Source organism: Gemmobacter lanyuensis, assembly GCF_014652355.1.
Classification (GTDB): domain Bacteria; phylum Pseudomonadota; class Alphaproteobacteria; order Rhodobacterales; family Rhodobacteraceae; genus Gemmobacter; species Gemmobacter lanyuensis.
On the sequence record NZ_BMYQ01000007.1, the window covers coordinates 112,754 to 168,467 of the forward strand.

The 55,714-nt window shown below is 65.3% G+C and carries 53 protein-coding genes and 2 riboswitches (2 of these 55 cut by a window edge); of the genes, 22 read left to right on the forward strand and 31 right to left on the reverse strand.

Going from position 1 to position 55,714, the window contains the following annotated elements; genetic code table 11:
• A protein-coding gene (locus tag IE101_RS12415; RefSeq protein WP_189634165.1) for a 3-methyl-2-oxobutanoate hydroxymethyltransferase crosses the window boundary here: on the forward strand, positions 1–450 show its 3' portion. Its footprint begins 363 nt before the window's first position; only the last 450 of its 813 coding nucleotides appear in the window; the start codon falls outside the window, past its left edge; its stop codon occupies positions 448–450.
• 94 nt (positions 451–544) lie between these two features.
• On the opposite strand, the gene purU is transcribed toward IE101_RS12415, so the two are convergent.
• On the reverse strand, positions 545–1,429 hold the full coding sequence (gene purU, locus IE101_RS12420; RefSeq protein ID WP_189634166.1) for a formyltetrahydrofolate deformylase: 885 nt from the start codon (positions 1,427–1,429) through the stop codon (positions 545–547).
• Positions 1,430–1,643: 214 nt separating this feature from the next.
• A riboswitch (TPP riboswitch) is annotated at positions 1,644–1,736 on the forward strand.
• A 37-nt stretch (positions 1,737–1,773) separates the two neighbouring features.
• Between purU and thiD the strand changes: the two genes are divergently transcribed.
• On the forward strand, positions 1,774–2,577 hold the full coding sequence (thiD, locus tag IE101_RS12425; protein ID WP_189634167.1) for a bifunctional hydroxymethylpyrimidine kinase/phosphomethylpyrimidine kinase: 804 nt from the start codon (positions 1,774–1,776) through the stop codon (positions 2,575–2,577).
• A 60-nt stretch (positions 2,578–2,637) separates the two neighbouring features.
• Here the strand turns inward: thiD and IE101_RS12430 are convergent, their stop codons facing one another.
• Together IE101_RS12430 and IE101_RS12435 are read right to left on the reverse strand one after the other, a co-directional pair.
• Positions 2,638–3,720: a ParB/RepB/Spo0J family partition protein gene (locus IE101_RS12430; protein WP_189634168.1), complete on the reverse strand. Its 1,083-nt coding sequence runs from the start codon at positions 3,718–3,720 to the stop codon at positions 2,638–2,640.
• Positions 3,717–5,027 carry an AAA family ATPase gene (locus IE101_RS12435; RefSeq protein ID WP_189634169.1) on the reverse strand — a complete coding sequence of 437 codons (1,311 nt, stop codon included), beginning with the start codon at positions 5,025–5,027 and terminating at the stop codon, positions 3,717–3,719. Before IE101_RS12435 ends, IE101_RS12430 begins: the two co-directional genes overlap by 4 nt.
• Positions 5,028–5,512: 485 nt before the next feature.
• On the opposite strand from IE101_RS12435, the gene IE101_RS12440 reads away from it, so the two are divergent.
• The gene (locus IE101_RS12440; RefSeq protein WP_189634170.1) at positions 5,513–6,193 is read left to right on the forward strand and encodes a hypothetical protein; all 681 of its coding nucleotides are present in this window, start codon (positions 5,513–5,515) and stop codon (positions 6,191–6,193) included.
• Positions 6,194–6,247: 54 nt separating this feature from the next.
• Here the strand turns inward: IE101_RS12440 and IE101_RS12445 are convergent, their stop codons facing one another.
• The 7 genes from IE101_RS12445 to IE101_RS12475 form a co-directional block, all read right to left on the reverse strand.
• Positions 6,248–7,588, reverse strand: a complete 1,341-nt coding sequence (locus IE101_RS12445) for an FGGY-family carbohydrate kinase (RefSeq protein WP_189634171.1) — start codon at positions 7,586–7,588, stop codon at positions 6,248–6,250.
• A complete protein-coding gene (gene rhaM / locus IE101_RS12450) occupies positions 7,585–7,902 on the reverse strand; it encodes an L-rhamnose mutarotase (protein ID WP_189634172.1) in 318 nt (105 codons plus the stop codon). The genes IE101_RS12445 and rhaM overlap by 4 nt, the downstream gene beginning before the upstream one ends.
• Positions 7,899–8,894, reverse strand: coding sequence for an ABC transporter permease (locus tag IE101_RS12455; RefSeq protein ID WP_189634173.1), 996 nt, complete (start codon positions 8,892–8,894; stop codon positions 7,899–7,901). Before IE101_RS12455 ends, rhaM begins: the two co-directional genes overlap by 4 nt.
• Positions 8,891–9,865: an ABC transporter permease gene (locus tag IE101_RS12460; protein ID WP_189634174.1), complete on the reverse strand. Its 975-nt coding sequence runs from the start codon at positions 9,863–9,865 to the stop codon at positions 8,891–8,893. The genes IE101_RS12455 and IE101_RS12460 overlap by 4 nt, the downstream gene beginning before the upstream one ends.
• Positions 9,862–11,391 (reverse strand): sugar ABC transporter ATP-binding protein, encoded by a 1,530-nt coding sequence (locus tag IE101_RS12465; protein ID WP_189634175.1) that lies wholly within the window; start codon positions 11,389–11,391, stop codon positions 9,862–9,864. Before IE101_RS12465 ends, IE101_RS12460 begins: the two co-directional genes overlap by 4 nt.
• Positions 11,392–11,475: 84 nt before the next feature.
• Positions 11,476–12,471, reverse strand: coding sequence for a rhamnose ABC transporter substrate-binding protein (gene rhaS, locus IE101_RS12470; protein ID WP_189634176.1), 996 nt, complete (start codon positions 12,469–12,471; stop codon positions 11,476–11,478).
• A gap of 32 nt (positions 12,472–12,503) precedes the next feature.
• Entirely contained in the window at positions 12,504–13,313 is an 810-nt protein-coding gene (locus tag IE101_RS12475; RefSeq protein WP_189634177.1) for a DeoR/GlpR family DNA-binding transcription regulator, read from the reverse strand.
• Between the two features lie 186 nt (positions 13,314–13,499).
• On the opposite strand from IE101_RS12475, the gene IE101_RS12480 reads away from it, so the two are divergent.
• Both IE101_RS12480 and rhaI read left to right on the forward strand, forming a co-directional pair.
• Positions 13,500–15,602: a bifunctional rhamnulose-1-phosphate aldolase/short-chain dehydrogenase gene (locus tag IE101_RS12480; RefSeq protein WP_373296117.1), complete on the forward strand. Its 2,103-nt coding sequence runs from the start codon at positions 13,500–13,502 to the stop codon at positions 15,600–15,602.
• A gap of 4 nt (positions 15,603–15,606) precedes the next feature.
• On the forward strand, positions 15,607–16,881 hold the full coding sequence (gene rhaI, locus IE101_RS12485) for an L-rhamnose catabolism isomerase (RefSeq protein ID WP_189634178.1): 1,275 nt from the start codon (positions 15,607–15,609) through the stop codon (positions 16,879–16,881).
• 33 nt (positions 16,882–16,914) lie between these two features.
• Here the strand turns inward: rhaI and IE101_RS12490 are convergent, their stop codons facing one another.
• From IE101_RS12490 to chvE, 8 genes are all read right to left on the reverse strand, one after another.
• Positions 16,915–17,766: an SMP-30/gluconolactonase/LRE family protein gene (locus IE101_RS12490; protein WP_189634179.1), complete on the reverse strand. Its 852-nt coding sequence runs from the start codon at positions 17,764–17,766 to the stop codon at positions 16,915–16,917.
• A gap of 56 nt (positions 17,767–17,822) precedes the next feature.
• Positions 17,823–19,334: an aldehyde dehydrogenase (NADP(+)) gene (locus tag IE101_RS12495; protein WP_189634180.1), complete on the reverse strand. Its 1,512-nt coding sequence runs from the start codon at positions 19,332–19,334 to the stop codon at positions 17,823–17,825.
• A gap of 38 nt (positions 19,335–19,372) precedes the next feature.
• A complete protein-coding gene (locus IE101_RS12500) occupies positions 19,373–20,293 on the reverse strand; it encodes a Gfo/Idh/MocA family protein (protein WP_189634181.1) in 921 nt (306 codons plus the stop codon).
• Positions 20,293–22,035 carry an L-arabinonate dehydratase gene (gene araD, locus IE101_RS12505; protein WP_189634182.1) on the reverse strand — a complete coding sequence of 581 codons (1,743 nt, stop codon included), beginning with the start codon at positions 22,033–22,035 and terminating at the stop codon, positions 20,293–20,295. The genes IE101_RS12500 and araD overlap by 1 nt, the downstream gene beginning before the upstream one ends.
• Before the next feature lie 11 nt (positions 22,036–22,046).
• Complete coding sequence (gene araD1 / locus IE101_RS12510; RefSeq protein ID WP_189634183.1) at positions 22,047–23,036, reverse strand: AraD1 family protein; 990 nt, start codon at positions 23,034–23,036, stop codon at positions 22,047–22,049.
• Positions 23,037–23,040: 4 nt separating this feature from the next.
• A complete protein-coding gene (mmsB, locus tag IE101_RS12515; protein WP_189634184.1) occupies positions 23,041–24,225 on the reverse strand; it encodes a multiple monosaccharide ABC transporter permease in 1,185 nt (394 codons plus the stop codon).
• A gap of 12 nt (positions 24,226–24,237) precedes the next feature.
• Positions 24,238–25,758 (reverse strand): multiple monosaccharide ABC transporter ATP-binding protein, encoded by a 1,521-nt coding sequence (mmsA, locus tag IE101_RS12520; protein WP_189634185.1) that lies wholly within the window; start codon positions 25,756–25,758, stop codon positions 24,238–24,240.
• 82 nt (positions 25,759–25,840) lie between these two features.
• The gene (chvE, locus tag IE101_RS12525) at positions 25,841–26,863 is read right to left on the reverse strand and encodes a multiple monosaccharide ABC transporter substrate-binding protein (RefSeq protein ID WP_229804160.1); all 1,023 of its coding nucleotides are present in this window, start codon (positions 26,861–26,863) and stop codon (positions 25,841–25,843) included.
• Between the two features lie 193 nt (positions 26,864–27,056).
• Between chvE and IE101_RS12530 the strand changes: the two genes are divergently transcribed.
• Entirely contained in the window at positions 27,057–28,001 is a 945-nt protein-coding gene (locus IE101_RS12530; RefSeq protein WP_189634187.1) for a LysR family transcriptional regulator, read from the forward strand.
• Here IE101_RS12530 and IE101_RS12535 read toward each other — a convergent pair.
• The 3 genes from IE101_RS12535 to IE101_RS12545 all read right to left on the reverse strand — a co-directional run bounded on the left by IE101_RS12535 (position 27,998) and on the right by IE101_RS12545 (position 30,686).
• Complete coding sequence (locus IE101_RS12535; RefSeq protein WP_189634188.1) at positions 27,998–29,443, reverse strand: cobyric acid synthase; 1,446 nt, start codon at positions 29,441–29,443, stop codon at positions 27,998–28,000. The two genes, IE101_RS12530 and IE101_RS12535, sit on opposite strands and share 4 nt — an antisense overlap.
• An 82-nt stretch (positions 29,444–29,525) precedes the next feature.
• Positions 29,526–30,164 (reverse strand): cob(I)yrinic acid a,c-diamide adenosyltransferase, encoded by a 639-nt coding sequence (gene cobO / locus IE101_RS12540; protein WP_189634189.1) that lies wholly within the window; start codon positions 30,162–30,164, stop codon positions 29,526–29,528.
• A 66-nt stretch (positions 30,165–30,230) separates the two neighbouring features.
• A complete protein-coding gene (locus tag IE101_RS12545) occupies positions 30,231–30,686 on the reverse strand; it encodes a CopD family protein (protein WP_189634190.1) in 456 nt (151 codons plus the stop codon).
• 111 nt (positions 30,687–30,797) lie between these two features.
• A riboswitch (cobalamin riboswitch) is annotated at positions 30,798–30,996 on the forward strand.
• Positions 30,997–31,088: 92 nt separating this feature from the next.
• On the opposite strand from IE101_RS12545, the gene IE101_RS12550 reads away from it, so the two are divergent.
• From IE101_RS12550 to cobJ, 7 genes are all read left to right on the forward strand, one after another.
• Complete coding sequence (locus IE101_RS12550; RefSeq protein WP_189634191.1) at positions 31,089–31,484, forward strand: DUF1636 family protein; 396 nt, start codon at positions 31,089–31,091, stop codon at positions 31,482–31,484.
• Positions 31,477–32,511, forward strand: a complete 1,035-nt coding sequence (gene cobW / locus IE101_RS12555; RefSeq protein ID WP_189634192.1) for a cobalamin biosynthesis protein CobW — start codon at positions 31,477–31,479, stop codon at positions 32,509–32,511. The genes IE101_RS12550 and cobW overlap by 8 nt, the downstream gene beginning before the upstream one ends.
• 4 nt (positions 32,512–32,515) lie before the next feature.
• Entirely contained in the window at positions 32,516–35,746 is a 3,231-nt protein-coding gene (cobN, locus tag IE101_RS12560) for a cobaltochelatase subunit CobN (RefSeq protein ID WP_189634240.1), read from the forward strand.
• 80 nt (positions 35,747–35,826) lie between these two features.
• Complete coding sequence (gene cobG / locus IE101_RS12565) at positions 35,827–36,984, forward strand: precorrin-3B synthase (RefSeq protein WP_268247282.1); 1,158 nt, start codon at positions 35,827–35,829, stop codon at positions 36,982–36,984.
• Between the two features lie 3 nt (positions 36,985–36,987).
• Entirely contained in the window at positions 36,988–37,617 is a 630-nt protein-coding gene (locus IE101_RS12570; protein ID WP_189634193.1) for a precorrin-8X methylmutase, read from the forward strand.
• Positions 37,618–37,620: 3 nt separating this feature from the next.
• On the forward strand, positions 37,621–38,346 hold the full coding sequence (locus IE101_RS12575) for a precorrin-2 C(20)-methyltransferase (RefSeq protein WP_189634194.1): 726 nt from the start codon (positions 37,621–37,623) through the stop codon (positions 38,344–38,346).
• A complete protein-coding gene (gene cobJ, locus IE101_RS12580) occupies positions 38,343–39,074 on the forward strand; it encodes a precorrin-3B C(17)-methyltransferase (RefSeq protein WP_189634195.1) in 732 nt (243 codons plus the stop codon). The genes IE101_RS12575 and cobJ overlap by 4 nt, the downstream gene beginning before the upstream one ends.
• A gap of 20 nt (positions 39,075–39,094) precedes the next feature.
• Here cobJ and IE101_RS12585 read toward each other — a convergent pair whose 3' ends face one another.
• Positions 39,095–39,829: a cobalt-precorrin-6A reductase gene (locus tag IE101_RS12585; RefSeq protein ID WP_189634196.1), complete on the reverse strand. Its 735-nt coding sequence runs from the start codon at positions 39,827–39,829 to the stop codon at positions 39,095–39,097.
• On the opposite strand from IE101_RS12585, the gene cbiE reads away from it, so the two are divergent.
• Genes cbiE through cobF form a run of 6 tightly spaced genes read left to right on the forward strand, consistent with a single transcriptional unit; the run spans position 39,828 to position 44,930 of the window.
• Positions 39,828–40,991 (forward strand): precorrin-6y C5,15-methyltransferase (decarboxylating) subunit CbiE, encoded by a 1,164-nt coding sequence (gene cbiE / locus IE101_RS12590; protein ID WP_189634197.1) that lies wholly within the window; start codon positions 39,828–39,830, stop codon positions 40,989–40,991. The genes IE101_RS12585 and cbiE overlap by 2 nt on opposite strands.
• On the forward strand, positions 40,988–41,338 hold the full coding sequence (locus IE101_RS12595) for a cobalamin biosynthesis protein (protein WP_189634198.1): 351 nt from the start codon (positions 40,988–40,990) through the stop codon (positions 41,336–41,338). Before cbiE ends, IE101_RS12595 begins: the two co-directional genes overlap by 4 nt.
• Positions 41,335–42,117 (forward strand): precorrin-4 C(11)-methyltransferase, encoded by a 783-nt coding sequence (gene cobM / locus IE101_RS12600; protein ID WP_189634199.1) that lies wholly within the window; start codon positions 41,335–41,337, stop codon positions 42,115–42,117. The genes IE101_RS12595 and cobM overlap by 4 nt, the downstream gene beginning before the upstream one ends.
• The gene (locus IE101_RS12605; protein WP_189634200.1) at positions 42,114–43,427 is read left to right on the forward strand and encodes a cobyrinic acid a,c-diamide synthase CobB; all 1,314 of its coding nucleotides are present in this window, start codon (positions 42,114–42,116) and stop codon (positions 43,425–43,427) included. Before cobM ends, IE101_RS12605 begins: the two co-directional genes overlap by 4 nt.
• Entirely contained in the window at positions 43,424–44,161 is a 738-nt protein-coding gene (gene cobA, locus IE101_RS12610; RefSeq protein ID WP_189634201.1) for a uroporphyrinogen-III C-methyltransferase, read from the forward strand. Before IE101_RS12605 ends, cobA begins: the two co-directional genes overlap by 4 nt.
• A 22-nt stretch (positions 44,162–44,183) precedes the next feature.
• Complete coding sequence (gene cobF / locus IE101_RS12615) at positions 44,184–44,930, forward strand: precorrin-6A synthase (deacetylating) (RefSeq protein ID WP_189634202.1); 747 nt, start codon at positions 44,184–44,186, stop codon at positions 44,928–44,930.
• Here cobF and IE101_RS12620 read toward each other — a convergent pair.
• From IE101_RS12620 to IE101_RS12655, 8 genes are all read right to left on the reverse strand, one after another.
• Entirely contained in the window at positions 44,909–45,514 is a 606-nt protein-coding gene (locus IE101_RS12620) for a DedA family protein (protein ID WP_189634203.1), read from the reverse strand. The genes cobF and IE101_RS12620 overlap by 22 nt on opposite strands.
• Complete coding sequence (locus IE101_RS12625) at positions 45,511–45,855, reverse strand: hypothetical protein (protein WP_189634204.1); 345 nt, start codon at positions 45,853–45,855, stop codon at positions 45,511–45,513. Before IE101_RS12625 ends, IE101_RS12620 begins: the two co-directional genes overlap by 4 nt.
• Before the next feature lie 155 nt (positions 45,856–46,010).
• Positions 46,011–48,092, reverse strand: coding sequence for an ATP-binding protein (locus IE101_RS12630; RefSeq protein ID WP_189634205.1), 2,082 nt, complete (start codon positions 48,090–48,092; stop codon positions 46,011–46,013).
• A 231-nt stretch (positions 48,093–48,323) separates the two neighbouring features.
• Positions 48,324–49,787 (reverse strand): aldehyde dehydrogenase, encoded by a 1,464-nt coding sequence (locus tag IE101_RS12635; RefSeq protein ID WP_189634206.1) that lies wholly within the window; start codon positions 49,785–49,787, stop codon positions 48,324–48,326.
• Positions 49,788–49,795: 8 nt separating this feature from the next.
• Positions 49,796–50,833 (reverse strand): LLM class flavin-dependent oxidoreductase, encoded by a 1,038-nt coding sequence (locus IE101_RS12640; RefSeq protein ID WP_189634207.1) that lies wholly within the window; start codon positions 50,831–50,833, stop codon positions 49,796–49,798.
• Positions 50,830–51,759: a flavin reductase family protein gene (locus tag IE101_RS12645; RefSeq protein WP_189634208.1), complete on the reverse strand. Its 930-nt coding sequence runs from the start codon at positions 51,757–51,759 to the stop codon at positions 50,830–50,832. The genes IE101_RS12640 and IE101_RS12645 overlap by 4 nt, the downstream gene beginning before the upstream one ends.
• The gene (locus tag IE101_RS12650) at positions 51,756–52,550 is read right to left on the reverse strand and encodes an alpha/beta fold hydrolase (protein WP_189634209.1); all 795 of its coding nucleotides are present in this window, start codon (positions 52,548–52,550) and stop codon (positions 51,756–51,758) included. Before IE101_RS12650 ends, IE101_RS12645 begins: the two co-directional genes overlap by 4 nt.
• Entirely contained in the window at positions 52,522–53,124 is a 603-nt protein-coding gene (locus IE101_RS12655; protein WP_189634210.1) for an amino acid synthesis family protein, read from the reverse strand. The genes IE101_RS12650 and IE101_RS12655 overlap by 29 nt, the downstream gene beginning before the upstream one ends.
• A gap of 105 nt (positions 53,125–53,229) precedes the next feature.
• Here IE101_RS12655 and IE101_RS12660 point away from each other — a divergent pair, with 105 nt between their 5' ends.
• Both IE101_RS12660 and IE101_RS12665 read left to right on the forward strand, forming a co-directional pair.
• Positions 53,230–53,934: a GntR family transcriptional regulator gene (locus IE101_RS12660; protein ID WP_189634211.1), complete on the forward strand. Its 705-nt coding sequence runs from the start codon at positions 53,230–53,232 to the stop codon at positions 53,932–53,934.
• Complete coding sequence (locus IE101_RS12665) at positions 53,931–54,221, forward strand: DUF1330 domain-containing protein (protein ID WP_189634212.1); 291 nt, start codon at positions 53,931–53,933, stop codon at positions 54,219–54,221. Before IE101_RS12660 ends, IE101_RS12665 begins: the two co-directional genes overlap by 4 nt.
• Before the next feature lie 3 nt (positions 54,222–54,224).
• On the opposite strand, the gene IE101_RS12670 is transcribed toward IE101_RS12665, so the two are convergent.
• Entirely contained in the window at positions 54,225–54,875 is a 651-nt protein-coding gene (locus tag IE101_RS12670) for a GntR family transcriptional regulator (protein ID WP_189634213.1), read from the reverse strand.
• A 111-nt stretch (positions 54,876–54,986) separates the two neighbouring features.
• Between IE101_RS12670 and IE101_RS12675 the strand changes: the two genes are divergently transcribed.
• Positions 54,987–55,714: the 5' portion of a LamB/YcsF family protein gene (locus tag IE101_RS12675; protein WP_189634214.1), read on the forward strand. Its footprint extends 43 nt past the window's final position; the window shows 728 of its 771 coding nt (coding positions 1–728); it begins with the start codon at positions 54,987–54,989; the stop codon falls past the right edge of the window.

The window sequence follows — 55,714 nt, forward strand, 5'->3', positions numbered from 1 at the left end:
GCCACCTGGACCGGCGGCTTCAAGGCCGTGGGCAAAACGCTGGAAAGCGCGCAGCTTGTCTGGAACCAGTGCAAGGCGCTGGAAGAGGCTGGCGCTTTCGCGGTCGAGATCGAGGTCGTTCCTGCCTCGGTCACCGATGCGATTGCCGAACACAGCGACCTCTTCCTCATCTCGATGGGGGCCGGGTCGGGGGGTCATGCCCAGTATCTGTTCACCGATGACATCCTGGGCCAGAACACCGGCCATGTGCCGCGCCATGCCAAGATCTATGCGAATTTCGCGGCCGAATATGCCCGCCTGCAAGAGCTGCGGATCAAGGCCATGCGCGATTACGTGACCGATGTGCACGAAGGGCTTTATCCCGCACCGCAGTATTGCGTGGGCAGCGACCCCGAGGTCGTCGCGGCCTTCCGCAGCTGGCTTGCCGATCAGGACGCCCCCGCGTCCTGATCCTCCTCCTCCAATGCCAGCGAAAAGGGGCCCCGCACTGCGGGGCCCCTTTGTTGTTTCATCAGGTCGTCAGGGGCAAAAGCCCCCTGCCCCATCAGCCCATCCGTTCAGATGCATAGGACCCCGGCGAGGCCGGGAAGACCACCGTCTTGTTCCCGTTCAGGAACACGCGGCGGTGGATATGGGCGTGGATTGCGCGGGCCAGAACCTGCGCCTCGACATCGCGACCAAGGCTCACGTAATCCTCGGCGCTTTGGGCATGGGTCACGCGGATGATATCCTGCTCGATGATCGGGCCTTCATCCAGATCCGCCGTCACGTAATGCGAGGTGGCGCCGATCAGCTTCACGCCCCGTTCAAAGGCCTGCTTGTAGGGGTTGGCGCCCTTGAAGCTGGGCAGGAAGGAATGGTGGATGTTGATGATCCGGCCCGACATCTTCTGGCACAGCTCATCCGACAGCACCTGCATATAGCGCGCCAGCACCACCAGATCGGCCCCGGTGTCGGTCACGACCTGCATGATCTGCGCCTCGGCCTGCGGCTTGTTTTCCTTGGTGACCTTGATGCAGTGGAAGGGGATGTCGTGGTTCACCACCACCTTCTGATAATCCATGTGGTTCGAGATCACTGCCACGATGTCGATCGGCAGCGCCCCGATCCGCCAGCGATAGAGCAGGTCGTTCAGGCAATGGCCAAAGCGGCTGACCATGATGATGACCTTCATCTTCTCGGCTTCATCGTGGAAATTGAACTCCATCCCGAATTTCCCGGCCGTCGCTGCAAAGCCTACGGCCAGATCGTCGAGGCTCTTTCCCTGCTGGGAAATGAAGCTCACGCGCATGAAGAAGCGACCGGTCTCCAGGTCGTCGAACTGGGCGCTGTCGCTGATGTAGCAACCATTGTCGGCCATGTAGTTGGCGATGGCGGCAATGATGCCGCGGGTGGTCGGGCAGGTCACGGTCAGGGCGAATTTGGACATGGCAGGCTCCGGTTGTCTCTGCCCCCATTTCTACACGGGCGCCCTGCCCTGCCCATGCGTCAGTTGCGGCGGTTTGCCCCTCATTTCAGCCTTTCATGCGGCGCCTTGTCGCGCATCGGAAACCTGCGTTCCAAAGCGGATAAACGAACATCCGTTCATAAATTTCCCTGCGGGGAAATGGGGCTTTCCCTGCGGGGAAAGATCGGCTTTGATGCCGCCACGACAGGGGCGTCCGACCGCGGGCTGAGAAGCACCCTTAGAACCTGACCCAGATCATGCTGGCGGAGGGAGTCGCTCGCCGCCACCCCGGCGTGCCCGCGTCCCGCGCCAAGAAAGGCCGAACCATGACGCCGCCGCGCGTACCCAATGTGCTGTCCATCGCCGGGTCCGACCCCTCGGGGGGTGCTGGTATCCAGGCAGATCTCAAGGCAATCAGCGCCAATGGTGGCTATGCCATGGCAGCGATCACGGCGCTGACGGCACAAAACACTCAAGGGGTGAACGGGGTGCAGCGCGTGCCAGCCGCCTTTGTCGCCGATCAAATCCGCGCGGTGCTAGCTGATGTGCAGACCCACGCCATCAAGATCGGCATGATGGGCAGCGCCGAAACGGTGCGCGCGGTTGCGACAGAGCTGGCGGACCATGCGGCCCCGGTCGTGCTGGACCCGGTGATGGTGGCCAAGGGCGGCAGCCCGCTCGCCGATGCCGAGACTGTCGCCGCGCTGCGCCACCTGCTGCCCCGCGTCACGGTGCTGACCCCCAACCTCCCCGAGGCCGCCGCCCTGCTGCACCTCCCCGAGGCGCAAAGCCGCGACGCCATGCTGGCCCAGGCGCAGGCGTTGCGCGGCCTGGGCTGTGCGGCGGTGCTGCTGAAAGGGGGGCACCTGCCCGGCGATCACTGCCCTGATCTGCTGCTGCAGGACAGCGGCGTCACATGGTTCGACGGCCCGCGCCATGCGACGCGAAACACCCACGGTACTGGCTGCACACTTTCCTCGGCGCTGGCCACGCAGATGGCGCGGGGGCTTGATCTGGCGGCGGCCTGTCGTGCGGCCAAGAACTATACCGCTGCCGCCATTGCGGCGGCGGACGGCTTGCAGGTGGGTCGCGGCCACGGCCCGACCGATCATTTCTTTGCGCTGCGGTGATCCGCGCATGAAAAAAGGCGCCGGACCGCCGGCGCCTTCTTCCGTTTCCCCGCGGGGAATTCAGCCCAGCGTCTGGAAGAACGCCTCCACCGCCGCCTCAAGCCGCGCCCGATCCACGGTCGAAAAGTCACGGTCGAACTGCAGCTCAACCCGGCCTTGGGCAGCCGTGCATTTCACATCGCCCATCGCCAACGGCAGGCGCAGCGTGGTCTTGCCGCGTTTCGCAGGCCGCCCGCGCGCGGGTTTTCCCTGCGGGGAAACCTCGGGGCGCGTGCCCGCGAAATCCCGCAGGATCGCCAGCTCTTCTTCCGTCGTGCGCCCCGGTGCCGCGCGCAGCGCCGCGGCCAGCCGCCCCGATGACCCCGGCTCGGCCTCAAGCCGATGCGCGACCTCAAGCCCCAGCGCACGCGGGATCGCTTCGGGATGTTCCAGCACCTTTTCCATCGCCCGCATCAGAAACGCAAAGCGGCGGATATAGCTGCGCTTCTGCGGCCCGGCCGAGGCAAAAAGGATATTCACCGCCTCATCCAGATCATCACAATCGACCGAGGGGTCTTCAGCATAGCCCTGCGCCAGGCGTGCCATCTCCGCCCAGGAGATGTCCTTGCGAACCATGTTCTCATCGACCATGCGGCGATAGAGATCCTGGATCGTCTCGCCCCGCGCCATCAGGCCCGCAGGAATGCGGGCGAAACGCTCATCCCCGGTTTCCGCAAAAAGCTCCCGATAGGCAGACAGACGCCGCCACCCCTGCACGAGCTCATAGCGGCCCTCGGCCACCTGCTCGACCCGGATGGGGTTGGACAGGCCCACCGCCAGGATCGAGGCCTTGAGGTCATCCAGCTCCGGGTCGACGCGGCGCGAGCGGTCGCGGATCAGCTTGGTCGCATCCACCGCCGCAATCGGGATCAGATCCGTCACCAGCCCGAGCTTTTTCAGCCGCACGAATTCATGCGCCAGCGCGTCATTCTCGGCGCGGATCAGTGCCTCTTGCTGCTGGCGTTCCCGCAGCGATTCTGCGTTCTCGCCAATGGCCGTCGCCATCGGCCCGCGCCGCAGACCCATCGCAGGGCGGGGGGCTTCTTCAACGACAGCCTCTTCCTCCGGGATGTCGATGTCGAACATGCGCCGTTTCTTGGTCATGCCTCAGTCTCCCCCAGTTTGGCCCAGGCGGCGCAGAGGTTGTTGCGGAATTCGCCATAGGCATTGTCAAAAGTCATGCGGGCCCGCCGCCAGGTTTCGCGCGTCATGTCACGATAGTCGATCTCATAGACCGAACTCAGGAAGCGGCCCGACTGTTCAACCGCGCGCGTATGTTCGATCGGGTTGTCGGTCACCCTATCGCCAAAGACCTTGCGGAAGGCTTCGTACATGGCGCGGTGCAGGTCGTTGCCCGGCTCATATCGCGTGAGCAGAAAGCGCACATCGAGGAAGGCCTTGGGCAACTGCATTTTCCCCGCGGGGAAATTCGTCTCGAACCCTGCGCTCAGATCCTCCAGCGCCTCGGACAGCTGACCGATGAAGGAGGTAGTCGAGTCATATTCCCAATAGCCCGGCCCGGAAGGCACATAAAGCACATCGGCGGCAAAGACCGCGTTCATCGACTGATAGCCGATGGCCGGCGGGCAATCGAAGATGATGATGTCATAGGCATCATCCGGCAGCTGATCGAGCCAGCGCGACACCGCCGCGAAGAAGGACCAGTCCGGGTTGATGTGCCGATACTGCGCGCTGGCAAATTCGACGAAGGCCGCGTTGGCGCAAGAGGGCACCAAGTCGATGGTCGGCCAAGAGGTCGGCTTGATAAAGTCGGTCGCCCGCAGATCACCGAGGCCCATATCGGTGATCTGGGCGGGCAGCTTGCGGCGGGGCAGGGCGGTGCCGCTTTCGGCGCCCTGAGCCGCGCGGTTCATCCGGTCCGTCTCACGCACGAGATCGCGCGCCATGATGCCCCAGACCGTGTGCTCCTCATTCACATCCGTCAGGCCCATGGAGTGTGACAGCGTCGCCTGCGGGTCAAAGTCCACGCAGAGCACGCGGTAACCATCCAAGGCCGCGGCATGGGCGAAGTGGAGCGCCACGGTCGATTTGCCCGCCCCGCCTTTGAAGTTCGCGATGGCGGCACGGATCGCGCGCTTGCCCGCGGGGCGTTCCGGCAGCAGGCTCTTGCGGTTGACCTTCATCTTGCGGCGCATCTCATTGATCTCTTCGAGCGAGAACCACCGCTGACGGCCATCCTCCTCAACCTCACCCGAGGGCAGAGCGGGGTCGAGCATCAACCGGCCACGGAACGTAGATTGGTTGACCTTGAAGATCAGCTCCGAGACTTCCCAGGAAGAGAAGCGCCGCAGGGTCTTTTCCATCTGCGGCGAGAAGGTCTGCTTGCGGATCCAGCCCTGCATCTTGAGCGAATTGTCACGTAGCTCTTGCAGGTCGCGGTGGGTGAACATGACTGCCTCGTCGTTTTTTCGTCGTCGAAGCGAAAATACGTGGAGTTTGCGTTTTCCGCAAACACTATTATCATAGCGTGCATATTCCCCGCGGGGAAAGGCCGTGGGCGAATCCTTCCACTCTGGGCGTCTGCGGCAAAAAGCCCAATGATTCGGGCCGGTTAGTAGGAAGATACTCCTCTGACCACTATATATAGAGAGGACGTCCCGATCGCACCGCCACAGGCAGAGGGGACATCTTGACGCAAATGGAGTGACATTCAGGTCGTCCCCTAATACCTATAAACCCAAACCAGAATCCGGTTTGTCGCGGATTTTGGCGCCCAGATCGGTCCGCTGATCCTTTCGCTTGACAGAATCGAACCTCTGGACGCAAATTGACCCCAGATCAGGAATAGCGTTGAAAACCCGCCGGGGATTTCCGGGAAGGGGCGACCTGATCGAGGCAGAAGAGCTGGCGATCAACGCCGGGACAGGAGCAGATCATGGCGCAGGCAAAGCTGATGGGGCGGAACGCCTCGGCACGCAAATATGATATCCTCACGGCGCTTGGCGTGCATGCCTGCCGGGGCGACAAGCATTTGCAGCGGCTGGTGCTGCGGCTGATCACGCTGATCGTGGCGCGCTACAACTGGCAATCGGATGAACTTTGCGTTGGGCAGCGCGAAATCGCCCAGCTGTGGTCCGTTGATGAACGGACCGTGAAGCGCGACATGGCCCGCCTGCGCGAAATCGGCTGGCTGACAGTCAAGGCAGCCGCAGCGCGGGGGCGCGTGACGGTGCATGGCCTGGATCTTGACGCGATTGCGCGCACCACCGAAGCCGACTGGGCCGCCGTTGGCCCCGATTACGCCGCCCGGATGCGTGGCACACCCGAAGAGACCCCCGCACCTACGGGCAATGTCGTGCCCTTTCCCCGCGCCGCACCGGGCGCTGAGGCGCCGATCTGGGACCGCGCGCGGCATCGTCTGGCAGGTGAGAATGCAGCGCTTTGTGCGGCCTGGTTTGACGGGTTGAAGATGGTTGAGGGCGACGGCGACCGGCTGCATCTGAAGGCGCCCACGCGTTTTCACGCCGATTACGTGATGACCCATCACATGACCCGGCTGATCCATGCCCTGCGAAGCGAAGGGGTGGAGAGCCCGAGCCTGACCATCACGGCATGATGATTCCCCGCGGGGAAATACGATTTCCCCGCGACAGATCTTTGACAATCTGGTTCAGACCTGCGCCCGCCAGGCTGCTGCATAGGCCGCAAGGGCAGGGTCTGCAGGCCCGGTGGCAACAGGCCGGGCAGGGGGGGCATCCGTCGCGAAAAGCAGCGCGGCGCCGATGGCAGTTCCGGTGCGCCCCTGCGCCGTCTCAACCGGCAGACCCGTTGCTGCGGCCAGCATGGCGCAGTAATCGCTGTTGCGGGCGAAGGGCCCTTCCACAATCAGTGGCCCTTGGGCGCCCGTCATCGCAAGGCATTCGGCGGTCATCAGTGCCAGATACCAGGACAGGGCGACCACCCGTTCCGCTGGGGTGCCATCCGCCGACCAGCGCGCCTGACGACCGGGGAAGGGGCCGCTGTCCCCGACCACCGCAGGCAGCAGCATAAAGCCGCGCGCCAGAACCGCCTGGCGGTCCGCCTCGGTAACGCTGGGCAGGGGGCTAGGGACCGTCAGCTCCCATTCTCGGCCGCCCATGAAGCGGGCGGAAGGCACAGGGGCCCCAAGCGCATTCACATTGACCAGCACGTCGCGGGCGGGGTCGAGCGTGACGGCGGCCCCGCCCATGGTCATCACCACGACCCAGGTTCCGGTGGAGACGACCGAAAACGCCCCGCTGCGCGCCCGCAGATGCGGCAGAAGCGAGGCATTGCTGTCATGGATACCGCAAATGACCGGCGTATCGGGGCGCAGGCCGGTGATGGCCGCAATCTCGGGCAGGATCGGCCCCAGAACATCCCCCGACGGCCGCGCGGGCGCAATGGGCAGGCCCAGACGCGCGGGCAAGGTGGAAAACTGCCCCGCCCAAGGGTTCCAGAGATCGGTATGACAGCCGAGCGAAGTGACGTCCGTGGCGGCCACGCCGCTCAGACGATGCGCCCAGAACTGCGGATAGGTCACGACCTGCGCCACGCGGTCCCGCAGATCCGGCATCTCTGTCAATTGCCAATGCAGCTGAGCGCCGAGGTTCAGGCCCATCGCCATCTGTGGCGCCCCGGTTTCGGCAAAGGGCGGGCGCAGCGCGGCATAGGCAGCGGACTGGCCGGGGCGCGGGTCTTCATAATCCATCACTGGGGCCGCCAGCGCGCCCGCGTGATCCAGCAGCGCCGCGCAGGCGCCATGCGTGGTGATGGAAATCGCATCCACCCCATGGGCCGCGTGAAACCGCGCAAGCGCGCCCAGCAGGAACTGCCAATGCCCCTCGACATCGAAATGCGGCCAGGGGGGGCCCGGAATCACGGTATTGGGCCGCGTTTCGACCGCGATTTCGGTCAGGCTCTCCAGATCGACCAGCGCGAGTTTCGCATTGGTCTTGCCGATGTCGATCACGGCGATATGGCGCGGGGTCATGGCAGGTGGAACACCGGGATCAGGGGCACGGCAACGGGTTCATTGTTCGGATGCGTGGCCATGAGATCGGCCATATAGGCCCACCATTTCTGCATGACCGGATGGTCGGGCAGGGCGTCCATGCCATGATCCGCCCGGCGCCACAGCACCCCGAAAAGCGCATGGGTTTCAGGATCGAGGTGGATCGAGTAATCCTCGACCCCGGCCTCTTTCAGAAGCGCCGCAAGCTCGGGCCAGAGCGCATCGTGGCGGCGGCGGTATTCCGCCTCGGCGCCGGGGTTGAGCATCATGCGGAAGGCATATTTTTCCTTCATTTGCGCAGCATCCTCCAAAGACGGGGCAGGGCGATGACGCCGATCAAGAGGGCGCCGATGATGATCGACATGACGATCCCCGGCACATTGAGCAGCCCAAGACCGAAGGTGACAAGCCCCATCACCAGGGCTGCGATCACCACGCCGGGAATGGAGCCCGATCCGCCAAGGATGCTGACGCCCCCCAGCACGACCATGGTCACGGCCTCCAACTCCCACCCCATGGCGATGGAGGGGCGGGTGGAGCCGAGACGCGAGGTCAGGCAGACAGCGGCGATCCCGCTCATCAAGCCGGTCAGGACAAAGAGCATGAAGCGGATACGATCCACCCGGATGCCCGAGAAGCGCGCGGCGGTGGCATTGTTGCCGATGACATAGACCGCGCGGCCAAAGTTCGTGCGGTGCAAAAGGACGTAGAAGACCACTGCGAAAAGAGCGAAAAGCACCAATTCAAAGCTGAAGACCCACCAGACATAGCCCTGCCCGAACCAGCCGAAACCGGCCGGATAGCCGGTATAGGCGCCGTCGCCGAGGGCGATATAGCTCAGCCCGCGAAAGAGGCTCATGGTGCCAATGGTGACCACGATCGAGGGCAGGCCGAACCGCGCGACCAGCAGCCCGTTGAACGCCCCGCAAAGCACCCCGGTGCCAAGCCCCACGGCCACCAGCACCGGAACGGGGGCGCCTGCGATCATCGCAGCCCCCATGGCGGTCGAGGCCAGGGCGATGATCGAGGCGACCGAAAGGTCGATCTCGCCCGCGATGATCAGCATGGCCATGGCAAAGGCGATCAGCGCCTTTTCGGTGAAGTTGAAGCTCGCGTCGCTCAGGTTCCAGGGATCAAGGAAATAGGGCGAAGCCAGCGAATTCGCGACGAAAATGCCGACGGCGACGACGAAAAGCAGCATCTCCCAGCTTTTCAGCGCGCGGCGGGTGGGGGACATCAGCCGGTCGGGGATCTGCCGGCCCGTGGCTTGGGGGGCGGTGGTCATGCGCGATGCTCTGCTTTTTTGAGAATGATGCGGCCCTTGGGCCCCTGATTGCGGGAATTGAACGCAATGGCGATCAGAATTGCGGCACCAGAGATTGCCATCTGCCAGAAGGGCGAAATTCCGACGACGGGCAGGGCGTTCTTGATGATGCCCAGAAACAGCGCCCCCATCACGCAGCCCGCGACCGTCCCGGCGCCCCCGGCGATGGCGATGCCGCCGATCACGCAGGCGGCCACGACATCCAGTTCAAACCCGCCCGCGATATCGACATAGGCCACCGCATAGCGCGCAACCCAAAGATAGCCGGTGAAGCCCGCCAGCGCCCCGGAAATCACGAAGGCTGCCATCTGCGTCCGCCCGACCGAGATGCCGGTATAGACCGCGGCATGGGCATTGCCGCCCACGGCAAAGAAGGCCCGCCCCAGCGCGGTGCGTCGCACCAGAACCACCGTCAGCACAATGACGGCCACCGCCATCCAGGCCATGATCGGCAGACCCAGAAAGATCAGGCGGGGCAGGGCCTTGAACCCCTCGGTCATTTCATGGGCATTGATCCATTTGCCGTCGGTCAGCAGAAAGATGATGCCGCGATAGATGGTCATGGTGCCCAGCGTCACCACGATGGAGGGAATGTCGAGCTTCCAGACCAGCAGCCCGTTCACCGCCCCAAGCGTCGCGCCAAGCGCAATCACCGTCAGCAGGATCAGCGGCAGCGGCACGCCCGCGCCATTCATCATCGCGGCAATCATCCCCGTCAGTGCAAGGTTCGCCGCGACCGACAGGTCAATGCATTTGGTGACGATGACGACCATCTGCCCCAGTGCCAGAATGATCAGCGGCGAGGTGTCGGTAAAGACATTTGCAAGGTTCAGGGGGCTGACGAAGCCCGGAAAACGGCTGGCAATCAGCGCCAGCAAGATCAGGATGGCAAGCGCCAGAATGGCCTCGCGCGATTTCAGAAGGCTGCTCATGCCGCCTCTCCTTCTTCGATGCCGACGGCGGCACGCACCAGATTTTCGGGGGTCATGGCATCGCCTGCGAATTCGGCGGCGATGCGGCCTTCGCGCATGACGATGACGCGGTCGGACATGCCCAGAACCTCGGGGATTTCCGAGCTGACCATGATCACCGCAAGGCCCTGCGCGGCAAGTTCGGACATGAAATCATGCACCGCGGCCTTGGACCCGATGTCGATGCCCTTGGTGGGTTCATCCAGGATGATGACGCGCGGCCGCGTCGCCAGCCATTTGGCGATGACGACCTTTTGCTGGTTCCCGCCCGACAGCAGCCCCACATCTTGATCAAGACTTGCCGCCCGGAGGTCGAGCCGCTGGGTATAGTCGCGCGCCAGCCGGAATTCCTCGGACAGACGCAGAAAACCGCCCTTCGACGTGCGGCTGAGCGAGGGAAGGGTCACGTTCTGAAAAATCGGCAAGCCCTTGACCGCTCCCTGCTTGCCACGATCTTCGGGGACATAGACGATCCCCGCCTCCACCGCCTGCGCGGTGCTGCGGATCACGCGGATGTCGTTCCCGATGCGGCAGGCGCCTTTGGAGGGTTTGGTGATGCCGAAGAGGGCCTGCATCACTTCGGACCGGCCCGCGCCGACAAGGCCGTAAAAGCCGAGGATTTCGCCCTCATGCAGGGTAAAGCCGATGTCCTCGAATTCGGTCGGGTGGCAATAGCCGCTGACCGTCAGCACCGGGTTACCGATGCGGGCGGGGCGCTTGGGGTAGATCTGATCGACCGACCGGCCCACCATCATCTGCACCAGCTGGCCTTCGGTCACATCGGTGATGTGGCCCTCGGCGATGAACTGGCCATCGCGGAACACGGTCCAGCGATCTGCGATGCGAAAAATCTCGTCGAATTTGTGCGAGATGAAGAGGATGGCCTTGCCCTGCGCCTTGAGGGTTTCGACCAGCTCGTACAGCTCGTGAATTTCCTTGTGCGACAGGGCGGCGGTGGGTTCGTCCATGATCACCACCCGCGCATCGATGGAAAGCGCGCGCGCAATCGCCACCAGATGTTTCGAGGCGATGCCCAGGTCGCGCAGCCGGACCTTCGGGTCCAGATTGGCGCCGATCGAGGTGAGCAGGCGCCGGGCCTCGGCCTCCATTGCCGCCCAGTCGATCAGGCCCAGACGGGTGCGGGGCGCATGGCCGATGAAGATGTTCTCCGCCACCGTCAGCTCATCAAACAGCACGGTTTCCTGATGGATCGCCGTCACGCCCGCATCGCCCGCGGCCTGGGCGGTCGGAAATTGCACCGGGCGGCCGTCGATGGCGATGCTGCCCTCATCGGGTTGGTAGATGCCGGTCAGGATCTTGACGATGGTCGATTTGCCCGCCCCGTTTTCACCGATCAGCGCCGTGACCTGGCCGGGGAAAAGGTCAAGCTGCACGCCGTTCAGCGCACGCACACCGGGAAAGGATTTGGAGATGCCGCGAAGGCTCAGCACCGGGGGGGTGGTGCCGGAAGCGGGTTGCGCCTGCATGAAAACGACCCTGCGAGAGAGAGGGAAGGAAAAGCGGCCCGGCCGGGAGCTGGCCGGGCCTGTGATCAGCCCGAGGGCCTGCGATCAGAAGATCGACGAGAAAGCGTCGATGTTCGAGGCATCATAGACGAAGGGGTCGGCCATGGCGCCTTCCAACTTGTCGTCCAGCTTGACGCTGCCCATGCGCCCCATCGGGATTTCGGCGCCCGCTTCGGCCTTGGCGGTGCCATTGGCGAGGTTGTAGGCGATCATCGTGGCCGAATAGCCCAGATCGATCGGGTTCCAGATCGCGAAGGATTTCGAGGCGCCCGATTTCACATGGCCGGCCATTTCCGACGGCAGGCCAAGGCCCGTCACATTGATCTGGCCGATCTTGCCTGCGTCCGTCACCGCCTGCGCCGCCGCCACGATCCCGACCGAGGTCGGCGCGATGATGGCCTTGAGGTTCGGGTAGGTCTGCATCAGGCCCTGGGCTTCGCGGTAGGATTTGTCGGCCAGGTCATCGCCATAGACGGTGCCCACGACGGTCACGCCCGGGTAGTTGCCCATGACCTTGTTCATCTCTTCGATCCAGGTGTTCTGGTTCGTCGAGGTGGTGGTCGCCGACAGGACCGCAACTTCACCGCCTTCGGGCAGGTTGTCGGCGGCAAGCTTGATGATCATGTTGCCGATCAGCGGGTTGGACGAGGGGTTGAGGTGCATCATCCGGCCCTCGGGCGCCACGCCCGAATCCCAGGAAATGACGGTGATGCCGCGGTCCATTGCCTTTTTCAGCGTCGGCACCAGCGCGTCGGTGTCATTGGCGGAAACGGCAATGGCATCGACCTTCTGGGCGATCAGGCTGTTGATGACCTCGATCTGGCCTTCGGCGGTGGTGTCGGTCGGGCCGGTGTAGATGATTTCCACGTCGCCCAGCTCTTTGGCAGCTTCTTCCGCGCCCTTGGCGGCCGCTTCGAAAAAGCCGATGCCAAGGGCCTTGACCACCAGCGCGATGCGCTTGGGTTCGGCATGGGCGCCGGTCGCGGCCAGCAGCGCCGTCGCCAGCGCAGCAGTGGTCAGTGCCTTCTTCAGAATGCTCATGTTGTCCTCCCTGAGCGTTGTTGTCCCTGGCGCTAGTCCTCCTGCGCGCGGGTCTTTCTGTCTGCCGCGGCCACTTCGGCCACGATCAACCGGATTTCCGCCGCCTCGAGCATCTGGGCAGCGCGGTCTTCGATGCGGTCATCGGTGACGACCGTATGGATGCGGGCAAGCGGGCAGAGCAGCAGGCTCGACCGTTTGCCGAATTTCGAACTGTCGGCCAGCACGACCAGCTCATCCGCCTGGTCGATCAGCTTCTGTTCCGCCTGGATCAGCAGGGGATCGCCCTCCATCAGACCCAGCGCCCCAAGCCCGCGACAGCCCATGAACATGCGCCGGGCGTAGAAATGGCGGCTGCCGTCATCATTGAAGGGGGAAAGAATGATATTCTGTTCACGATAGATTGCCCCTGCCGGAAGCAGGACAGTGTTCTTGGAATGCTTCAGAAGATGTTCGGCAATCGGGAAACTGTTGGTAAAGACCTGCAGGCGCTTGGCGGTCAGCGGATGCACCATCTGAAAGGTCGTGGTGCCGCCATTGATGATGATGGCATCGCCATCATCGCACAGCTCCACCGCCGCCTTGGCGATGGCGCGCTTTTCGGCGGCATGGATGGTTTCGTTCACCGCAAAGGGCCGGGCGTTGATGCCGACAAAGCTGGGCGGCGCAATCGCCTCGGCCCCGCCGCGCACACGGCGCAGCTTTTTCTGCACGTGAAGCTGGGCAATGTCGCGCCGGATCGTCGCCTCGGAGGCGCCGGTCAGCGCGCAAAGATCGGTGACCGTGACCACCGGCCGTTCCTGCACGGCGGACAGAATGATCCTGTGGCGTTCGGTCTCGTGCATGGTGTTCTCCCTTGTTGGCAGAGTTTTCATTGGATTCGCGCATTGTCAATCATTTTCAATCGCAGAATGTCATTCTGCACCTGCATAATGATTGGTTGTGATCGAAAATGATTGACATTCCGCCGTAGGCTGGCACATTTCGCCCCAAGGAGGCGCGGCACGTTGCCTGCGCGCAGGGAGGACAGGATGGCTATGACCCCCGCCGCCAATCGGCTTGAAAACCTGTGGGATGACGCGCTGGCCGCGTCGATGACGGAATCGGAAAAGCTGCTGTATCGGTCGAATCTGCTGGGTTCGGACAAGCGCGTCACCAATTACGGCGGCGGCAATACCAGCGCGAAAGTGATGGAAATGGACCCGCTGACCGGCGAAATGGCCGAAGTTCTGTGGGTGAAAGGGTCGGGCGGCGATATCGGCTCGATGAAGATGGACGGGTTTTCCACCCTCTACATGGACAAGCTGCGCGCCCTGAAGGGAAAATATCGCGGGCTTGCCCATGAGGATGAGATGGTGGGCTATCTGCCGCATTGCACCTTCAACCTCAATCCGCGCGCGGCCAGCATTGATACGCCGCTGCATGCCTATGTGCCACGCAAGCATGTCGATCATGTCCACTCAGATTCGATCATCGCGATTGCCGCTTCGGTCAATTCGCGCGAACTGACGGCGGAAATCTTTGGCGATGACATCGGCTGGCTGCCCTGGAAGAAACCGGGCTATGAACTGGGTTTGTGGCTGGAAAAATTCGCCACCGAAAATCCGCAGGCGCGCGGCTGTGTGCTGGAAAGCCATGGTCTGTTCACCTGGGCGGATGATGCCAAGGACTGTTACCTGACGACGCTGGAGATCATCAACAAGGCCGCCGCCTGGCTTGAGGCGAAAACTGCCGGTGTGGTGCCCTTCGGCGGGCCGAAGGTTCCGACGCTGCCCGAGGCGGAGCGCCGCGCCGTGGCGGCCCGGCTGATGCCGGTGATCCGCGGGCTGATTTCCAAAGAGCGCCATAAGGTTGGCCATTTCGACGATCAACCGGCGGTGCTGGATTTCGTCGGCTCGCAGGCCTTGGCGACGCTGGCGCCGCTTGGCACCTCGTGCCCCGACCACTTCCTGCGCACGAAGATCCGTCCGCTGGTGGTGGATTTTGACCCGGCAAACCCGGATCTTGCGGCCACCATCGCCGGGCTGGAAACCGCGATTGCCGACTATCGTGCCGATTATGCCGCCTATTACGACCGCTGCAAACACCCCGACAGCCCCGCGCTGCGCGATCCGAATGCGGTGGTCTATCTGGTGCCGGGGGTGGGCATGATCACCTTCGCGCTGGACAAGGCGACGGCGCGGATCTCGGGCGAGTTCTATGTCAATGCGATCAATGTGATGCGCGGCGCCTCCTCCGTTTCGACCTATCAGGGTCTGCCCGAGCAGGAGGCCTTCGATATCGAATACTGGCTTCTGGAAGAGGCCAAGCTGCAGCGGATGCCGAAACCCAAGGCCCTTGCCGGCCGTGTGGCGCTGGTCACCGGCGGGGCAGGGGGGATTGGTTCGGCCACGGCGGAACGCTTCCTGAAGGAAGGCGCCTGCGTGGTTCTGGCTGATATCGACGGCAAGGCGGCGGAAGATGTGGCCGCGGGCATGGCGCGCGTCTTTGGCAAGGATGTGGTCCGCGCGGTGCAGATGAATGTCACGGATGAGGCGCAGGTGATCGCGGCCTATGCCGAGACGGCGGTCGAATTCGGCGGCCTTGATATTCTGGTCTCGAACGCCGGGATCGCCTCTTCGGCGCCGATCGAGGAGACGACGCTCGCGCTGTGGAACAAGAACATGGACATCCTCTCGACCGGGTATTTCCTGGTCTCGCGCGAGGCGTTCAAGCTGTTCCGCACGCAGGATGTGGGCGGTTCGGTGATTTTTGTGGCCTCGAAGAACGGGCTTGCGGCCTCGCCCAATGCCAGCGCCTATTGCACGGCCAAGGCCGCCGAAATCCATCTGGCGCGCTGCCTTGCGCTGGAAGGGGCCGAGGCGGGCATCCGTGTGAACGTGGTGAACCCCGATGCCGTGCTGCGCGGGTCGAAGATCTGGTCGGGCGAATGGCTGGATCAACGCGCCTCGACCTACGGCAAGGACAAGGAGGGGCTGGAGGAGATGTATCGCCAGCGGTCGATGCTGAAACGCTCGGTCCTGCCCGAGGATATCGCCGAGGGCGCCTATTTCTTCGCCTCGGATCTGTCGGCAAAATCGACGGGGAATATCCTCAATGTCGATGCCGGCAATGTGCAAGCCTTCACGCGGTGAACCCATGATCGACCCGACCATCCTCGAGGCGGAAAACGCCAAACGCAGTGCCGCCCTGCAGGCGGATTACGAGGCCCTTGGCGCGCAGCTAGCGCGCCGGGGGATCGAGATCGAGGCGCTGACCACCCGCGCCATGGGCTTTGGTGTGGCGGTGCCAAGCTGGGGCACTGGCACCGGCGGCACCCGCTTTGCTCGGTTTCCGGGCTTGGGCGAGCCGCGCCATATCTTTGACAAGCTGGACGATTGCGGGGTGATCCACCGGCTGACCGCAGCGACGCCCAAGGTCAGCCTGCATATCCCCTGGGACAAGGCCGACCCCGCCGATCTGAAGGCCAAGGCCGCGGAATACGGGCTGGGGTTCGATGCGATGAATTCGAACACCTTCCAGGACCAGCCGGGGCAGGCGCAAAGCTACAAGTTCGGTTCGCTGTCCCATACCGATGCGGCGACGCGGGCGCAGGCGGTGGAACATAACCTCGAATGTATCGAGATCGGGCAGGCTCTGGGGTCAAAGGCGCTGACGGTCTGGATCGGGGACGGGTCGAATTTCCCCGGCCAGACCTCGCTGTCGCGGCAGTTTGACCGCTATTTGCAGTCGATGAAGGCGATCTACGCGGGGCTGCCCGACGACTGGCGGCTGTTCAGCGAACATAAGATGTATGAGCCCGCCTTCTACAGCACCGTCGTGCAGGATTGGGGCACGAGCCTTCTGACCGCGCAGGAGCTTGGCCCCAAGGCGCAATGTCTGGTCGATCTGGGCCATCATGCGCCCAATGTGAATATCGAAATGATCGTGGCGCGACTGGTCAGGGCGGGCAAGCTGGGCGGGTTCCATTTCAACGATTCCAAATATGGGGACGATGATCTGGATTCCGGCACGATCGAACCCTACCGGCTGTTCCTGGTCTTCAATGAACTGGTCGAGCTGGAGAACACGCCCGGCCTCGACCTTTCCCATATGATCGACCAGAGCCATAATGTGACCGATCCGATTGAAAGCCTGATCCTTTCGGCCGGGGAAATCCAGCGTGCCTTCGTGCAGGCGAGCCTTGTGGATCGCGCCGCGCTGGCCGGGTATCAAGATGCGAATGACGCGCTCATGGCCTCGGCCACCTTGCGCGCGGCCTTCCGCACGGATGTGGAGCCGATCCTCGCCATGGCGCGGCTGCGCAAAGGCGGCGCGATTGACCCGATCGCGACCTATCGCAGCAGCGGGTACCGGGCGCGTGTGTCAGAGATCCGGCCGCGTGTCTCGGGCGCGGGTGGCGGCATCGTCTGATTGCCTTTTGGGCCGCCCCCGATCGGGGGCGGCTCAGAGTTTCACGGCAGGTTCATCTCGTGCGAACGGTACCGGGCCGAGATCGAAGGTGAGGCCCGATTGCGGATGGGCGGCGAGCAGTTCATCCTCCATCCCGCCCTGCGCGGTGGTGGCAAGAAGGCGGCCTGCGGCAAAGACCGGGCAAGTGGTATTCGGCGCAGGCAGAGACAAGGCACGGTCAAATCGTCCGTCCGGCAGATAGCGGGCGACCCGACCGGCGCCCCATTGGGCGTTCCAGAGCGCGCCTTCGGCATCCGTCACCGCACCATCGGGCCAGAGCTCGTCCGGCCCGAGGTCAAGAAACACGTCCGGTTGACCTGCGGGCCAACCCTCTGGATCGAGTTTTACCCGCCAGATTTTCTGTTGGTCCGTATCCGCGAAATAGGCGCAACTGCGGTCCGGCGCGAAGCAGATGGCGTTCGAAATGGTGATACGGTCGAACAGCTGCCTCAGCTTCCCTTGATAATAGCGGTAGATTGCACCCAGCTCGGGCTCGGCATTCTTGCCCATCGTGCCAATCCAGAATCCGCCCCAAGGATCAGCCCGGCCGTCGTTGGACCGGGTTCCAGGCTGATCGGCCTCAAGATCGACAAGCTTGGTGCGGTTGCCCGTTTCAATGTCAAATCGCCAAAGACCCGTTTCCGAGGCGATGATCAGGGTGGATTGATCGACCCAGCCGGCAGCAGAATGGTGGGTGTCAAAGCTCCAGCTGCGGGTGTTTACCCCCGTGCTGGCATGCAGTTTCTTGCCGACGATGTCGAACCAGAAAAGTTCCTTCCGCAGTGGATGCCAGAGCGGCCCTTCCCCCAGCAGGCACACACGATCATCAAAGACATGGGCAGTCATCCGACTCTCCGGCGTTGGGATAGCGGGCGGCGGTCGACCGCCGCCCGGCTGAAGTTTTACTGCAGATCCTCGGGCAGCAATGCCGCGGGGATGTTTTGATAGCTCACCGGCCGCAGGAAACGGCGGATTGCCATTGTGCCGACCGAGGTTGCCCCGAAATTCGTCGAGGCCGGGTAGGGCCCGCCATGCACCATTGCATCGCAGACCTCGACCCCCGTCGGGAAGCCGTTGGCGAGGACGCGCCCTGCCTTGCGTTCCAGCACCGGCATGAGGCGCTGCCCAAGGGCGCTGTCCTCGGCATCAAGATGCAGCGTGGCGGTCAGCTGCCCGGCGAGGCTTTTGGCAATGGTCACCATCTCCTCTTCCGTTTCTGCCGTCACGATCAGACCCAGCGGGCCGAAGACTTCTTCCGACAGGTCGTGATTGGCCAGCCAATCCGAGCCCTTGACGATGAACAGCTGCGGGGTCGCCTGGCGGCGATCGCACATCTGCGTCAGCAGCGATTGCACCCCGGTTGTCTCGGCGATGCGATCGCGGCCTTTCACATAGGCCGCGGCGATCCCTTCGGTCAGCATCACTTGCGCGCCCACCGCCTGCAATGCCGACACGGTTGCGTCGGCCAGGGCTTGCGCCTGATCCGCCCTTACCACCGCAATCCCCGGATTGGTGCAGAACTGACCCGCCCCCATGGTCAGCGAGCCTGCCCAACCCTTGGCGATTCCCTCGCCACGGGCCGACATTGCGGCCGGAAGAATGAACATCGGGTTAACAGAGCCCAGCTCGCCGAAAAACGGGATCGGCTCGGGCCGGGCGGCGCAAAGATCAAAGAGGGCGCGTCCCCCGGCAAGCGATCCGGTGAAACCCACGGCCTTTATCAACGGATTCGTAACCAGTGCCGTGCCAACCTCACGTTTGCCGCCCTGAATCAGGCTGAACACACCGGGATGGAGGTTGCATGACCGAATCGCAGCAAGCACGGCCTCGGCCACGATCTCGCCCGTGCCGGGATGGGCCGAATGACCTTTGACCACCACAGGGCAACCTGCAGCCAGCGCGGAAGCGGTGTCACCACCCGCGGTCGAGAAGGCGAGCGGGAAGTTCGAGGCGCCAAAGACCGCGACCGGCCCGATGGGACGCTGGATCAGGCGGATTTCCGGCCGGGGCAGCGGCTGGCGGTCCGGCAGCGCTGCATCGACGCGGCGGTCCAGATAGTCGCCATTCCGGATGTGGTTTGCGAAAAGACGCAGCTGGCCCGTTGTGCGCCCGCGTTCGCCCTGCAGACGCGCCGCAGGCAGGCCAGTTTCCTGGCTGCCGATTTCGGTGATCGCCTCGGCGCGAGCCTCGATTTCATCGGCGATGGCATCAAGGAAGGCCGCGCGTTCGGCACGGGTCGTGGCGGAAAAGCTCCAGAACGCCTCCTCGGCTGCCGCGCAGGCGGCGTTCACCAGATCCACATTGCCTGCCGAAAACTGATGCGCCGGGCCCGAAGCGGGTTCGGAGGGGAAGGTTTCGGTCGTGGAAACCCATTCGCCCGCAACTAGGTGCCGGCCATGAGGAGTGAAATGCATTGCGAGGTCCTTTCAGAGGAGGAAGCCCTGATCCAGGATCAGAACTCGAACGGTGCCGCAGGGATGCGGCGGCCCAGCGTCAGCGCATCGGCGACATGGATCATCGGCGCAAGATCAACATCCGAGATCCGCTGCCGCACCAGCGTTGCCATATGGGCGTAGAGGGCGGGATACTCTCCCATGATCGTATGTTCACCCCCTGCGACATTGCCGTCGATCTCCAGCACGTTCCCGCCCATCCGCAAGGCAAGCGTTCCGGATGGGGTCTCGACCACGATATCCCAGGTTTGCGGACCCTCCTGTCGCCAATCGAAATCCGCGGCGACATTGTCGGTGAAGCGCAGCCGGGCTGCAATGGGGGTCTGGCGATTTGCCGGAAATTCCAGTTCCGCACCAAGCAGATGCACCGGCGCGGGCAGGATTTCCGTCAGGATCGACAGCGCGTTGATGCCGGGATCGAAGACGCCCATCCCGCCCGGCTCAAAGACCCAGTCCTGACCGGGGTGCCATTTGCGGACATCCTCGCGCCAGGTGATGGTCGCGCGGGTGATCGTCTTGTCAGCAAGCCAGGCTTTGGCCGGGGCGACGGCATGGGCCATGCGGCTGTGCCAGGTCGCAAAAAGCGTGAGGCCCTGACCGGCGGCGAGGGATTGGAGATGATGCACCTCGGCCAGGGTTGCGCCAGGGGGCTTTTCCAGCATGACATGGCGCCCCGCGCGCAGCGCCTCGGCCGCGTAATCGAAGCGCGGCACGGGGGGCAGGCAGAGCGAGACCATCCCGATTTCCGGGTGGGCGGCCAGCATCGCGCCCAGCGTTTCATAGGCGGGCACAGAGTCGACCCGGCCATGGCGCGAAACGGTCGCCGCCAGTTCCCAGTCGGGCGAGGCGGCGAGCGCGGGCACGTGCTGGTCAAGGGCGATCTTGCCGATGCCTACCAGCGCAACTTTTTGCCGGGCCATCAATGCGAATCCTTCCCGACCTCACGCCCGCGGCAGCCCTTGAGGAAGTCGAGATCCGCCCCCGTATCGGCGCCTTCGACATGCTGCTGATGAAGCCAGGCATAGCCCGAAGCGGGGCGTTCATGCTGCGGGGTCCAGGCGGCCAGCCGGGCGGCGAGCTCTTGGTCGGAAATCTCCAGCACGACCGATCGGTTGGGCACATCGAGCGAGATGAAATCGCCGTTCCGCACCACCGCCAGCGGCCCGCCCGCCGCCGCTTCGGGCGAGGTGTGCAGCACCACGGTGCCATAGGCCGTGCCCGACATGCGGGCGTCGGAAATGCGGACCATATCGGTGATCCCCTTCCGCAGCACCTTGGGTGGCAGGCCCATATTGCCGACCTCGGCCATGCCGGGATAGCCCTTGGGACCGCAGTTTTTCAGGACCATGACGCAGGTTTCGTCGATATCCAGCGCCTCGTCGTTGATCTTGGCCTTGTAGTCGTCGATGTCCTCAAACACCACGGCGCGGCCACGATGCACCATCAGATGCGGGCTGGCGGCCGAGGGTTTCAGCACCGCGCCCTTGGGCGCAAGATTGCCCTTCAGCACCACGATGCCGCCCGATTTGGTCAGCGCCTTGTCGGCGGGCAGGATCACGTCCTCATTGTCGTTGCGGACATCCTTGACCTCTTCCCAGATCGTGCTGCCGGAAACTGTAAGCGCGTCCTTGTGAAGAAGCCCCGCCTCGCCCAGACGTTTCAGCACGACTGGCAGGCCCCCCGCATAGAAGAACTCTTCCATCAGATACTTGCCCGAAGGCATGAGGTTCACGATGGTCGGCACCTCGCGGCCGCAGCGGTCCCAGTCATCCAGCGTGAGGTCCACACCCACGCGCCCCGCCATGGCGAGCATGTGGATCACGGCATTGGTCGACCCGCCGATGGCGGCATTGGTGCGAATCGCGTTCTCGAAGGCCTGTTTCGTCATCACATCCGACGGCTTCAGGTCATCCTTGACCATCTGCACGATGCGGCGGCCGGTCATTTGCGCCATGACGCGACGGCGCGAATCCACCGCCGGGATTGCGGCATTGCCCGACAATGCCATCCCCAGGGCCTCAGCCATGGAGGCCATGGTCGACGCCGTACCCATGGTGTTGCAGGTTCCGGTCGACCGGCTCATCGAAGCTTCGGCTTCGAGGAATTCCTCCTGCGTCATCTCGCCCGCCTTCACGGCTTCCGAGAATTTCCACAGATGGGTGCCCGAGCCCACGCGCTCGCCCCGGAAATAGCCGTTCAGCATCGGCCCACCGGTCACCACGATCGAAGGAATGTCGGTCGAAGCCGCCGCCATCAGAAGGGAAGGGGTGGTCTTGTCACAGCCAACCATCAGCACGGCGCCGTCAATCGGCTGGGCGCGCATCGCCTCTTCCACCGCAAGGGCAGCGAGGTTGCGATACATCATCGCGGTGGGGCGGAAGGTGTTTTCCGAGGCCGAGAAGACCGGAACTTCCACCGGAAAGCCGCCGGCCTCCCACACGCCCGCCTTCACCTTTTCGGCAAGCTCGCGAAGGTGCCCGTTGCAGGGTGTCAGATCCGACCAGGTGTTGAGGATGCCGATGACGGGACGCCCGTCAAAAAGATCATGCGGATGCCCCTGATTTTTCAGCCAGCCGCGGTGATAGATCGTGTCGCGCGACGTGCCGCCGAACCAGTGTTGCGAGCGGAGCTTGCGGGGCCAGGGGGCGGGTTTGAAGGTCATGTCTGCGGGCCTCAGAGGGGTTTGACCGCCAGCGCCCCGGCTTGTGCGGGCTGCTGGACGAGCGGGTTGCAGAGCGGCAGGCCGAAGGCCTCGACCGCGATTTCAAACACATCGCCGGGCTGGGGGGTGATGCCATCGGCGAAAGACAGCGTCGCCGTGCCAAAGAAATGCACATGCACATCCCCCGGCGCGCGGAAGAGGTCATATTTGAAATGGTGATGTTCCAGATTGCCGAGCGTATGGCTCATGTTCGCCTCGCCCGAGACGAAGGGTTTTTCCCAGATCACCGTGCCATCGCGGCGGATGCGGCTGGTGCCTTCGACGTGATCGGGCAGGGCACCGACCAGCAGCTCGGGGCCATAGGCGGCGGGGCGCAGTTTGGAATGGGCGAGCCAGAGGTAATTGCCGCGTTCTGTCACATGGTCGGAGAATTCATTGCCAAGCGCAAAGCCAAGGCGGAAGGGCGTGCCATCCTCGCCGATCAGGTAAATCCCTGCGATTTCAGGTTCTTCCCCGGCATCCAGCGCGAAGCCCGGCGAAAGCAGCGGCTGGCCCGGCGCCGTCGCCACATGACCGTTGCCCTTGTAGAACCATTCAGGCTGTGCCCCGATGCCACCGGGGGCGGGTTTTCCGCCCTCAAGCCCCATGCGGAACATCTTCATGCTGTCGGTCATCTGTTCGGGGTCGGCCTTGGCATGCATGGAATTGCGCGTCGCGGCCGAGCCGAGATGGGTCAGACCCGTGCCGGTCAGGTGCAGATGCGCCGGATCGGGATGGTCCACGGGCAGCAGCACGCGGCCTTCGGCCAAGGCTGCCGCCAGATCGACTGCCGGGCCGGTGCCACGAGCCGTGACCTCTTGGGCGAGGGTCCGGCCCGCGGCGATGGCGGCCTTGGCCAGGTCGATGACGCGGGTCACACCCGGGACGATATGGGCGGCCTGACCATCGCGGGCCACGACGGCGCGATCCCCGGTCTCGGTCTGGATTTGCGAAAGAAACATCGGATCAGCCTTGCTTGCGTTTGTTGTAGACATCGAAGAACACGGCAGCCAGAAGCACGAGGCCCTTGATGACCTGCTGATAGTCGATGCCGATGCCCAGGATCGACATGCCGTTGTTCATCACCCCCATGATGAAGGCGCCGACCACCGCGCCGATGACGCGCCCGGTTCCGCCCGAGGCCGAGGCCCCACCGATGAAGACGGCGGCGATCACGTCGAGTTCGACCGCAAAGCCGGCCTTGGGGGTGGCGGTGTTCAGACGGGCGGCGAAGATCAGCCCGGCCAGGGCTGCGAGGAAGCCCATGTTCACGAAGGTGAGGAAGGTCAGACGGTCGGTCTTGATGCCCGAGAGCTTGGCGGCCTTTTCATTGCCTCCCAGCGCATAGATGCGGCGGCCGAGCGTCGTGCTTTCGGTGATGAAGGCATAGATCACCGTCAGCACCACCATGGAAATCAGCACGTTCGGCAGGCCGCGAAAGCCAGAGAGCTTCCAGATTACGAACATCAGCGCGGCGGCGATGATGCCGTTGCGGATCACGAAGAAGGCGGTCGGTTCATCCTCGATCCCGTATTGGGCATTGCGGGCGCGGGTTTTCAGGCCCATCCAGATCAGCACGGCCACCGCGATGACGCCTGCCGCCAGCGCGGTGACATTGGGTTTGCCGACCCCGAAGAAATCCGGGATGAAACCGGTCGAAAGGGCCTGGAATTCCTTGGGGAAGGGCCCGATCGATTGGCCTGCCAGCAGCCAGAGCGAGAGGCCGCGGAACACGAGCATCCCGGCCAGCGTCACGATGAACGAAGGGATTTTCCAGAAAGCCACGAAATAGCCCTGCGCCGCCCCGATCGCCACACCCACCAGAATGCAGGCGGGCACCGTGATCCAGACTGACAGGCCCCAGCTGACCATCATCACCGCGGCCAGCGCCCCGACAAAACCCATGACCGATCCGACCGACAGGTCGATATGCCCCGCGACGATCACCATCAGCATGCCAAGGGCCATGATGATGATATAGCTGTTCTGCAGGAAGAGGTTGGTGATGTTCACCGGCTTCAGCAGCGTGCCCTCGGTCACGATCTGGAAGAAGACCATGATGGCGATCAGGGCAAAAAGCAGCCCGTATTCGCGCATGTGTTTGAGAAGATAAGCGCCGATCCCCTCGGCCTTGGCGGTGGACTGGTTCATCCGGCCTCTCCCTTATTCTGTGACGATGAGCGACATGATGCGCTCTTGCGTGGCTTCGGCGGCGGACAGTTCGCCCACGAAGGCCCCCTCGTTCATGACATAGATCCGGTCGCACATGCCCAGAAGCTCGGGCATTTCGGACGAGATCATCACCACCGCCTTGCCCTGTGCGCTCAGGTCGTTGATGATGCTGTAGATTTCGTACTTTGCGCCAACGTCGATGCCCCGCGTGGGTTCATCGAGGATCAGCACCTCGGGTTCGGTGAACAGCCATTTCGACAGCACCACCTTTTGCTGGTTGCCGCCCGACAGGTTCACAACCTTCTGGAAGACGCTGGGGGTGCGGATCCGCATGGCGGCGCGGTATTTCTCGGCCACTTCGGTTTCGCGCGCCTCGTTGATGACGCCCGAGGTTGCCACGGCGGGAAGGTTCGCCAGCGTGGTGTTGCGCTGGATCGTTTCCTCAAGGATCAGGCCCAGCGATTTGCGGTCTTCGGTCACATAGGCGATGCCTGCGGCAATCGCGCGGCTGACATCCGAGACATCGGCCCGCTTACCGTGGACCTTCACCTCGCCCGAGATATTGCGCCCGTAGCTGCGCCCGAAGATCGACATGGCAAGCTCGGTCCGGCCCGATCCCATCAGGCCCGCGATGCCCACCACCTCGCCCGCGCGGGCAGTCAGCCCGATGTCGCGGATGATCTGACGTTCGGCATGTTCGGGGTGCCAGACGTTCCAGCCTGATACTTCGAACACCACTTCGCCGGCGCGGCGCGCGCGTTCGGGGTAGCGGTGGGCCATGTCGCGGCCGACCATGTCACGCACGATACGGTCTTCGGTGATGGGTTCCGCATGGGCGTTCAGGGTGGATACGGTGGTGCCGTCGCGGATCACCGTCACGCTGTCGGCCACGCGGCGCACCTCGTTCAGCTTGTGGCTGATGATGATCGAGGTCACGCCCTGCGCCTTGAGTTCGAGCAGCAGGTCGAGCAGCGCCTGACTGTCGCTTTCCGACAGGGCGGCAGTGGGTTCATCGAGGATCAGCAGGCGCACGTCCTTGGACAGCGCCTTGGCGATTTCCACCAGTTGCTGCTTGCCCACGCCCAGCTTGCCGACCTGCGTGCCGGGGGCTTCGTTCAGGCCCACTTTCTTCAGCAGCGCCTCGGTCTGGCGGAAGGTTTCGGGCCAGTTGATGACGCCGCCTTGTGCGCGTTCATTGCCCAGAAACAGGTTTTCGGCGATCGACAGAAGCGGCACCAGCGCCAGCTCCTGATGGATGATGATGATGCCCTTGGCCTCGCTGTCGCGGATGCTGCGGAACTGCGCCACCGCACCGTCATACAGGATGTCGCCCTCATAGCTGCCAGCCGGATAGACGCCCGACAGCACCTTCATCAGCGTGGATTTCCCGGCGCCGTTTTCGCCGCAGATCGCGTGGATTTCGCCCTTGCGGACAAGAAGATTGACCTGGTCCAGGGCTTTGACGCCCGGGAAGGTCTTGGTGATGGAGCGCATCTCCAGAAGCGCGGTCATGCGGGGCTCCGTCGTGATGGGGAAAGGGTGGCCGCCCCCCTTGCGCAGGGGGCGGCCCATGAAAGATCCGGTCCGGATCGGATTACTGGATCTGGTCCTTGGTGTAGTAGCCCGAGCCGATCAGCACCGATTCCCAGTTCGACTTGTCGACCGAGACGGGTTCGAGCAGGTAGGACGGGATCACCTTGACGCCATTGTCATAGGTCTTGGTGTCGTTGATCTCCGGCTCGCCGCCTTTCAGCATGGCGTCCACCATGCCGACGGTCACTTTGGCCAGTTCGCGGGTGTCCTTGAAGACGGTCGAATACTGCTCATCTGCAAGGATCGACTTGACCGAAGGCACCTCGGCATCCTGCCCGGTGACGATCGGCATCTTCATGTCGCCCGAACCATAGCCCACGCCCTTGAGCGAGGAGAGGATCCCGATCGACAGCCCGTCATAGGGCGACAGCACGCCATGCACCTGCTTGTCGGTGTAGTTGGCCGACAGGAGGTTATCCATGCGCGACTGTGCGACTGCACCGTCCCAACGCAGGGTGCCGACCTTGTCCATGCCGGTCTGGCCCGACACGACCACAACGTCGCCCGCGTCGATCAGCGGTTGCAGCACCGACATGGCGCCATCATAGAAGAAATAGGCGTTGTTGTCGTCGGGCGAGCCGCCGAAGAGTTCGACGTTCCACGGCTTGGTGTCGCCAAAGCGTGCCTTCAGCCCGTCCACGAGGCTGCTGGCCTGCTGGACGCCAACCTTGAAGTTGTCGAAGGTCGCGTAATAGTCGACATTGCCGCTGTCACGGATGAGGCGGTCATAGGCGATGACCTTGATGTCGGCAGCGGCGGCATTTTCCAGCGCGTTCGACAGGGTGGTCCCGTCGATGGCGGCAATCACCAGAACGTCCACGCCCTTGGTGATCATGTTTTCGATCTGGGCGAGCTGGTTGGGGATATCATCCTCGGCATATTGCAGGTCGGTTTCATAGCCTGCGGCCTTGAACTGTTCGACCATCGAATTGCCGTCCGAGATCCAGCGCGCCGAAGATTTCGTCGGCATCGAGATGCCCACGGTTTCGGCCGCAGCACTGAACGCGATGAAGGACGCGCACATCGCCAGTGCGGTGGCGACGGATTTGAATTTCATGGGTGTCTCCCTGACATTGGGGGCGCTGTCACAGCGACCCATCTCCTCCTCCGGTCTCTCGCCTCTTTCGATTCGAAAGGCCTGGCGATGGTTCTATTCCTGCATGACATATCGGTAAAATTACATTATCTGCGTCAGGCATAGCAAAACTGGTATCCAGATGACGCTCAACCTTCTGTCCCTCAAGCCCGCGCAGCTGCGGCTGATCCAGGCCATTGCCGATCACGGGCAGTTGCAGCTTGCTGCGGCAGCCGTCTCGATGACGCAGCCCGCCGCCTCGCGCATGCTGGCCGAAATCGAGCGCGCGGTTGGGGCGGCGCTGTTCCTGCGTCAGCCGAAGGGGATGGAGCCGACGGACATCGGCGCGGTGGTGGTGCGGCGCGCGCAGGCGATGCTGCGGGAATTGCGGAGCATGTCGGCCGAAGTGCGTGCCCTGCGCGAAGGCTATGGCGGAGCGGTGCGGGTGGGGGCGGTGACCGGCCCGGCGGTGGGCTATCTGGTGCCCGCAATCCGCGAGATCAAGCGCCAGTCCCCCGCCGCCGAAATCACGGTGGATGTCCTCCCCTCGCGCGATCTGCTGCGCCAACTCGCAGCGGGGGATCTCGATTTCGCGCTCGCGCGGGTGTTGCCCGATTTTGACAGCCGCGAATTCGACATCCACCCCATGCGGGATGAAAAGGTGACGCTTTTGGTGCGGGCCGGGCATCCGCTGGTGCGCGCGCCCACCGTGACCTTCACCGAGCTGGTCGATTACGAATGGATCATGCAGGAACGGGGCGCCCCGATCCGCGAAGCCACGCTTGAGGCCTTTGGTGCCGTGGGCCTGGCCGAGCCGAAGAATATCGTCAACAGCCCGTCGCTTTTGCTGATGATCGCCTATCTGTCGCGCAGCGATGCGATTGCCGCCATGTCGGAAGAGGTCACGCAGCTTTTGACGCAACCGCCCGTCAGCGGCGGTTTCGCCGTGTTGAACCTGCCGCGCGAGGTGCGCGTTTCGCCCTATTACATGCTCTCGCTCAAACGGCGGCCGATGCTGCCGCTGGCCGCGCGGCTGCGGGAACTGGTGATCGCGAATTCCGAAAGGGGCGGCGCGGTCTTTGGCTAACGTGCCAGCGAGAACATTCCCGCCACATCCAGATGCGCCTCCATATGGTCGGCCAGCTGGTCGAGCGTTGCCTCCACACTGGCGTCATAGCGCAGGGTCGAGGCCGCCACCCCAAGCCCTTGCAGAAAGGCCGCGCGAAAGGCATCGGCACGAAAGAGGCCGTGCAGATAGCTGCCCATGATCCGCCCATCGGCTGAAACCGCGCCTTCGGGCTGGCCTTCGACCAGCGCAAAAGGCCGCGCGCGGGCGGGGCCATCCGTGCGGCCAATGTGAATCTCATAGCCTTCGACCGTCAGGCCGCTGGCCGGATGCACGGCCTGCGTCCGTGTCAGCCGCTTGTCGGGCGTCATCACGGTCTCCAGATCCAGCAGACCAAGCCCGGGCGTTTCCCCCGCGGGGCCCTCGATCCCCTCGGGGTCGCGCACGACGCGGCCCAGCATCTGATAGCCGCCGCAAATACCCAGCACATGACCCCCGCGCCGCACATGCGCCTGCAGGTCGATGTCCCAGCCCTGCGCCCGCAGCCAAGCCAGATCGCCGCGCGTCGATTTGCTGCCGGGGATGATGACCAGATCGGTATCGCCGGGAATGGGCTGCCCCGCGCCCAGCATGGTCAGCTGCACGCCCGGTTCCTGTGCCAGTGGGTCGAGATCGTCGAAATTCGCGATGCGCGACAGCTGCAGACAGACCACCTTGAACCCGCCGGTCCCACTGCTGCGCCGCAGGTCCAGCGCGTCTTCCGCAGGCAGCCGCCCAGCGTCGGCAAAGAAGGGCAGAACCCCGAACCCGGCCCAGCCCGTCCGCTCGGCAATCAGGCGATAGCCATCGTCGAAAAGCCGCACATCGCCGCGGAACTTGTTGATCAGAAAGCCCTTGATCATCGCGGCATCGGCCGGGTCCAGCACGGCCTGCGTGCCGATCATCTGGGCGATCACCCCCCCGCGGTCGATGTCACCCGCAAGGATCACCGGCACATCCGCGGCCCGCGCAAAGCCCATATTGGCAATGTCGCCCTGCCGCAGGTTCACCTCGGCCGGACTGCCCGCCCCCTCGACGATCACCAGATCATGCGCCGCATGCAGCCGGGCAAAGCTTTCCAGCACCGCCCCCATCAGCTGCGGTTTCAGCGCCGCATAGTCGCGCGCCTTCACCGTGGCAATGCGCCTTCCCTGCACCACGACCTGCGCGCCCACTTCGGATTCCGGCTTCAGCAGCACCGGGTTCATGTCGACCACCGGCTCCAGCCCGCAGGCCAGCGCCTGCAGCGCCTGCGCCCGTCCGATCTCGCCCCCGTCCACCGTGACGGCGGCATTGTTCGACATGTTCTGCGGCTTGAAGGGCGCCACCGACAGCCCGCGCCGCCGCGCCGCCCGGCACAGCCCCGCCACCAGCAGCGACTTGCCGACATTCGAACCCGCGCCCTGGATCATCAATGCCGTCATGCCGCCCTCTGTTTCATCTTGGTAAAAATATCCCGGGGGTGAGGCCCGCAGGGCCGAGGGGGCAGCGCCCCCTCTCTTCCCCTCAGAACTCGACGCCCTTCTGGCCCTTGATCCCCGACCGGAACGGATGCTTGACCAGTGTCATCTCGGTGACCAGATCCGCGATCTCGATCAACTCGTCCTTGGCATTGCGGCCGGTCAGGCAGACATGGGTCATCGCGGGCTTTTCATCGCGCAGGAAGGCCACGACCTCCTCGATCGGCAGATAGTCATAGCGCAGCGCGATATTGATCTCATCCAGCAGGACAAAGCGGATTTCCGGGTCGCGGATCAGCTCTTTCGCCTTTTCCCAACCCTTGCGGGCCATGGCGATATCACGCGCGCGGTCCTGCGTTTCCCAGGTAAAGCCTTCGCCCATGGCGTGGAACTGGCATAGGCCGCTGAAATGGCCCTCGATCAGTCGCCGTTCGCCGGTATCCCAGGCGCCCTTGATGAACTGCACCACCGCGCAGGGCATCTCATGCGCGATGCAGCGCAGGATCATCCCGAACCCGGACGAGGATTTGCCTTTGCCCGCGCCGGTATGCACGATGATCAGGCCCTTCTCGCCCTCTTTCTTGGCCATGATCTTGTCGCGGGCGGCCTTCTTCTTGGCCATTTTCGCGGCATGACGGGCGAGGTCTTCGGCGCTTGCGCCGTCGGGCAGGGTGTCTTCGGTCATCGCAGTCTCCTCTGGCCTTCGGGTGTAGCCAATTCACCGCCCCTCGGAAAGACCGGGCGCGACATCCTAGGGCGCAAGTCCGCCCACCCGGATCGAGGCCCCGGCAATGACAAAGATCACCGCGACCAGCGTGATCGCCCGGATGTGCCAGCCAAGGGCGGGCAGGCTGCGGGCATCCAGCTGCGGGATCAGCACCAGCCGCGCATGCACCGCCAGCATCAGGGACGCCCCAAGGCAGCCGAGCTTCAGCGCAATCGCCCGCGACAGCGGGTCCGACAGATCGGCCCATTGCATCCAGTCGGGTTGCAGCCGCAGCGCAAGCCAAAGTCCCGTGACCACCTGGGCGCCAAAGGCGGGCAGGCCGATGGTCTCGAACGCGCCTTCAAAGGCCCGGATCGCCGCCACATCGCGGGCGCGCAGCGCCGCGGGCAGGATTCGCAGCGCCAGCACCAGATGGCCCCCCACCCAGATGCAGGCCCCGATGAGATGGATCAGGATCAGCAGATAGCCCGGATCGGTCATGTCACACTCCTTTGCGCCGCATCGGGCGCTGCTTGCGACCCCTGCCGGGGGCGATGTCGCATCCCGGGCCTTCCATGCCGCGCGGCGTCCTTGACTCGGGGGGACAATCTGGCACAAGGCAGTCATGTTGGTTCCTGCCATGATGGCAGGCGAAGAGGGAATGCGACAGCCCGTCACCGGGTCAAGCGCAGCCGCCCCCGCGACCGTGACCGGAGAGGCCGCATCGCCACTGGGTTCATCCCCGGGAAGGCGCGGCCGGGGGGAAACCCGCTCCGCAAGCCGGGAGACCTGCCAGCATGAGAACGACCAAGGGGCGGACGGGGTGTTCCGCGACCGGCAGAGATGGCTCCGCGCCATCCCTTCCGCGCATCATCCCGGCGCCCCGGCACCAAGGAACGATGCATGGCCCGCGCCATTCTGCATGTCTGCACCACCTGCCGCCGTGAAGGCGCAGACCCCGAGGGCCCGCGCCCCGGCCATGTCCTGCATGCCGCGCTGGCGGCGGCAGGCGCGCCCGAAGGCGTGGAAATCCGCGCCGTCGAATGCCTTTCGGCCTGCAGCAACGGCTGTTCCGTCGCATTGTCGGCGCCCGGCAAATGGACCTATGTTTACGGGCGGCTCGATCCGGCGGATCACACCCCGGCGGTGCTGGAGGGCGCGGCGCGCTATGCCGCCTCGGCCGATGGTCTGGTGCCCTGGCGCGAAAGACCCGAGATTTTCCGCAAGCAATGTCTTGCGCGCATTCCCCCGCTTGATCTGACCCCTTCCCTGAACCCCGTGGAGCCTGCCGATGTCTGACCTGTCCAAGATCCCCGTCACCGTCATCACGGGCTTCCTCGGCTCGGGCAAGACCACGCTCATCCGGCACCTCATGGCCAATCCGCAGGGCAAGCGCCTGGCGGTTCTGGTCAATGAATTTGGCACCGTGGGCGTGGATGGCGATATCCTGAAATCCTGCGCCGATGAAAACTGCCCGGTGGAAAACATCGTGGAACTGGCCAATGGCTGCATCTGCTGCACCGTGGCCGATGATTTCATCCCTACGATCGAGGCGCTGATGGCCCTGCCGCAGAAGCCCGACCATATCCTGATCGAAACCTCGGGGTTGGCGCTGCCCAAGCCCTTGCTCAAGGCCTTTGACTGGCCGGCGATCCGGTCGAAGATCACCGTCGATGGCGTGGTCGCGCTGGCCGATGCCGAGGCCGTGGCGGCCGGCCGCTTTGCCCCCGATGTAGACGCGGTGCAGGCCCAGCGTGAGGCCGATGACAGCATCGACCACGAAACCCCCCTGTCCGAGGTGTTCGAGGATCAGATCGCCTGCGCCGATATCGTGCTGCTGACGAAATCCGATCTGGCCGGTGAGGCGGGTCTGGCTGCTGCCAAGGCGGTGATCGAGGCCGAAGCCCCGCGTAAGCTGCCGATCCTGTCGATTGCCGAAGGCGTCGTTGACCCGCGCGTCGTGCTGGGCCTGAATGCCGCCGCCGAAGATGATCTGGCCGCCCGTCCCAGCCATCACGATGGCCATGACGACCACGAACATGATGACTTCGACACCATCGTCGTTGAAATGGGCGAAGTGGCTGACCCCGAGGCCCTGCAAGAGGCGATCAAGCGCTTGGCCCGCGAACAGGATATCCTGCGCGTGAAAGGCTATGTCGCCGTTGCAGGCAAGCCGATGCGGATGCTGGTGCAGGCCGTGGGCGAACGTGTCCGCGCGCAATATGACCGCCCTTGGGGCGATGCGCCGCGGGCGACCAAGCTCGTCGTGATCGCCGAACATGACAACGTCGACGAAGCGGCCATCCGCGCGGTGCTGGGGGCCTGATCCGGTGCATGTCGTCTTCCGCGAAAGCCACGGGCTCGAGGAAACGGATACCCCGTTCGACCTGGGGCAAACCCCGGCCGATCTGGTGGTTCTGTCCTTCTCGGACAGTGATCTGGGGGCTTTCGCGGCGGGATGGCATCGGGGGCAAGGCAAGCTGCCGGGGCTGAGGCTCGCCAATCTGGTGGCGCTGCGGCATCCGCTGTCGGTCGATACCTATGTCGAACAGACGCTGTCCGGCGCCAAGGGCATCCTGATCCGGCTGATCGGGGGGGAAAGCTATTGGGCCTATGGTCTGGCTTCGGTGCAGGATCTCTGTCGGCGGCAGGGCATCGCGCTGGCGGTGCTGCCCGCCGACGGGCGGCCGGATACGCGGTTGGACGAGCTTTCCACGCTGCCGGTCGGTACGCTGCGGCGGTTGGCCACGCTGTGTGATGCGGGTGGGGCGGTGGCGGCGCAGGCCGCGCTCGCACAGTTGGCACTGGCGGCGGGCCTTTATGCTGGGCCGGTTCCGGGCGACAAGACTGTCCCAGATTGTGGCTGGTATGATCCCGCGCGGGGCGTGGTGCCCGCGCCGGAGGGCGACGGGCCGCTGATCGCGGTGACCTTCTACCGCAGCTATCTGACCTCGGCCGACACCGATGCAATTGATGCGCTGATCCTTGCCGCGCGGGAACGCGGCTTCCGTGCCTATGGCCTTTTTGCGCCGTCGCTGAAAGGCCCGGCCGCCCTTGCCGTGGCCGAGGCGCTGCGCGCGGCGGACCCCGTCGCCATCGTCAATGCCACCGCCTTTTCCGCCAAGGGCGAGGCGGGGGTTTCTCCCCTGGATGCCACGGGTTGTCCCGTCTGGCAGGTCGCGCTGTCGACCGCGCGGCGCAAGGAATGGGCAGTGGCCGAGCGTGGCCTGTCGCCCGCAGATCTTGCCATGCATGTCGTGCTGCCCGAGGTGGACGGGCGTCTTTTCGCAGGCGTCGTCAGCTTCAAACAGCCGTTGCCGCGCGACCCTGATCTGCAGTTTTCGCGCTTTGCCCATCGGGCCGATGCCGACCGGATCGCGGCAGTGATGGACCGGGTCGCCGCACGCCATGCGCTGGGTCAGACACCGGCGCCTGCGCGCAAACTTGCGCTGATCCTTTCGACCTATCCGGGCAAGGACTACAACCTTGCCCATGCAGTGGGTCTGGATGCGCTGGCCTCGACCGAGGCGATCCTGGCGCGTCTGGCGCAGGCAGGCTATGCGGTGACGGCGGGCGAGGGGCTGGGCCGGGCGCTGGAAACTGAAACGATCCGCTGGCCGCTGGCCGCCTATCATGCCGCGCTGGAGGCCCTGCCGCAGGATCTGCGCGATCGTCTGCACGCCGCATGGGGCGCTGCCGAGACAGACCCCGATTGCCGCGAGGGCGCCTTCCACTTCCGCGCGCTGCGGCGCGGGGCGGCGATTGTGGCGCTGCAACCCGAACGGGGCGAGGCGCAGACGCGCGATGACGACTACCACGATCTGACCCGCACACCCCGCCATGCCTATGTGGCCTTCTACCTCTGGCTGCGGGCCGAGGGGCTGTCGGCGCTGATCCATATTGGCGCGCATGGCACGCTGGAATGGCTGCCGGGCAAGGCCGTGGCCCTCTCTGCTGTCTGCTGGCCCGAGGCGCTGATCGGCGCGACGCCGGTGCTTTACCCCTTCATCGTCAACGACCCCGGCGAGGCCGCGCAGGCCAAGCGCCGGATTGGCGCGCTGACCATCGGGCATATGCCGCCGCCGCTTGTGGCCTCGGCCACGCCCGCGAACATGACGCGGCTTGAGCGGCTGCTGGACGAATATTCCACCGCCGACGGGCTGGACCCGGCACGGCGCGACCGCCTGATCGCGCAGGTGCGGGAAGAGGCGCAGGCCGTGGGCGTCGAGGCCGATCTGGGCATTCCGTCCGACGCCTCGGCCGCCGAGGCGATCACCCGGATTGACCGTTTCGTCTGCGACATCAAGGAAAGCCAATATGGCGCGGGCCTGCATGTCTTCGGCGCGGCAAGCGGCGAGATGGAGGGGCTGCTGGATGCGCTTGAGGCGCGCCATGTCGCGCCCGGGCCTTCGGGGTCGCCCTATCGCGGGCGGACGGATGTGTTGCCGACGGGGCGGAACCTCTTTGCCGTCGATCCCCGCGCTGTGCCGACGCGCTCGGCCTTTGCCCAAGGTGTGAAACTGGCGGAAGAGCTGGTCCGGCGGCACCTGCAGGATCAGGGCGATTATCCGCGCGCGCTGGTGGTCGATCTCTGGGGGTCGGCCACGATGCGGACGGCGGGCGAGGAGTTCGCCATGGCGCTGCATCTGGCGGGGCTATCGCCCGTCTGGGATGCCGGGACCGAGCGGGTGAGCGGGTTCGAGATTGTGCCGCTGGCGCTGTTGGGGCGGCCGCGGGTGGATGTGACGTTGCGGGTTTCGGGCCTTTTCCGCGACGTGTTTCCGGGTCTGGCGCAGCTCTTTGAGGCGGCGGCGCAGGCCCTGGCGCAGCGCGAGGAAGATGCCGCCGACAATCCCTATCTGGCGGCAAGCCCGCGCGTCTTTGGCCCGAAGCCCGGCCTTTACGGCATGGGCATGGGCGCCGCGCTGGAGGATTATTCGGCCGAAGGTCGCGCCGCTGCGGGTGAGGCCTGGCTGGCGGCAAGCGAATGGGCGATTGACGCCAAGGGCGAGGCGCAACCTGCCCGCGCGGCACTGGAGGCGCGGGTGCGCGCGGCCGACGGATTTGCCCATGTGCAGGATCTGGCGGAAAGCGATGTGCTGCTCGCGTCAGACTATGCCGCGCATGAGGGGGGCTTTGCCGCTGCGGTCGCGCGGCTGGGGGGGCAGGCGCCCGCGCTTTACCACCTGGACAGCACGCGACCCGACCGCCCGCAGGCGCGCACGCTGAGTGAGGAGATCGCGCGGGTGGTGCGGGCGCGCGCGGCCAACCCAGATTGGGCGACGGCCATGATGGCGCATGGCTTCCGCGGTGGCGCCGAGATTGCGGCGACGATGGATCATCTGGCGGCCTTTGCCCATCTGACGCGGGCGGTTCCGGCGCATCTGATTGATCTCTATCACGAGGCGACGCTGGGGCGCGAAGATCTTGTGGCTTTTCTGGAAGCTGCCAATCCGCAGGCCCTGCAGGCGCTGCGCGACCGGTTTCGTGCGCTGCATGAGGCGGGGCTGTGGGTGACGCGGCGCAATTCGATCAGGGCCATGCTGGAGATGCAGGAATGACCGGGCAGCACGGGATGGCCAGCGGGGAGGGGGGGCTGTCTGCCCCCCACGAGGCCTGCGGCCTCTCCCCCCGAGGATATTTGGGCCAAGATGAAAAGGCGCCGGTGGTGCAGGGGTGGTGCCCCGGTGCCTTGCGGCCGATGATGTCGGGCGATGGTCTGGTTGTGCGGGTGCGGCCGCGGCTGGGGCGGTTGCGTGCCGATCAGGCGCGGGGGATCGCGCAGCTGGCGGCGGTATATGGCAATGGACTGATCGATCTTTCCGCGCGGGCCAATGTGCAGATGCGGGGTGTGACCGAGGCGGGCCATGCGGCGCTGATCGCGGGGTTGCGGGCGCTGGATCTGGTCGATGAGACGGTGGCGCAGGAGACGCGGCGCAATATCATCGTGCAGCCCTTTGCGGTGGAGGGCGATGAGACGCTGCGGATTGCGGCTGATCTTGCGGCGCGTCTGGCGCAGGCGGATGCGCCCGAGCTGCCCGGCAAGTTCGGCTTTGCGGTGGACGCAGGGCCGGTTCGGGTGCTGGAGGGCACGGCCTGCGACATCCGGATCGAGCGTCATGATGATGCGCTGTGGGTGCGCCCGGATGGGACGCGGCTTGGTGTGCGGGTGGGAGCCGATGAGGCCGCTGCGGCGGCCGTTGATCTGGCGCGCTGGTTCCTGGAAATGGGTGGCGTGCGCGACGGGCGCGGTCGCATGGCGGCGCTGATGGCGCGGCAGGGGGTGGTTTTGCCTTTTGCGGCCACTGGCCTGCCTGACGCCCCGGCCGTGCCTGCGCCTGCGCCGGGGCCTTGTGCGGGGGGCTGGCTGGTCGCGTTCGAATTTGGCCAGATGCAGGCAGAGACCCTGGCGACGCTGGCCGATCTGGGGGATTTGCGCGTCACGCCCTGGCGGATGCTGCTGGTCGAGGGGGCAGGGCAAGCGCCCGCACTGCCCGGCGTGATCACCAACCCCGCCGATCCGATGCTACGTGTGGTGGCCTGTACGGGCGCGCCGGGCTGTGTGCAGGCGCGGGCCGCGACACGGCCGCTTGCGCGTGCGCTGGCCCCCCATCTTGACCGCCCCCTGCATGTTTCGGGCTGTGCCAAGGGCTGCGCCCATCCGACTGCCGCCGATCTGACGCTGACTGCCACATCGGGGGGCTTTGCCCTGATCCGAGGGGGGACCGCTGCGGATGCCCCCCTTTCCCTTCATTCCGAGGCTGCGCTGATCGCCCGGCCCTCCTTGCTGACCGAGTAGACCATGCCCCATCTTTACGAAACCGACGGCGCCACCATCTATGTCAACTCCTTCGCCACGATCCGGGCCGAGGCCGATCTGGCGCGGTTCACCCCCGAAGAAGAGGTCGTCGTCGTCCGCATGATCCATGCGGCGGGCATGGTGGGGCTGGAAAAATTCGTCCGTTTCACCCCCGGCATGGCGATTGCCGCGCGGGCTGCACTTGAGGCCGGGGCACCGATCCTGTGCGATGCGCGGATGGTGAGCGAGGGGATCACCCGCACGCGTCTGCCCGCCGGGAATGAGATCATCTGCACGCTGCATGACCCGGCTGTGCCGGAGATGGCGCGCGCCATGGGCAATACGCGCAGCGCCGCCGCGCTGGAGCTGTGGCGGCCCCATCTGGCGGGTGCGGTCGTGGCGATCGGCAATGCGCCGACGGCGCTTTTCCATCTGCTGAACATGCTGGAAGACCCCGCTTGCCCGCGCCCTGCCGCGATTATCGGCTGTCCTGTCGGTTTCATCGGCGCGGCGGAATCGAAAGAGGCGCTGATGCAGGACAAACCCTGCCCGGCCGTGATCGTCGAGGGCCGCCTTGGCGGCTCTGCGATCACCGTGGCGGCGGTCAATGCGCTTGCCAGCCGGAAGGAGTAACCCATGGCCCGCATCCTTTGTGCAGGCTTGGGTCCGGGTGACCCGGACCTGATCTCGATCCGGTCGGACCGGGCCGTCCGGGGGGCGACGCAGGTCGCCTATTTCCGCAAGGCGGGGCGGCGCGGTCAGGCGCGCGCCATCGTTGAGGGGATGCTGCGCCCCGATGCCCTTGAACTTGCAATGGAATATCCGGTCACGACCGAGCTGCCCTTTGACAGCCCGGAATACAATGACGCGCTGGCGCGGTTCTATGACGACTGGGCCGAACGGCTCGCGGCGCTGCCGGGCGAGGTGGTGGTGCTGTGCGAAGGGGACCCGTTCTTCTACGGCAGTTTCATGCATCTTTACGCCCGCCTGCGCGGGCGGGTGGAGATCGAGGTCATCCCCGGCATCACCGGCATGGCGGGCTGCTGGCACGCGACGGGCACGCCCATCACCTGGGGGGATGATGTGCTCTCGGTGCTGATGGGCACGCTGCCCGAGGCGGATCTGGTCAGCCATATGCGCGGGGCCGATGCGCTGGCGATCATGAAGACCGGGCGCAACCTGCCCAAGGTGCGCCGGGCGCTGGAAACGGCGGGGCGTCTGGACGATGCTTGGCTGATCGAACGTGGCACCATGCCGGGGCAGCGCGTCGCGCGGCTGGCCGAGGTGGATGCCGAGGATTGCCCTTATTTCGCGATTGTCATCGTGCATGGGCATGGCCGTCGGCCGGAGGTGCATCAATGACCGGAACCGTGGTGATCGTGGGTTTGGGGCCGGGCGATCCGGAAAAGGTGACGCCCGAGGTGATGGCGGCGCTGGATCAGGCGACCGATGTCGTGGGCTATATCCCCTATGTGGCGCGGGTGGCGCCGCGTCCGGGGTTGGTGCTGCATCCTTCGGACAACCGGGTGGAGCTTGATCGCGCGACCCATGCGCTGGAGATGGCGGCGGCGGGGCAACGCGTCGTGGTGGTCTCTTCGGGCGATCCGGGGGTTTTTGCCATGGCAAGCGCGGTGTTCGAGGCACTGGAGGCGCGGCCCGATCTGGCGCATGTGCCGGTGACGGTGCTGCCGGGGATCACCGCGATGCTGGCCGCAGCGGCGGCCGCAGGCGCGCCGCTGGGGCATGATTTCTGCGCCATCAACCTGAGCGACAACCTCAAACCCTTTGATCTGGTGGAAAAGCGGCTGCGCCTTGCCGCGCAGGCCGATTTTGCGATGGGGTTCTACAACCCCCGGTCCAAATCGCGCCCGCATCAATTTGCCCGCGTGCTGGAGATCCTGCGCGAGGAATGTGAGCCGGGGCGCCTAATCCTTTTCGCGCGTGCGGTTTCCACCCCGGAACAGGCGATCCGCGTCGTACCTTTGGCCGAGGCGACCGAGGATATGGCCGATATGCGGACCGTGGTTCTGGTGGGCAATTCCGCCACGCGCCGGGTGGGCAATTACGTCTATACGCCGAGGTCGGCATGACACCCGACCGCCCGGCCCTGTCACATCCTGTGTTGCAGCCAGTGCAGAACCGCTTGCGGTTCGGCAAGGCGCTTGCGCGGGGGCAGGGCGGGGCGGTCGATCAGGATCACGGGCAGGCCCAGTTCCCGCGCGGCATCCAGCTTGGCGCGCGCGCCTTCGCCGCCTGCATTCTTGGCGACGATATGGGTGATCTGATGTGCGCGCAGCAGCGCGAGGTCGCCCGCAAGGTCAAAGGGTCCGCGCGCGACGATGGCCGTGGCCAGCGGCAGGGGCAACGCGCCCGGCGGATCGACCAGACGCAGCAGGTAATGGTGCTGCGGGCGCGCCGCGAATTCCGCCAGATGCAGCTTGCCGATGGCCAGGAAGATGCGCGCCGGGCTGTCGGGCAGGGCCGCGACGGCGGCCTCCAGATCCGGCACATGGGTCCAGCGGTCGCCCGGGCCTGCCTGCCAGGCGGGGCGTTCCAGCGCGATCAGCGGCAGCCCGGTGGCGGCGCAGGCGGCATGGGCATTGCGGCTCATTTGCGCGGCGAAGGGATGGGTCGCATCGACGACATGGGTGATGGCTTCTGCGCGCAGATAAGCGGCCAGCCCCTCGGGTCCGCCAAAGCCACCGATGCGGGTGGGCAGAGGCTGGGCCACAGGCGCATCGGTGCGACCGGCGTAAGAAAAGACCGCATCCATCCGGGCTTCAGCCAGAAGGCGGGCCAGACGGCTGGCTTCGGTGGTGCCGCCAAGCACAAGGATGCGTGTCATGTCTGAGCCTTGGGTCACAATCATCGGTCTGGGCGAAGATGGACCGGCGGGCCTGTCCTCTGCAAGCCATGACGCGATCCGCCGGGCCGAGGTGATCATCGGTGGCCCGCGCCATCTGGCGCTGGTGGGCGCGGGCGACCGGGGTGTCGAATGGCCGGTGCCGTTTTCCACCGCGCCGGTTCTGGCGGCGCGGGGGCGGCGGGTGGTGGTGCTCGCCTCAGGTGATCCGTTCTGGCATGGTGCCGGTGGCAGCCTGCTCGCCGATCTGTCGCCCGAAGATTGGATCAGCCATCCCGGCACCTCGTGTTTCCAGTTGGCTGCGAACCGCATGGGCTGGCGGATGGAGGAGGTGATCTGCCTTGGCCTTCATGCCGCGCCTTTTTCCCGGTTGCGCCCGGTGCTGACGCGCGGGCAGCGCGTGCTGGTCACGTTGCGCGACGGCGCGGCGGTGCCGCAGCTCTGCGACTGGCTGGCCGGGAACGGCCAGCCGCAGGCCGAGGTGACGGTGCTGGAACGGCTGGGCGGCGCGCAGGAACGGCTGCGGCGCGGCCCGGTTTCGGATGCCGAGGCGCCGGTCATGGCCGCCATCCTTGGGGTGGACCGGGGGCTTTCGCGCGCCTCTGGCCTGCCGGATGATCTGTTCCAGAGCGATGGGCAGATCACCAAGCGGCCCGTGCGGGCGCTGACCCTGTCGGCGCTGGCACCCTGCCCGGGGGAGCTTTTGTGGGATCTGGGGGCCGGGTCGGGGTCGATTTCGGTGGAATGGTGCCTTGCGGGCGGTCGCGCGATGGCGGTGGAGCGCCGCGCCGACCGCGCGGTGAACATCCGCGCCAATGCCGAAGCCTTTGGCCTGACGCACCGTCTGACCGTGCGCGAAGAGGCCAGCCTCGCCGCCCTGCCGAACCTGGCCCTGCCTGACGCCGTCTTTGTCGGCGGCGGGGTGAGCGCCGATCTGGTCGCGGCCCTTTGGGCGCTGCTGCCCCCGGGCACGCGGATCGTGGCCAATGCCGTGACGCTGGAAAACGAGGCCACGCTCTACGCAGCCCATGCCGCACATGGCGGTAGCCTGTTGCGGGTCGATCTGGCACAGGTGGCGCCCCTTGGCGGGTTTCGTGGCTGGCAGGCCGCGCGCCCCGTAGTGCAATGGAGCGTGACGCGATGATCGTGGCGGGTATCGGATTGCGCGCCAGCGCCACGCAGGCTGACCTTGAAGCCGCGCTGACCCTTGCCCTGGCCCGCCCGGATCGGCTGGCCACGCCCGAGGACAAGGCCGCCCACCCCGCCTTTCAGGACATCGGCCTGCCGCTCTGCCCCGTGCCGCTGGCGCGCCTGACCGCACAGGCCACGCCAACCATTTCCCCGCGCCAACCCGCGCGCTATGGCACGGGATCGGTGGCCGAAGCCGCCGCCCTTGCCGCCGCCGGGCCGGGCGCGACCCTCATTCAGCCGCGTTGCACCGCCCCGGGGGGGCGGGTCACGTTGGCCCTTGCAGAAGGACCGCAAGCATGACCGTTCATTTCATCGGGGCCGGCCCGGGTGCGCCGGATCTGATCACCCTTCGTGGCCGGGATCTGATCGCGGCCTGCCCGGTGTGCCTCTATGCAGGCTCGCTCGTGCCCGAGGCGCTGCTGTCGCATTGCCCGCCGGGGGCCAAGATCGTGAACACCGCGCCGCTGAGCCTCGATGAGATCATGGCCGAAATCGCCGCCGCCCATGCCGAGGGCAAGGATGTGGCGCGGCTGCATTCCGGCGACCTGTCGGTCTGGTCGGCAATGGGCGAACAGCTGCGCCGCCTGCGTGAACTGGGCATCCCCTATGACGTGACGCCCGGCGTGCCGAGCTTTGCCGCCGCCGCCGCCGCGCTGGGGGCCGAGTTGACACTGCCGGGGGTGGCGCAGTCGGTCGTGCTGACCCGCACCTCGGGGCGCGCGACCTCGATGCCCGAGGGCGAGACGCTGGAAAACTTTGCCCGCACCGGGGCGGTGCTGGCCATTCACCTGTCGGTGCATGTGTTGGCCGATGTCATCGCGCGACTGACGCCGCATTACGGCGCCGATTGCCCCGTGGCCGTGGTCTGGCGTGCCAGCTGGCCCGACCAGCGCGTCGTGCGCGCCACGCTGGAAACCCTTGAAACCGCCATCGGCGACGAGATGGAGCGGACCGCGCTGATCCTAGTCGGCAAATCCATCGGCGCCGAGGATTTCGACGAGAGCCGTCTTTACGCGGGCGACTATGACCGCCGTTATCGCCCCGTCGGCACCCATCCGCGCTTTCCGGAGACGGCATGACCCCTGCCGGCCTGATCATCTCGGCCCCGGCGTCGGGGACTGGCAAGACCACGGTCACGCTCGGCCTTCTGGCCGCGCTGCGGGCCGAGGGGTTGCAGGTGCAACCGTTCAAGAGCGGGCCGGATTACATCGACCCGGCCTTTCACAGCGCCGCCTCGGGGCGGGTTTCGGTCAATCTGGATACCTGGGCCATGGCGCCGGGGCGGATTGCGGGGCTGATCGAAGGTGCGGGGCAGGCCGATCTGATCCTTGCCGAAGGGTCGATGGGCCTGTGCGATGGTGTGGCGCAGCCGGGGGAAACCGGCATCGGGGCCTCGGCCGATCTGGCCGAGCTGACGGGCTGGCCGGTGCTTCTGGTGCTGGATGTCTCGGGCCAGGCGCAAAGCGCGGCGGCGACGGCAGTGGGATTTGCCGCGATGCGGCCGGGGGTCAGGATTGCGGGGGTGGTGCTGAACCGCGTGGCCTCGCCCCGGCATGAGGCACTGGTGCGTGATGGCATGGCGCAGGCCGGGGTCCGGGTGCTGGGCGCCCTGCCGCGCAAAGCCTCGATCGAGCTGCCGGAGCGCCATCTGGGCCTCGTGCAGGCGGGTGAAACGCCCGAACTGGCGCGCATTCTGGCCGAGGCGGGCAGCTTCATCGCCGCCCATTGCGATCTGGACGCGATCCGCGCCGCCGCCGCGCCCACGCGGAGCATTGGTGGAACGACGCGCCGCAGCACGCCACCCGGACAGCGCATCGCGCTGGCGCAGGATGCCGCGTTTTCATTCACCTATCCACATCTGTTGAATGACTGGCGGGCGCAGGGGGCAGAGATCCTGCCGTTTTCGCCGCTGGCGGATCAAGGCCCCGACGCCAGCGCCGATTGCTGCTGGCTGCCGGGGGGGTATCCCGAATTGCACGCCGGGGCGCTGGGGCAGGCCGAAGGCTTCCGCAGCCGCATCCGCGCCTTTGCCGAAACTCGGCCCGTGCATGGTGAATGCGGGGGCTATATGGCCATGGGCGCGGCGCTGATCGACGCCAAGGGCGTGTCGCACCCGATGGCAGGGCTTCTGGGCCTTGTCACCAGCTATGAAAAGCGGCGGATGCATCTGGGCTATCGCCTTGCCCAACTTGCAGCGCCCATTCCGGGGCATGGGGCGGGGGCGCGTCTGCGCGGCCACGAATTCCACTACTCGACCATTCTGGCGCAACCGGATATGCCGCTCGCCGAGGTCGTGGACGCGACCGGCACCCCCGTGCCGGAAACCGGATCACGGCGTGGCAATGCCAGCGGCACCTACTTCCATCTGATCGGTGAGGCCAGCACATGAGCGGGTTCGTCTCTTTCGTTTCCTCTGGTCCCGGTGACCCTGACCTGCTCACGGTGAAGGCGGTCAAGCGTCTGGCCGAGGCGGATGTGGTGCTGTACGACGATCTCTCTTCGGGCCCGATCCTTGATCTGGCACGGGCGGGCGCCGATCTGATTTCGGTAGGCAAGCGCGCGGGGCGGCCTTCGGCCAAGCAGGACCATGTGAACCAGCTGCTGGTGGATCACGCGCTGACCGGCGCGCGGGTGGTGCGGCTGAAATCCGGCGATGCCGGGATTTTCGGCCGGCTTGAGGAAGAGACAACGACGCTGGATGCCGCCGGCGTGCCCTATGAGGTGATCCCCGGCGTCACCTCGGCCAGTGCGGCGGCGGCGGCGGCGGGCATTCCGCTGACGCGGCGGCTGACCGCGCGGCGCGTGCAATTTCTGACCGGGGCCGATGTGACGGGGGGCCTGCCCGAGGATCTGAACTGGGCCGCCCTTGCCGATCCGACGGCGACGACCGTGATCTACATGGGCAAGCGCACCTTCCCCGCCATGGCGGCCGAGCTGATCGCGCGCGGTCTTTCACCCGATACGCCCGCCATGCTGGCGCATGGCGTCTCGACTGCGGCGCAGGATCTGGAACGCTTCACCATCGCGACGCTCTCTGCCCATCTGCAGGAAACTGCCAGCCAGACCCCGGCGCTGATTTTCTATGGCCCCCTCGCCACCGGGCGGGATGAGGCCGGGCAATAACCCTGCAAGGAAAGACCCCGCAATGATCCAGCTCAGCCTCATCGGCATTGGCAGCGGCAACCCCGATCACCTGACCCGTCAGGCGATGCGGGCCATGAATGCCGCGGATCTGATCCTGATCCCCCGGAAGGGCGAGGGGAAGGCTGATCTGGCGGATCTGCGGCGCGAGATTGCCGCCGATGTGGTCACGAACCCCGCCACCCGTATTGCGGAATTCGACCTGCCGGTGCGGGACCCCGCCATCACCGACTACCGCGCGCGGGTCGATGCCTGGCATGATGCCATCGCGCAGATCTGGGCCGACAGCATCGCCCGCGATCTGGGAACGACGGGCCGGGTGGCGCTGCTGGTCTGGGGGGATCCGTCGCTTTACGACAGCACCTTGCGGATTGCTGCGCGCCTGCGCCCAGCCCCGCAGATCGAGGTCGTGCCGGGCATCACCTCGATCCAGGCGCTGACGGCGGCCCATGCCATTCCGCTGAACGAAATCAACGGGCCGGTTACCATCACCACCGGGCGGCGCCTGCGGGATGAAGGTTTCCCCCCCGGTGTCGATACCTGCGTCGTCATGCTGGATGGGGAATGTTCCTTCCAGCATTTGCCGGATCAGGGCGTCTCGATCTGGTGGGCAGGCTATGCGGGCATGGCGAACCAGATCACCGAAAGCGGCCCCCTGGCCGAAGCGGGCCCCCGTATCATCGCCCGGCGCGAGGCCGCGCGTGCGGCCCATGGCTGGATCATGGATATCTATCTGTTGCGCCGGGCCTGAGCTGCCTCGGCCCGCAGGGTCAGCACGAGCCATACCGCAAGGCCGAGCGCGAGGGCCCCTGCCGCGAAAAAGCCCAGCAGGTCCATCGCCATTGCGGAAGCAGCCTCCAAGTTTCCTGTGAAACTATAGCCCAGGCCCACGTAAAGTGTGACCCAGCAGCTTTCGCCCAGAACGCCCCAGAGGGTAAAGATGGCCCAGGGCTGTCCCGCAGCGCCGGCGGCAAGGTTCACATAAGGCCCCAGCGCCGAGATGAGCCAGCGCGAGAAAAAGACCGCCAGCCCCCCGCGTCGCGCCAAAAGATCGGTGGCCCGCGCCAGCGGTGCCGCCCGCGACCCGAGCCGCGCCACCAACCCCGCGCCGCCCCAACGCCCCCCGAAATATCCCGTCTGATCGCCAAGGATCGCCCCCGAGAGCGCGCCGCCCAGGCTTGCCCCCAGCGACAGGTCGCCCGCCGCAACGAACCCCCCTGCTGCCAGCATCATCAGGGATGCCGGAATTGGCAGGGCCAGGCAGGAACAGAAGGTGCAGGCAGCAAGAAGCCAAACGCCATAGTGTGGCACAAGGGCAAGCAGCCAGTCGGTCACGGTTCCATCGCCTTTGCCTGCGCGATGGCCGCCTCGACCTGCGCGATGACCTCGGACACCGGCACACCGCGTTCCTTGGCTATTTCAGCCAGCGTCTTCGGATGGCCATTCACAGGTTTGGGCAGGCCTGCCAGTTCATCAAGCCGCCGGGGGTTGAGATCCCAGCTATGCCCGACATAGCCCATGGTCATCCAGGCCTGGACGGGTTCATTCTGATGGCCCGACCAGTAGATCAGCTGCACCAGAAAACGCCCCAGAAACACCAGCGCAAGGGTCGAGCTGAGCAACAGCGCCGACACGAGCTTCGGGTGCCTTCGGAAAAGCTGAACGAAACGCTGCATGATCCCCCCAAGGGCGCGGAATTCCTGTGCATAACAGGCCGACGGGCCTGCGAGCAACTGAGCCGCATCCCGCCCGAAAGCAATGCCGTTGTGCCGGGGGCCATACCCGAATTACGCAAGTCACGCGCCGTTTCGTCGCGGCTGGATGTGTCCGGTCACACGGCGCGCGGCACCTGGATCGTGAAGGTGGACCCTTGCCCCGGCGCGCTTTCGAAGGAGAGCCGCCCCCCCGTGAGCTCGGCAAGACGGCGCGAGATCGCAAGCCCGATCCCCGCCCCGCCGATGGTGCCATTTTCGTGACCCAGCCGGTCAAAAGCGGTGAAAACCCGCGCCTGATGTTCGGCCGCAATCCCTACGCCGGTATCCTTGACCACCACGCCAAGCATGTCGGGTGCCGATTGGTCAAAGCGCACCTCGACCGCGCCCCCGCGCACATTGTATTTGACCGCGTTCGACAGCAATTGCGCCATGATACGGCGCATGACCTCGGGGTCGGCGCTGACCTTGGGCAGGGCGCCCTCTGGCATCTTAAGGGTCACGCTGATCCCCTGACTTGCTGCTTCGGCGCGGATCTTGTCGCAGGCGATCTGCACCAGCGACACTATGTCGAGCGGCTGGACCGCAAGTTGGAAGTCGCTCCGCTCGATCCGGCTCAGGTCCAGGACCGCATCGACGAGTTGCACCAGATGCCAGCCCGAACTCGCAATCGCGCGCACCTGCCGCATGCGTTCCGCATCCAGAGGTTGGCCCTCAGCCATTTCCAGAAGGTTCGCATAGCCGATGATTGCGGTCAGGGGCGTGCGCAATTCGTGGCTCATGGCAGACAGGAAGTTCGATTTGGCCTGATTGGCGGCATCCAGTTTCGCGCCCATATGAGTCAGATGGTCGCCCACCGTCTGCAATTCGCTGATTTCATAGCGTTCCGCCGGGGACATCATGCTGCCCTCGCTGATCCTGATCATCCGGCGTTCCACCTCGGCCAGAGGGCGGGCGACGCGCTCGCTCATGGCGCTGGAGCGGCGCCAGAGGATCGCGAAGAATACCACATAGAAAAGAAGCAGCAGCGCGAGCATGATCTGGCTGACAAAGCCGAGCTGGTCGCGCAGCGTGATCGATTCTGCCAGCACGCTTTCCTCGCTGGTCAGAACCAGCAGCTTCCACTGCGGCCCTGCGATGGTGGACCATGCCGCGATCATCGGGTGGCCGAGGGTCACGGTCCGGGTGCCCGTCGCCTCGGACTGGAACGCCAGCGCGATCTCGGACAGTTCCGAGCGTCGGAAGATGTTGAACTCCTCGGGCTTGAAGGTGTCCTGCTGGATCGCCTCTTCATAGCCGTGTTCCAGCAGCTCATGCACACCAAGGTCTTGTTCCGCCTTGGGCGGCAGCGCAAGGATGGTGCCGTCGCGCCCGACCAGCACGGCATAACCATCGCCGGGCAACTTGATGTCGAGCACCTGTTTCACGATGGTGTCGATGGTGATGTCGATCCCGATCACCGCCTCAAGCTTGGCAGGGCTGTAGACGGGGGCGATGGAGGAGACCATCCAGCCTGATCCTGCCGGATCGACATAGGCATCGGTCCAGACAGGCTTGCGGTCGGGGTTATGCTGGGCGTCGGCTTCGTAGTAGAAGTTGTAGGTCGGGATATCCATCTTCGGGGGATAGATGTCCAGCACCTCGAAATAGGGGTAGATCCGGTTATAGGAATCGTGCGTGTTCAGATAGATCTGCGCGATGAGCGGATCGGAGTCGCGGATCGATTTCATAATCGGGTCGAGCCGCACCGTACGCCAGACCTTTTCCTGCTCGGCCGGGCCGATCGGAACCGCGCCTGAAAAGAAAACCGCAGAGCCGCCGGTATCCCGTGTCGTATAGAAGGTGCCATCCTTGGTATAGGCATGGCGCGCCTTTTCCTCGGCGGAAACCACGGCGGGGGTGGCCAGTGCGCGCCCGGTTTCATCGGCAAAGATGTGCGACAGGGTCGAGATCGATTGCAGGCGGCGCGCGATGATATTGGCTTCGCGCGTCGCGGCATCTTCCAGGGCATCGGTCGAAATGCGGGTGATCGCTTCGGCGCCGCGGTCATAGACCACCTGGCTTGTGCCCCAGTAAATGCCGATAAAGCTGAACTCGATCAGAAGCATCGGCACGAGCGCCGCTTTCACATAAGAACGCCACAGCCATTTCCGCAGCGGTACGGCCGGTGCGATGGTCTTGGAGTCGTCTTCGCCAATCATCTGGGGCCTCGGAAATTCGATGCGGTTAAGCCTGTCAGGCAAACGTATTCAAATTCCGAATAGTATGGTCGACGGGTGAAGGGAAACCAGCTTTTGGTATCTTTTAGGTGGTATGAGGCGGCACTTGCGGTCCCATAAGGCAGTCATGGGCGCAAAGATCCCATTTACGTCGCTTTTCGGTCGGGATTCAGCGGGAAGGGAGGGGTGCCAGAGGGGACACCCCGCAATGTCTCAGCGCATGACGAAGGGGTCGGGAATCGGATCATCCGAGGTGCGCAGCCAGACCGTCTTGACCGTCGTGTAATCCAGCGCCGCCGCCAGCCCGCCTTCGCGCCCGTGCCCTGACAGGCCATGCCCGCCGAAAGGAGCGATGGGGGAAACGGCCCGATAGGTATTGACCCAGACGATCCCCGCCCGGATGCCGCGGATCATGCGATGCGCACGCGTCAGGCTTTGGGTGAAGACGCCTGAGGCCAGCCCGTAGGGCGTGCCATTGGCAAGGGCGAGCGCCTCTTCCTCGGTTTCAAAGGTTACGACCGAGAGGACAGGGCCGAACAGCTCTTCCGTCACGCAGGGCGCAGTCGGGGCGGCGCTGCAATCGAGGATCGTGGGTGGAAAGAAGGTGCCCGGTCCCTCGGGGATCTTGCCGCCCGTCACCAGCCGCGCGCCCGCGGCAACCGATTGCGCGATGATCTGCACGATGCGGTCGCGCTGCCGTGCGGTGCAAAGGGGGCCGACCTCGGTCGCCATGTCGTCCGGGGCGCCGATCCGCACCGCTTCTGCCTTGGCCTTCAGCCGGTCGATCATGGCGTCCTTGACGCTGGCCTGCACCAAAAGGCGCGAACCTGCCACGCAGCTCTGCCCGGTCGCGGCGAAGATGCCTGCCACCTGTGCATTGGCCGCGCTGTCCAGATCGGCGTCGTCAAAGACGATGAAGGGCGATTTCCCGCCCAGTTCGAGCGAGGTTTTCGACAGGTTTTCGGCACTGGCCCGCACGATATGCCGCGCGGTTTCCGGGCCGCCGGTAAAGGCGATATGGGCGACCTTGGGGTGGGTGGTCAGGGCACGCCCGGCCTCGGGTCCGCCGGTCAGGATATTCACCACGCCCGGCGGGAACCCGGCCTGATCCACCAGACGCGCGAATTCCAGCAGCGGCGCCGGGCCGTCTTCGCTGGCCTTCAGTACCACGGTGCAGCCCGCCGCCAAAGCAGGGCCAAGCTTCACCGCCGACAGGAACAGTTGGCTGTTCCAGGGCACGATGGCCGCCACCACACCCACGGGTTCGCGCCGCAGCCAGACCTCCATATCGGGTTTGTCGATGGGCAGATGCGCCCCTTCGATCTTGTCCGCCAGCCCTGCGTAATAGCGGTAATATTCCGCGACATAGGCAATCTGGGCGCTGGTTTCCCGGATGATCTTGCCCGTGTCGCGGGTTTCCAGCGCCGCAAGGCGCGGCGCCGCCTCCTGCACCAGATCGGCCAGCCGCGACAAAAGCTTGCCCCGCGCCGTGGCGGTCAGCCCGGCCCAGGCGCGCCCGTGAAAGGCGCGGTCCGCAGCCTCGACCGCCCGGCCCACATCGGCGGCCGAGGCCGCGGGCATCAGCGCCCAGGGCTGACCCGTGGCGGGATCAAGGCTTGGGAAGGTCGCGGCGGCATCTTCGAACTGGCCGTCGATATAGTGCTGGAAGCGGTCCATCTTTCCCCTCAGGCGAACGCGGGCATCACGTCGCGGAGGAAGCGTTCAAGCGAGGCTTTCTTGCGCTCGAAGCTCATGCCGCTGTCGATCCAGAATGAAAACTCGTCATAGCCCATCGCCTCGTAGGATTTGATGCGCGAGATGACTTCGGCTGCTTCGCCGACGATCTGGTTTTTCCGCATCGCCTCGGCCGAATAGAAGGGATGGGCAGCGATTTCATCTTCGGTCAGCGGTTCGATCAGGCCCATGCTGATCGGGCGTTCATTCTTGAACCAGGCGCCAAAGTAGCAATAGAAACGATTGAGCTCTTCTGCGCCCAGCTGGGCGTCGGCCTCGCTGTCGGCCACATAGGTATGGCGCAGCACCATGATCTTGGGGCGGGGCTGATCGGCGAATTTGGCGCAGGCCGCGTTGAAGCGGTCCATGAGCGACTGCACCTCTTCATCGCCCAGATGCAGCGGCGTCACCTGCACGTTGCAGCCCTGCGATACGGCGAATTCATGGCTGTTGGGGTCGCGCGCGGCCACCCAGATCGGCGGATGCGGCTGTTGCACCGGCAGCGGCGACGAAGTGGTCTTGGGGAACTGCCAGTGTTCGCCGTTATGTTCGTAATCGCCTTGCCAGAGGTTCTTGATCGCCGGGATCAGCTCGCGCATCTTGCCGCCGGCGGTCCAGGCATCAAGACCCGGTGAAAGGCGTTCATATTCAAAGCTGTAGGCGCCACGCGCAATGCCAAGATCCAGACGGCCGTCCATGATGATGTCGGTCATCGCGGCCTCGCCCGCCAGGCGGATCGGGTGCCAGAAGGGGGCGATCACCGTGCCGGTGCCAAGGCGCACGTTCTTGGTGCGGCGCGCAAGGTCGATCAGGTTCAGGAAGGGGTTCGGCGCGATGGTAAAGTTCATGCCATGGTGTTCGCCCGTCCAGATGGCATGCATGCCACCCTCGTCGGCCATGCGGCACAGCGCGATCATCTCGTCATAGAGCCGTTTCTGGTCATCGTCCGCCGAGACCCGCTCCATATGGATGAACAGTGAGAATTTCATGCTTTCGTCCTTTCGCCGATGGGTTCGACGCGTCCCTGATCCTGATTTCCGAAATAGATGCCGTAGTTGCCCATGCGGCTTTCGTCGGCCAACCGTTCCAGCATGACACGCATGGCCGGGTCGGTCACGTCACCCAGCGAAGGGCGCGACAATTCGACAAAGCCGCCCCGCGCGGGCGTGCCTGCCGGGGCGGGGCAGAGAAAGGCGATGTGTTGATGCCCGCGGGTGACATCTTCGTATACGGCATAGATGAACCCCGGCGCGGCCGCGAGGCCGGTGCCCCCGATCAGCGCCCCCAGCGCAGCCTGCACCCCTTCGCGTCCGACGCGGGCGGTGGGCAGCGTCAGGCCTCCCTGGCCGTCATCGACCAGTAGCACCTCACCCCCGCGTTCCAGCACGGTGGAAATCACCACATCCGGCCCGGTCGGCACCTGCGCCCCCGTTTCCGCCGGGGTGAAGTAGCTGCCGCGGTAATAACCGAGGCCCGCGGCGGGCGTGGCTTCAAAGGCGGTGATGCGGCCGATGAGGATGGCATGATCCCCGGCCTCGACCACCTGATGCAGCACGCAATCGAACCAGGCCGAGACGCCGGCAATCAGCGGCGATCCTTCCGGCCCGCGCCGCCAGTAGACGCTGGCAAAGCGGTCTTCCACCCGCCGCGCGAAGGTCGAGGAAATGTCCTTCTGCCCCTCGGACAGGATGTTCACGGCAAAGCCCTTGCCGGTGACGAAGGCCTCGTAATTGCCCGAGCTGCGCGCGATCGACACCAGCAAAAGCGCCGGGTCGAGCGACACGGAGGAGAAGGAATTGGCGGTAAAGCCCAGCGGTTTGCCATCGGCATCGATGGTGGTGACGACGGTCACCCCGGTCATGAAGGTGCCGAAGGCATCGCGCAGGGCGCGCGGGTCCAGTGCGGGGGCGGTCATGCGGTGGCCTCCTTCCGGGCAAGCCAATCGGTCAGCGCGCGGCTGACGGTTTCAGGGGCAGTCAGATTGGCCATATGGCGATGGCCTTCCAGCACCACGGCCTGACCCAGCGGCATGGCTGCGGCCATGGCCTGTGTCATCGCCGGGGTCGAATTGGCATCGCCATCGCCCGTCAGCACCAGCGCGGGGCAGCGCACCTGCGGCAGGCGGTCGGCATAGGTGCTGTCACCCTCGGCAAAGGCGCGGTAGGCGATGGCGTAGCCCGTCATGTCCACCGCGCGCAGCCAGCCCGCCACCTGATCGCGGATCGCGGCATCCTCGGGGCCGAACCAGCGGGCAAGCGGCGCCTCGATCCCGCCCGCACCCCGGGCGATTTCCTCGGCGCGGGCCAGCACGGCGGCGCGGGCCTCGGGGCTGCGGCGGCAGACGCCGTTCAAAAGCGCCACGCGGGCCACCAGATCGGGGCGCTCTACTGCAAGGCCACCTGCAATCAGCGCCCCCATCGAATGGCCCGCCACGCTGACGGGGCCAAGGGCCAGCGCCTCGATCACCCGCGCGGCCCAGGCCACGAAATCGGGCAGGCGGGCCGTCGGGGGCAGGGGGGTGCTTTCGCCATGGCCGGGCATATCGACCGCCAGAACCCGATGGGTGGCGGAAAGGGTCGCGATCTGTGGCCCCCAAGCCTCGGCCCGCATGCCGACGCCGTGGATCAGCAGGACCGGCGCGCCGGTCCCTGCCTCGATCACCCGGACCGATGCGCCGTCAGACAGCCGCAGGGTTCGCGACATCATGGCCCAGATCCTTGAGGTCTTCATAACGGTTGCCGATGCGGTGATGCGGACGCCCGCCGACCGAGGCACCAAGCGCCACGACAATCTCATCGGCGGCGGGGGCATCCGGAATGGCGAATTGGATCGTCAGGTAATGCGACCGGCGGCCTTCGTCGTTCTTGTCCATCAGCGGGATCATGATGGGGCAATTGGCCGGGCCGCGGGTATTGGTGAAGGCGAGATAGGTCTTGGCCCCCACGGCAGAGCGGTAATGGTTGCCAAAGCGCAGCGTATGGATCAGCGCCGAGGCATGTTCGACCTCACCGTCCAGACCGACGACGGCGGCCTTGCCATAGCCCTCGACAATCTCGCCCGAGCCTGCGGCATCAAGGATCATCCCGGTCAGCAGGGCGCCGAGTTCCGGGGCAACGTCGTGGATTTCGGGCTTCAGATCCTCGACAAAGCCGCGCCCGGCCCAGGGGTTCTTCAACACCGCGGCGGCGGCGATCATCTTCAGCGGCACAGGCGCCGTGCGGCCCCCTTCGATCAGCGTGGTTTCGACGTTCAGAAGCGTCTTGCGAATGAGGGCGGGCATGGGAGGCATCCTGCAGTGGGCGTTGTTCTTGTATGTTGGTATACCATAAGACCATATGTCAAGTCTTTCTTGCGCCACGCCCGTCGCGGGGCTAGGATGATCCCCATGGAACGTGACATGCACCCCGAGCTGAAAATCGAACAAGTCCCGCAAACGCTGCGGGAAATCGCTGTTGGCCGCCTTCGCGGGGCCATTATCGCGGGCCGCTTCCGGGGCGGGGAGCGGTTGGTTGAACGCACCCTGTGCGATCAGCTGGGCGTTTCGCGGTCGGTCGTGCGTGAGGCGATCCGCTATCTTGAGGCCGAGGGTCTGGTGGAAATCGCGCCCCGCAGCGGCCCGGTGGTGGCCACGCTGGATTGGCCGCAGGCGCAGCAGATCTACAAGATCCGTCTGCTGCTAGAGGCTGATGCTGCCGCCGATTGCGCCCGCCGCGCCGATGCCGCCACCAAAGCCAGCCTGCGCGAGGCGCAGATTGCGCTGGCCGCTGCGGCCGCCGATCCGCAGGCACAGCCCCTCTCGGATGCGACGACCCACTTCTATGAGGTGATCTTCCGGGCCGCGGGGCACGATGTCGCCTGGGAAATCGTGCAGCGCCTGAATGGTCGCATCTCGCGCCTGCGGGCGCTGACCTTGCAGACGAGCGACCGGCATGTCTCGGGGCCGGTCCGGATGGCGCGGATCTGCGACGCCATTCTGGACAACGACCCCGAGGCCGCCGCCGCTGCCGTCCGCGATCACCTGACCGAAGCTGCTGAGATTGCCCGCCGCCTGTTGCAGGCCGAAGCCCGTGCCGAAGGAGCCACCGGATGACCGCCTATTGGATAGCCCATGTTACGGTGACGGACCCCGCGGCCTATGCGGGGTATCAGGCGCTGGCCCCGGCGGCCTTCGCGCAATATGGCGCGCGGTTTCTGGCGCGCGGGGGTGAGTCCGATGTTCTGGAAGGCCCGGACCTTGCCCGCCATGTGGTGATTGAATTCCCAAGCCTTGCTGCGGCGCGTGCCTGCTATCATTCGCCGGAATATCAGGCTGCCCGCGCACATCGGGCCGGGGCCTGCACTGCGCATGTCGTGCTGGTCGATGGCCTGCCCGAATAGCCCTTAGGCAAGCCGGGCAAAGGCCAGCATCACGGCCCGTTCCGACTGATCCAGATAGGGGCCAAGCAGGGCTGCCGCCCCTGCCGCATCCCCCGTGACCAGCCGTTGCAGGATTTGCGCGTTCTGGTCGATGAAGGGGCCATGCAGCAGTTCGGGTGCATCCAGCAACCCGAAGGCCAGCCGCAACTCCGCTGCCAGCTGCGCGTGAAAGGCCATGAGGCGCGGGCTGTCCCCCAGCGCGACAATGGCGGCGTGAAAGGCCATGTTCGCACTGCCCACCCCTCGCCAATCGCCCGCCGCCTGAAAGAGCCGCGCGTGATCAACCGCCTCCTGCATCCGGGCCACGGCGGGGTGCTGCGGCCAGCCCTGCGCCAGCATCGGCACCTCGATCAACCGTCGCAGGCGGTAGATATCGACGATGGCCGGCATTGAGGGGCGCGCGACAAAGACCCCGCGGTTCGGCATGTGGGTCAGCAGACCTTCGCGCGTGAGCAGCCGAAACACCTCGCGCAGCGTATTGCGGGAAATGCCCAGATCGGCGGCCAGTTGCGCCTCGGACAGGCGCTGACCGGGTGTCAGCAGGCCACCCGTGATTCGGTCGCGCAGCTGATTGGCGATCTGTTCGGGCAGGCCGGGGTCGGGGCTGGGGGTCATGGGGTGTCCTTTCTGGCCTACATTGTTCAACAAAATGCAAAGAATGTCTCGACATAATTGACAGGGCGGCAGAGGGCGGCCACCATCGCAAAAACCCGTGCGGAGCTGACGATGCCTTCAGTGATCGATCTGAACAGTGACCTTGGCGAAGGCTATGGCGCCTGGAAGATGGGCGATGATGCGGCGATGCTGGGGATTGTCAGTTCCGCCAATGTCGCCTGTGGGTTCCATGCGGGCGATCCGCTGACCATCCTGGCGACGCTGCGGGGGGCGGCGCAAAACGGGGTCGTGGTCGGGGCGCATGTTTCCTATCCCGACCGTGTGGGGTTCGGTCGGCGCCCGATGGATGTCACGCCGGAGGAGCTGACGGCGGATGTCATCTATCAGATCGGCGCGCTTCAGGGCCTTGCGGCGGCAGCGGGCACGCGGGTGCGCTATGTCAAGCCGCATGGCGCGCTTTACAACACCATCGCGCAGGATGCCCGGCAGGCGGGGGCGGTGATCCGCGCCATTCTGGCGGTGGACCCGTCGCTCATCCTGATGGGCCTTGCCGGGGCGCCCGTGTTGGAACAGGCTCGCGCTGCCGGTCTTGCGACGGTGGCCGAGGCTTTTGCCGACCGCGCCTATAGGCCCGATGGCCAGCTCTTGTCGCGGCGTGAACCGGGCGCCGTTTTGCATGATCCCAATCTGGTCGCGGCCCGGATGGTGCGTCTGGCGCAAGAGGGCGTGGTGGAGGCGGTGGACGGATCGACGCTTCGCCTTGCTGCCGGCAGCATCTGCGTTCACGGCGACAGCCCCGACGCCGTGGCTATGGCCCGCGCCATCCGGGTTGCGCTGAC

Bases quoted from the DNA above. Each gene is read 5' to 3' on its own strand.
- purU (WP_189634166.1), bottom strand. From the start codon at position 1,429: ATGTCCAAATTCGCCCTGACCGTGACCTGCCCGACCACCCGCGGCATC.
- thiD (WP_189634167.1), top strand. From the start codon at position 1,774: ATGACGCCGCCGCGCGTACCCAATGTGCTGTCCATCGCCGGGTCCGAC.
- IE101_RS12430 (WP_189634168.1), bottom strand. From the start codon at position 3,720: ATGACCAAGAAACGGCGCATGTTCGACATCGACATCCCGGAGGAAGAG.
- IE101_RS12435 (WP_189634169.1), bottom strand. From the start codon at position 5,027: ATGTTCACCCACCGCGACCTGCAAGAGCTACGTGACAATTCGCTCAAG.
- IE101_RS12440 (WP_189634170.1), top strand. From the start codon at position 5,513: ATGGCGCAGGCAAAGCTGATGGGGCGGAACGCCTCGGCACGCAAATAT.
- IE101_RS12445 (WP_189634171.1), bottom strand. From the start codon at position 7,588: ATGACCCCGCGCCATATCGCCGTGATCGACATCGGCAAGACCAATGCG.
- rhaM (WP_189634172.1), bottom strand. From the start codon at position 7,902: ATGAAGGAAAAATATGCCTTCCGCATGATGCTCAACCCCGGCGCCGAG.
- IE101_RS12455 (WP_189634173.1), bottom strand. From the start codon at position 8,894: ATGACCACCGCCCCCCAAGCCACGGGCCGGCAGATCCCCGACCGGCTG.
- IE101_RS12460 (WP_189634174.1), bottom strand. From the start codon at position 9,865: ATGAGCAGCCTTCTGAAATCGCGCGAGGCCATTCTGGCGCTTGCCATC.
- IE101_RS12465 (WP_189634175.1), bottom strand. From the start codon at position 11,391: ATGCAGGCGCAACCCGCTTCCGGCACCACCCCCCCGGTGCTGAGCCTT.
- rhaS (WP_189634176.1), bottom strand. From the start codon at position 12,471: ATGAGCATTCTGAAGAAGGCACTGACCACTGCTGCGCTGGCGACGGCG.
- IE101_RS12475 (WP_189634177.1), bottom strand. From the start codon at position 13,313: ATGCACGAGACCGAACGCCACAGGATCATTCTGTCCGCCGTGCAGGAA.
- IE101_RS12480 (WP_373296117.1), top strand. From the start codon at position 13,500: ATGGCTATGACCCCCGCCGCCAATCGGCTTGAAAACCTGTGGGATGAC.
- rhaI (WP_189634178.1), top strand. From the start codon at position 15,607: ATGATCGACCCGACCATCCTCGAGGCGGAAAACGCCAAACGCAGTGCC.
- IE101_RS12490 (WP_189634179.1), bottom strand. From the start codon at position 17,766: ATGACTGCCCATGTCTTTGATGATCGTGTGTGCCTGCTGGGGGAAGGG.
- IE101_RS12495 (WP_189634180.1), bottom strand. From the start codon at position 19,334: ATGCATTTCACTCCTCATGGCCGGCACCTAGTTGCGGGCGAATGGGTT.
- IE101_RS12500 (WP_189634181.1), bottom strand. From the start codon at position 20,293: ATGGCCCGGCAAAAAGTTGCGCTGGTAGGCATCGGCAAGATCGCCCTT.
- araD (WP_189634182.1), bottom strand. From the start codon at position 22,035: ATGACCTTCAAACCCGCCCCCTGGCCCCGCAAGCTCCGCTCGCAACAC.
- araD1 (WP_189634183.1), bottom strand. From the start codon at position 23,036: ATGTTTCTTTCGCAAATCCAGACCGAGACCGGGGATCGCGCCGTCGTG.
- mmsB (WP_189634184.1), bottom strand. From the start codon at position 24,225: ATGAACCAGTCCACCGCCAAGGCCGAGGGGATCGGCGCTTATCTTCTC.
- mmsA (WP_189634185.1), bottom strand. From the start codon at position 25,758: ATGACCGCGCTTCTGGAGATGCGCTCCATCACCAAGACCTTCCCGGGC.
- chvE (WP_229804160.1), bottom strand. From the start codon at position 26,863: ATGTGCGCGTCCTTCATCGCGTTCAGTGCTGCGGCCGAAACCGTGGGC.
- IE101_RS12530 (WP_189634187.1), top strand. From the start codon at position 27,057: ATGACGCTCAACCTTCTGTCCCTCAAGCCCGCGCAGCTGCGGCTGATC.
- IE101_RS12535 (WP_189634188.1), bottom strand. From the start codon at position 29,443: ATGACGGCATTGATGATCCAGGGCGCGGGTTCGAATGTCGGCAAGTCG.
- cobO (WP_189634189.1), bottom strand. From the start codon at position 30,164: ATGACCGAAGACACCCTGCCCGACGGCGCAAGCGCCGAAGACCTCGCC.
- IE101_RS12545 (WP_189634190.1), bottom strand. From the start codon at position 30,686: ATGACCGATCCGGGCTATCTGCTGATCCTGATCCATCTCATCGGGGCC.
- IE101_RS12550 (WP_189634191.1), top strand. From the start codon at position 31,089: ATGGCCCGCGCCATTCTGCATGTCTGCACCACCTGCCGCCGTGAAGGC.
- cobW (WP_189634192.1), top strand. From the start codon at position 31,477: ATGTCTGACCTGTCCAAGATCCCCGTCACCGTCATCACGGGCTTCCTC.
- IE101_RS12570 (WP_189634193.1), top strand. From the start codon at position 36,988: ATGCCCCATCTTTACGAAACCGACGGCGCCACCATCTATGTCAACTCC.
- IE101_RS12575 (WP_189634194.1), top strand. From the start codon at position 37,621: ATGGCCCGCATCCTTTGTGCAGGCTTGGGTCCGGGTGACCCGGACCTG.
- cobJ (WP_189634195.1), top strand. From the start codon at position 38,343: ATGACCGGAACCGTGGTGATCGTGGGTTTGGGGCCGGGCGATCCGGAA.
- cbiE (WP_189634197.1), top strand. From the start codon at position 39,828: ATGTCTGAGCCTTGGGTCACAATCATCGGTCTGGGCGAAGATGGACCG.
- IE101_RS12585 (WP_189634196.1), bottom strand. From the start codon at position 39,829: ATGACACGCATCCTTGTGCTTGGCGGCACCACCGAAGCCAGCCGTCTG.
- IE101_RS12595 (WP_189634198.1), top strand. From the start codon at position 40,988: ATGATCGTGGCGGGTATCGGATTGCGCGCCAGCGCCACGCAGGCTGAC.
- cobM (WP_189634199.1), top strand. From the start codon at position 41,335: ATGACCGTTCATTTCATCGGGGCCGGCCCGGGTGCGCCGGATCTGATC.
- IE101_RS12605 (WP_189634200.1), top strand. From the start codon at position 42,114: ATGACCCCTGCCGGCCTGATCATCTCGGCCCCGGCGTCGGGGACTGGC.
- cobA (WP_189634201.1), top strand. From the start codon at position 43,424: ATGAGCGGGTTCGTCTCTTTCGTTTCCTCTGGTCCCGGTGACCCTGAC.
- cobF (WP_189634202.1), top strand. From the start codon at position 44,184: ATGATCCAGCTCAGCCTCATCGGCATTGGCAGCGGCAACCCCGATCAC.
- IE101_RS12625 (WP_189634204.1), bottom strand. From the start codon at position 45,855: ATGCAGCGTTTCGTTCAGCTTTTCCGAAGGCACCCGAAGCTCGTGTCG.
- IE101_RS12630 (WP_189634205.1), bottom strand. From the start codon at position 48,092: ATGATTGGCGAAGACGACTCCAAGACCATCGCACCGGCCGTACCGCTG.
- IE101_RS12635 (WP_189634206.1), bottom strand. From the start codon at position 49,787: ATGGACCGCTTCCAGCACTATATCGACGGCCAGTTCGAAGATGCCGCC.
- IE101_RS12640 (WP_189634207.1), bottom strand. From the start codon at position 50,833: ATGAAATTCTCACTGTTCATCCATATGGAGCGGGTCTCGGCGGACGAT.
- IE101_RS12645 (WP_189634208.1), bottom strand. From the start codon at position 51,759: ATGACCGCCCCCGCACTGGACCCGCGCGCCCTGCGCGATGCCTTCGGC.
- IE101_RS12650 (WP_189634209.1), bottom strand. From the start codon at position 52,550: ATGATGTCGCGAACCCTGCGGCTGTCTGACGGCGCATCGGTCCGGGTG.
- IE101_RS12655 (WP_189634210.1), bottom strand. From the start codon at position 53,124: ATGCCCGCCCTCATTCGCAAGACGCTTCTGAACGTCGAAACCACGCTG.
- IE101_RS12660 (WP_189634211.1), top strand. From the start codon at position 53,230: ATGGAACGTGACATGCACCCCGAGCTGAAAATCGAACAAGTCCCGCAA.
- IE101_RS12665 (WP_189634212.1), top strand. From the start codon at position 53,931: ATGACCGCCTATTGGATAGCCCATGTTACGGTGACGGACCCCGCGGCC.
- IE101_RS12670 (WP_189634213.1), bottom strand. From the start codon at position 54,875: ATGACCCCCAGCCCCGACCCCGGCCTGCCCGAACAGATCGCCAATCAG.